Raw genomic sequence first — 57,671 nt, forward strand, 5'->3', positions numbered from 1 at the left:
GTGGAAAGTGATTTGTTTTTTGTATATTCCTCATTAAAATGTTGAAGGAAATGGCCTATTAATAAGGGAATATCATCTTTTCTCTCCCTCAATGGCGGGATATGAATCGGAATAACATTCAACCGATAATAAAGATCTTCACGAAACTCCCCTCGGACCACCATGGATTCTAAATCCCGATTAGTCGCCGTGACAATTCTTGCATCTACCTGTATCAGCTTTGTACCGCCTACCCGGGTAAACTGCTGGTCTTGAAGCACTCTTAATAGTTTTGCTTGAAGGTGAAGAGGGAGTTCACCGATTTCATCCAAAAATAGCGTTCCTTGATCTGCCAATTCAAATAAGCCAGGTTTTCCTTCTTTTTTCGCACCGGTAAAAGCACCAGTATCATAGCCGAAAAATTCGGATTCCAGAAGGTCCTTCGGGATCGCACCGCAGTTCACTTTAATAAAGGCGCCGGAATCTTTACGCCTGCTCGTTTCATGAATTTCTCTGGCAAGTACATCCTTTCCTACACCGGATTCACCGAGCAAAAGGACAATTGAGTCCGTTTGTCCGATATGATGAATCAGCTCAATAATTTCCTTCATTTTCCGATTTGCTGTGATAATGCCCCTCTTAGCATGATGCTGGCGGAGTGTGAGGAGTTCTGTGTAATATTTGGCTGAAAGCTTTTCAATCTCTTCTACTTTCTTTTTCATCGTAATCAATTCAGATATATCGTGTGTGATAGACAGCATCCGTACTAATTGTTTATTTTCATCAAACATCGGGATGGCTGTAACGAGAACATCCACACCGTTTTCGTACTGTTGAAAATCAGTGATGGTCCGCTTTTCCTTTAATGCTTTTAACGTAACCGAGGGTTTTTGGAATAGTCCTCTTCCAACGATATCCTGCATTGTTTTCCCAGCATAAGCCCCTATAGGCAGGCTGCTTAATTTAACCATAGCCTGATTGGCCAATATAATGCGGCCATTATTATCTATTACTAAAATTCCGTCTTGAAAATTTTCTACAATCATTCGGTATAACTCTAAGTCAGGGATCATTATGCTCCTCCTGTAATGAATAGTCTGAAGATCATTGAAAAATTTTCAGGAGACTAGATACATATGCCGATTCTAACGTATTGCTTTGAGGGTAACACCGTACTTTTTCATTTTTTGAAAAACGGTCGTATGAGGAACACCTATGGCTGTTCCTGCTTTTCGAACCGATCCGTACTTTTTCAGCGTTCGAATCAGCGCTTCCTTTTCAAGATAGTCAAACAGGTTGTCTCCTTGCCTGAACGTGTTCCAGTGCAGGGCGAGCGTATCCATTGATTTATTCTCCTGATCTGGCGGTCCGCTTTCCGTTTTTAAACAAGTAAGTACCTGTTTGGGCAGTTGGCAGGATTCGATTACATCGCTTCGTGAGGTCAGTACAAGCCTCTCTACGATGTTTGATAATTCCCGAACATTTCCTGGGAAAGGATATGACATCAGTTGTTGAACCGCTTGTTTTGAGAACCGCTTTGTACTGTTATACTTCGCGTTGAACTCCATTAAAAAGTAGTTCAGCAGCGGAAGAATATCGTCCTTTCTTTCTCTTAATAAAGGAATCTTAATAGGCACTATATTTAAGCGATAATAAAGGTCTGTCCGGAATGTTCCTTCTTCAATCATTCTCTCTAAATTCCGGTTGGTGGCAGCGATAATACGTACGTTGACATTAATAATTTGCAGCCCGCCTACACGCATGATTTCCTGTTCTTGCAGGACACGCAGCAATTTTACCTGCATATCTAAAGGCAAGTCCCCAATTTCATCCAAGAACAGGGTGCCGCCGCTGGCCATTTCAAATATTCCCAGTTTGCCGCCTCTTTTCGCACCTGTAAATGCGCCCTGTTCATATCCGAATAATTCAGATTCCAAAAGGTGAGGGGGAATTGCTCCACAATTGACTTTCATGAACAATTCTTTTTTTCGGCAGCTGTTTTCGTGAAGCATTTTGGCAATGACTTCTTTTCCAACACCGGATGCCCCTAATAAAAGCACAGTTGAGTCTGACGGTGCCACATAGCGGACAATGTCAAATATTTCTTTCATTTTCTGGCTGTGACCAATGACTTTGCTGCTTCTTTTTGTGTTGTTCGTTTTTGGGGGGGCAGTCAATCCGTCTCGGGAGGAACCGCCGGAAAGTATCATCTGGCTTAACTCGTTATAAAAAAGCCTGTGGAGTGTATTCCGACTGATACAGCCGTGATAAATTCCGTTATTTATAACGGGAAGCAGCTGATGATTGTAGAATGGCAAAAAGTAAAGTTCTTCTGGGCCATTGATCGTACAGCAATCTTTGTCGATGTACTCTTTAATGATATTATTCGAATCGCTATTCAGTAAATCCTTTGCGTGAAGAATGCCTGAAAATGTCTGTCCAGACAAAACAGGGAGTTCATTCAAACTTGCTGCCTTCATACAGTTAATGGCTTTCCATACAGGCTCGGTTATCTGAATAACGGGCACTGTTTTTTCTACATGATCGAGCCATTTCATAAACGCGTCACCTTCTTTATCAATTTTCATGTCCAAATCAGTGAAATAAATAAAAACAAAGCGACATAAAAGTAAGCGTTATCATTAATGAAATATACCATACGAAGCAAAAGTATATATTTAAAATATTACTTATCCAATAAAATTTTATAGGTTTTCTAATATATATAGAAGCTGATCTATTTGTTTTTAAAAATTTTTTTGGAACTGCGTACGTTCCATCTGTAACGCCAGTCGTTCCATTTTAATACATGATATACCGGAAATGATTGAATTTAAAAGAAATTTTTAATTGGCATGAATTTTGCAATAACTAATGCGAGGACAGCCATTCAGGTTTGCGGGCATGAGAGGAGGAGTAAAAACAGCCAAAGTTCAGCTGTTCTAAGCGTAGAGGAAGAAGGCTGCTTCTTTAAAATTTTGCAAAACTACTTACAGTTGATAACGCTTTCAATAGGAGGGCAGAAATGAAAAAAATTGTGGTCGGTATATCAGGTGCCAGTGGAGCGATTTATGGAATCCGTTGTCTTGAAACGTTAAATAAGCTGGGAATTGAGAGTCACGTAGCTATCAGTACTGCGGCGGAAAAAACGATCGAATATGAAACAGATTACACTATGGAACAAGTTAAATCTTTATGTACGTACCTATATGACTTGAAAGACATCGGGGCAAGCATTGCAAGTGGGTCCTTCCGAGTAGACGGAATGATCGTAGCCCCTTGTTCGATCAAAACACTGTCGTCCATTGCCAATAGCTTTAATGATAATTTAATCAGCAGAGCGGCTGATGTCACGTTAAAGGAAAGAAGGAAGTTGGTATTAATGGTTCGTGAAACCCCTTTTCATTTGGGGCATTTACGGCTTATGCAGTCTGCCGCTGAAATGGGCGCTGTGATCCTGCCGCCGGTGCCCAGCTTTTATCATAAACCAGCTTCTATCGATGATATTGTCAATCAAAGTGTTGGAAAGGCGCTTGATCAATTTGGAATTGATGCGCAGCTCTTTGACCGCTGGGAAGGGCTTCCTGCAAATGAAGGGGTAAAGCATTCATAAAATGATTCAGTAAGTATGTTTCTAGTAATTATTTTTTGTTTTATACCATTAGAAGCAGATCACTACAAAAAATAAATAATAGGGGGAAATCAAATGTCAAATGATGCGATAACTCATGTAGAGCCTGTTGAACAAGGAACTATGGGAGTAACAAAAAAGCAGTTTCGATCTGCAATGCTTGCGTCGTTATTAGGGTGGTCGTTTGATCTTTATGATCTTTTCCTTCTTCTTTTTGTGGCGCCAACCATTAGCTTGCTGTTTTTTCCAACAAGCAGTCCGACGCTTTCTCTCGCTGCGGTATATGCGTCGTTTGCCGTGACACTTCTGATGAGGCCGCTCGGATCTGCCATATTTGGCTCTTATGCAGATAAAAACGGAAGAAAGAGAGCGATGATTGTTTCTGTCGTAGGGGTTGGGGTGAGTACAGCGGCTTTTGGTCTGTTGCCGACGGTGCCGCAAATCGGGTTTATGGCCGCAGTCATTTTCCTTATTTTGCGACTTGTTCAGGGTGTTTTTGTCGGCGGCGTTGTGGCATCTACACACACAATCGGAACTGAATCAGCCCCGCCTAAATATCGTGGTTTAATGTCCGGCCTTATTGGCGGTGGAGGAGCTGGCTTAGGCGCTTTGTTTGCTTCGATTACTTTTGCAGTTGTTTCAGCCTTGTTTCCCGGCGAGTCCTTTAACGAGTGGGGCTGGCGTGTCATGTTTTTTACAGGGATTTTGGGCGCTGTAGCAGGGCTTTTTGTCTTTCGATCTCTTAGCGAGTCCCCGCTATGGACACAATTGCGTGAAGAAAAGAAAGAATCGGACCAAGAGACTGTCGTCGTGCAGAAGTCGCCTGTCAAGACGCTCTTCACCAGTTATCCGCGTGTATTGCTGATAAATGTCATGATCATTGCAGGAGGCGGTTCAGCTTATTACCTGACATCTGGTTTTATCCCTACGTTCCTAAAAGTAGTAAATGAAGCTGCTCCGGAAGTTGTGTCGGGTGTATTGATTGCATCAAGTATTGTGACAATCATTTCAGCTTTATTGTTTGGCCATCTTAGTGAAGTAATCGGGAGAAAGAAAACGTTTATTCTCGTTGGAGTATTAAACATTATTGGACTTCCGTACTTTTATCTGGCTTTGGGAGATTCAGCTACTACCCTTTCTATCTATTTGAACACGATGGGCCTTGTCTTTCTTGGCAATGCCGCATATGCACCTGCTCTTATTTTTCTTAATGAGCGTTTCCCAACATCCATCCGTTCTACAGGTACCGGACTGTCGTGGAATATAGGATTTGCCATTGGCGGCATGATGCCAACGTTCGTCACATTGTCGAGTGGCACAATTGAAAACATACCTCACACGCTTATGTATTTTTCAATTGTCATTTTCGCAGTTTATCTTATTGGTGCACTCATCGTCCCTGAGACAAAAGGAAATCTGAAATAAACAGGAGGATAAATAATGGTGACAAAAATGAATCTTACAGGAAACTATATTAATGGTGAATGGCAAGAAGCGAAAACGGGGGATACGATGGAATCCGTCAATCCTGCTACTTCTGAAACAATAGGGGAATCGCAAAAATCAGGTGTGGAAGATATTAAACTGGCTATTGAAAATGCTAAAACAGCCTTTGAAAAATCCGACTGGCGTTCCAATTCAACGCGGCGTTCCGATGCTTTAATGCAATGGGCCTATAAGCTGGAAGAAAACAAAGAAGACATCGCCAAAATTCTTACGCTCGAAAATGGAAAGCCGCTGAAAGAATCACGAATCGAATTGAATGCTTGTATAGATACCCTTAAATACTTCGGCGGAATGGCACGCAGTGTATTTGGGAGATCGATAAACTTATCGGCCACTTCATACGGAATTATTGATAAAGAGCCAATCGGCGTTGTAGGGATTATTTCGCCATGGAACTGGCCGGCGATGCTGATGATTCGGGAAGCTGCCCCTGCACTCGCTGCTGGAAATGCAGTCGTGCTAAAACCGGCAAGCCGTACACCGATCGTAAGCACCGCTATTGTGAAGCTGATAGAAGATAACGAGTATTTTCCGCCTGGAATTGTCAATATTGTAACAGGTCCCGGCAGATTGATCGGGGATGAAATGACCACAAACCCGGATGTTCATGCAATCAGTTTTACTGGGGATACAAGTACTGGGAAAAATTTAATGAAAAAAGCGGCAGAAAAGGTGAAGAAGCTGGCATTGGAACTCGGTGGGAAATCTCCAAACATTTTATTTCCTGACGCGAATTTAGAGAAAGCGATTCCAGCAGTAGCAAAGTCAGCCTTTATTACGTCCGGGCAAATGTGTTTTGCGGGTTCTAGAGTACTTATTCATGAATCCATACACGAACAGGTGGTAGAAGAGCTGCGGAAAGAAGCTGAAAAATTGAAAGTAGGCAATGGAATGGATGAATCGACCGATATGGGGCCGGTCATTTCAGAAGACCAGCTTAATAATATTTTAGAATATTGTGAAATCGGCCGGCAGGATGCGAAGCTGGTAACCGGGGGAAATAGGCTGACCGGTGAAATGTATGATAATGGCTTTTTTATTGAGCCGACGATTTTTGACCAGGTTCCCATCGAATCAAAAATTGCACAGGAAGAAATTTTTGGACCTGTCCTCGTTGTTCAAGTTTTTAAAGATGAAGAAGAGGCAGTCGAACTTGCTAATGGGACAATTTTTGGATTAGCGGCCGGAGTCTGGACAAAAGATGTGAACAGAGCGATGCGTGTAGCGAAAAGAGTGCAAGCTGGAACGGTTTGGATCAACACGTATAACAAAAATTACCCGCAAACTGAATTTGGAGGCTATAAAGAGAGCGGGATTGGGCGCACAAGAGGCATCGAAGGATTACTGGAATATACCGAGACAAAACATATCAACATCGAGATTGAGGAGTAAAGGAGAGGAGGACGGTTATTATGTATTCTTCATTTGAATTTCATCTTCCGACAAAAATACATTTTGGCTTAAACAAAATTGAGCAGCTTGACCAGCAGCTTTCAAACGTTAATCGTGCCTTCATTGTAACCGATAAAGGAGTGTTGAATTCCGGTCTGGTTGAACAAGTGACAAAGATATTGGAAAAGAATGCGACAGCCTATGTTATTTATGATGAAGTGGAACCAGACCCGAGTGTTGAAACGGTTGACAAAGTGGCCGAGGTGTTTCAGCAGGAGGAAGGAGACGCTTTAATTGCGATTGGCGGCGGGAGTCCGATCGATACGGCAAAAGGTGTTCGTGTTATCGCCAGCAATGGAGGGAGTATACGAGATTATGCAGGGGTGAATCTCGTCAAACAATCATCCAGCATCCCGCTTATTGCAATACCTACCACGTCGGGTACCGGAAGTGAAGTAACCATTTTTGCCGTTTTTTCAGATTGGGAAGAAAATCGAAAGGTGACGGTAACAAGCCCGGCTCTTGCGCCGGATATAAGTATCGTTGACCCGAAAATGACAATGACTGCACCTCCGAGAATTACGGCTGCATCCGGCTTTGATGCTTACGCACATGCTGCTGAGACATTTGTTTCACGTGCATCTCAGCCTGCCAGTGATGCTCTTGCCCTTTCAGCTATGCGTACGGTGCATAAATACCTTCGTCGTGCCGTTTACAATGGGGGGGATGTAGAGGCGCGGGTTAAAATGGCGGAAGCCAGCTTACTGGCGGGGATGGCATTTAATCAGTCTTATCTTGGCTTAACGCATGCGATTGGGAGTGCGTTAAGTGGGCATGCCCATGTTAGTCACGGTGTCGCAATTGGTCTTCTGCTGCCGGCGGTGATGCGTTACAATTCGATCTCACAGCTGGATAAGCATGTGGAAATGGCCCGGGTTTTTCGTGAGGTTGACCTGTCAATGCCAGAATGGAAAAGCATAGACCAATTAATCGAAGATGTAACCCGACTGCGTAACGATGTGGGTCTGCCGCAAAGATTGCAGCAAGTAGGAGTGGAAGAAGATCAGCTTAAGGCGATTGCAGCTGATTCTATTAAAAGCGGAATGTGGAAATTTAATCCGAGGCAGGCATCAGAAGAGGAGATTTTAAATATGCTCCAGGACCTTTTTTAATAAGATTAAAAGTCGTGTGACGATTATACACATTTAACCATTAGGAGGGAATCGTGATGACGGAAAATAATACAAGCAAGAATGAAGAATTAATGCCGAGTGTAGATAAGACGACTGACGAAGTAGCTTGGGATTTATATCGTAAAGCAATTCGCTTTGGAACATGGGATCCTGCTGCGATCGATCTTAGTCAAGATAAAAAAGATTTTGAAGCGCTTGATGAGGACCTAAAAGGATACCTGATTCATTTTTGTACGGGATTTCTCGACGCTGAAGAAAATGTCGCATTAAAGTTTTGTCCATGGATTATGTTGGGCTCTTCTACAGAGCAGCAAGCATTTCTTAGTACGCAGCTGCTCGAAGAATTTAAACATACAGAATTTTTTATGCGCTATTTCAAAGAAGTCATTGGACGAGAGCGAATTCCTTCGGTAAAAAATATGGTGCAGCAAAAACTCGATGATCGTGTGAAAACAATGCTGGCGGCTCTTGAACAATCGGAGGAGGAACGTGAAGCGGCACTTGTGGAAGGGCTTACTCATTACCAGGGAATTATTGAAGGCGTTCAGGCGATGACTGGATATGATGTGTTTGAAGCGGTATACGGAAGTAAAGGGCTGTTTCCGGGATTAGGCGAAGGTTATGCCCGCATTAAAGAAGACGAAGGACGCCATGTCGGGTTTGGACTTCGAATGCTTAAGCTTTATGCGCGTAATCCTGAACACGCGAAAAGAATTCGCGCGCTATACGAAGAGTATCTTCCTCTCATTTTAGTTCGTTACGATCAGCCGGTTATTGTAGATGGCAGGGAATATCCAACGCCGCCTGAAGTACGGGGACGTGAGCGGGTAACGAAAATGTTTGAGCGCAGACTAAAAGATATATTAGGTGCAACAGCCGCTGTTTAAGGGGGAGGATTTTTGTGATGAAGGCAAAGACGTTTCGCACGTGGCTTGAGCATCTTCAGAAGACAGATCGCCTCGCAGTCATTGACCGGAAAGTTAGTTTGCAATATGAAGTCGCTATGGTGGCAAAAAAATTAGATGGAAAAAAAGCATCCTATTTTACAAATGTAGAAGAATACGATGTGCCGGTTGTTTCCGGGATTTGCTCGACGCGTGAAGATTTTGCAGAAGCATTGGGCACGGATCAGTATGGGGTTATTTCGAAGTTTTCCGAAGCTGTGGCTGCACCGGCTCCTTGCCGGCTGATAACGAAACAGGAAGCACCGGTTAAGGAAAATATTATTTTAGAGGATATTGATTTGATGAAGATGTTTCCCATTCCAGTCCATCATGACAAAGACTCGGGCAATTACATTACCGCTGGATTATTTATTGTTCGTGATCCAGTCACCCGTAAGCAGAACGTTTCGATTCATCGACTTCAAATTTCTGGAAAAAACAAGATCGGGGTTTTACTGTTGCCGCGTCATACGTTTCATTTATACAAACAGGCTGAAGAAGCAGGCAGGCCGCTTGAATGTGCCATTGCAATTGGCGTTGATCCAGTGACACTTCTTGCTTCGCAAGCAAGCACACCGTTTGGGGTGGATGAATTTGAAATCGCCAGTGCGCTTCGCGATGAACCGCTGGAATTGGTTCGATGTGAAACCGTTGATATTGATGTGCCAGCATGTGCAGAAATTGTGTTGGAAGGAAAGATCCTTCCGCATATCCGTGAACCAGAAGGACCGTTCGGCGAGTTTCCGAAGTACTATGGACCGCGTACTGACAAAGAGGTCATTGAGATTACAGCGGTCAATCACCGGAACAACCCCATTTTTTATACGATTGTCGCAGCAGGATATGAGCACCTTTTACTGGGGGGCATTCCCCGTGAAGCAAGTCTGTTTCAAAGCATTCTGCAGACGGTCCCATCCGTTAAAGCGGTGCATATGAGTCCCGGAGGCACTTGCCGCTACCATGCCATTGTTTCAATAAAAAAGCGAAATGATGGTGAAGCAAAAAATGTGATTTTAGCCGCTCTTGCCAACAGCTTCGATATTAAACATGTTGTTGTGACAGACGAAGATGTGGACATTTTCAATATGGAGGAGGTTGAATGGGCGATCGCTACCCGCTATCAGGCGGATAAAGATTTGGTTGTCATTCATGAAGCCCAGGGTTCAAAGCTGGATCCGTCCACTCGTGATGGAGTTGGATCTAAAATGGGGTTTGACTGTACGGTTCCTTTAAATAGTGAACCAATGCAATACTTGCGAATTCGAATTCCCGGGTATGATGAGTGCAGCCTGGATGAATATATAAATCCCGATAAGTCCATTCAATCTCTTCATCTGGAAAAATTTTAAATGCATGCGCATTACCTAAGTCCGTAAAACAAACAGTTAGGATGGTGGAAAATGTCAAAGTACACGATAGTCGACAAAGAAACCTGTATAGCCTGCGGTGCATGTGGTTCTGCTGCTCCAGAAATATTTGATTATGACGATGAAGGAATTTCATATGTAATATCTTACAATAATCAAGGTACTGCTCAAATCCCGGAAGAACTTCACGATGACTTGGCGGATGCATGTGACGGCTGTCCCACAGATTCGATTAAAATAGGGGATACCCCTTTTCATGTATTGAATTAGGATGTGAATAAATAAGGGTTGTAGACTGCCTGTTCCTAAGGAATAAAAGGAACAGGCAGTGTTATTGTTTTTACTGGCACTTTTTTGTCGCTCAGTCTACAATTTGTCTTTTTATACGGATGTTGGTGCATTGTTTTGTATAATAGGAGGGGGATGAACGTTTTTAGAATGATGGTATAAGGGGATAAATACATAATGAATAAAATTGTTTTCAGTCTGCTTGTTGTGCTGACGACGGGGTTAATGGGATCGGCATTTGCTATTGGGAAAATAGGACTGGCTTATTTTTCCCCGCTGCTGCTTGTTGCTCTTCGCTTCACAATCGCAGGTGTAGTTATGGCGGTTATCGTGAAAGCCTTGAAACGCCCGCACCCGCAAAAAGTAAAACAGTGGCTCCAGATGGCGGCCGTCGGCTTTTTTCAAACTGCGGCTGTGATGGGCTGCATCTTTTTAAGCTTGCGGACCATTACATCGGGTGAGTCTGCGATTTTAACCTTTACGAATCCGCTTCTTGTCGTTGTGTTCGGCACGATCTTTTTGCGGGTTCGATACCGGATTGTTCAATGGGCAGGTGTGCTGCTTGGAATGGCCGGCGTGTTTATTACGATGGGCGGCCAGCTCAATATCGAAACCGGTACGTTTTTAGGATTTATGTCAGCGGTCTCGTGGGCGATTGCCACACTGTTGATCAAATCCTGGGGGCACCGGCTTGATACATGGGTTTTGACCGCGTACCAAATGCTGTTTGGCGGCTTGTTTTTATTTGCGGCGAGCTTTTTATTTGAAGACCCGTTTATTGAAGTAAATACAGTTTCGATGGGGATATTAGTCTGGCTCGCCTTTATGGCTTCGATCGTTCAGTTTGCCGGCTGGTTTTATTTGCTCCAAACTGGCGATCCAGGGAAGACAAGTGCTTTTTTATTTTTAGCACCTTTTTTTGGCGTTTTAAGCGGCTGGATTTTGTTGGAGGAGCAGCTTCACCTTTACGTTTTAACAGGGGGGGCACTTATTTTTATCGGTATTTTCCTTGTAAATTGGCGAAGTGGTTCTTCCATAAAAAAGAAATGAAAACATTTTCTTTTTTTGAATCCCTTGCTTATTTTTAATAAAGCTGTTATGATAATAAAGAATTATTTTTGTTCGAAAAGTACAAGTGCTGTAAAGCTTATTGTCTTGATATTGCTTTGAGCAGGAATAGTATTATATTGTGCAACTGCACAACGGGAGGCAACATACATGGAACAAGGTAAAGTAAAATGGTTTAACGCAGAAAAAGGTTTTGGTTTTATCGAGCGCGAAGCTGGAGACGACGTATTCGTTCATTTCTCAGCAATTCAAGGCGAAGGCTACAAATCTCTTGACGAAGGTCAAGAAGTAACATTCGAAGTTGAACAAGGCCAACGTGGTCCACAAGCAACTAACGTACAAAAAGCATAATCCTATATAACACCGTAAAAAGGCAGTCTCGCTGAGACTGCCTTTTTGGTATGTCATTATTGGTGATAAACCAAGGTATCCTGTTCATGAGCAACGTCTTCGTATCGTGACCAGCCATCTGGTTTCGCGTCCAATCGGCCATTTTCGTGCCAACTGTCTTGTTTCATGACCAGTCACCGAATGACCAACGCCTGCCGCACTTCGTTGGCGGTCAGGCTTAATTATCAAAAAAGTTCTCTGTGAAATATGGCTGGTCTTCGTCATTCAATGCAACACCCACACCTAAATAGGCAAAATCATCGTTGACAATGTTTTTTCGGTGGCCGGCTGAGTTCATAAGACCTTCATGAGCAAAGATGCTGCTAAATTGGCCATAAGCAAGGTTTTCGCCAGCAGCCATAAAATGGGTGCCGTCTTCTTCCATTCGATCAAACGGCGATTGGCCTTCCAAGTTTGTATGATCAAAATAGGAATTTGTCGCCATGTCTATACTATGACTGCGTGCCGTTTCGCTTACGCGGTCATCCCATGTCAATACTGGCAGTCCATGGGTGACGCGTGTGGCATTGGTTACGTCAAATAGCTGATATTCAAATCCTTCCCGGAGTGCCGCGCTGTTTTCCGCATACATGCCTTTTTTCTCCGCTTCGAGATCTTCATTCAAAATTTGAATGGCTGTCACTGTGTTTTGCTCGTGCACATCATAAAAAACCGTGACAAAGCTGTTATCCATTTGGTAATAATCGTGTTCATTCGTTTCGTTTAAAATATAATAGGTCAAGCCTTTGCGCATTCTATCCATCGGATCACCAAGCTGAGCGCGTACCGTTTCTTTCGGTGTGTTCAGCGCGATGCCGACGTTTGATGAGATTAAGTCATGACTCGTATATAGGCCATTCACACGATTTTCTTCATCATAAGACACCATTAAAAAGTTTTGGTAATTTTCATGGTACGCATACCAATCAGTTCCATATTCGTTTTGAGACTGGCGTTTCGGTGCGCCGACTTCCTTTTCTACATCTGCACGCCCATCACCAATTTGTATGTTATAAACGGAAAACGTCTGGGCCTCCGGTGCGGCGAGCGCTGGTTTTTCCGCCTGCTCAACAGGATCCGGTGTAAGACCGACCAGACTTTTCACTTCACTGGTTACTTTATCAACCGAATTGATTACAATAGGGCTTTCACGGACTTCTTCCATTTGTTCATTGATAATATCCATAAACGCCAAATTCACATATGGTTCGGCATATTCTTCCCAGAGCGGCCGTGTATTAAAGGCTACAACAAGCAGCAAAACAAAATAGACTATTTTTTTCAATCATTCACACTCCGTTCTATCTTTTATTTTACCGGAAATGCACTGATTTTTCACGTAAGGGCTGTTTTGAACAAAAAATGCACCAATTCACATAGTTTTTTAAGTTTTTTAAATTTTTTATTCGGAAAATATGATTGAAAGCGCTATGATAGAGAGAGAGACTTTTAATGGAGGTACATATGTAATGGCATATAATAAATTAATTCGAACGTTAATGATTGAAATCCCATCCGTCCCGGGCAGCCTGGGCAAAGCAGCAACAGCGATTGGGCTAAGCGGCGGTGACATTGGGGAAGTAGAAACGATTAAAGTAGGTCCTGCTTATACGCAGCGGAATATTACCGTTCAAATTGAAAATGAAGAACAACTCGTTAATATTATCGGGAGCATTAATAAACTTGAAGGCTTCCGTGTACAGACGGTGTCAGATGAAGTGCTTCGCGCGCATGAAGGCGGCAAGGTGCAGATGAAAAGCAAGATGCCGATTCAATCACTCGCTGACTTAAGCCGCGTGTATACGCCGGGTGTGGCGGATGTGTGTAAAGTGATTGAAGCGGAACCGGAAAAAGCGAAAATTTACACCAATATCGGTAATAGTGTCGCAATCGTTACCGATGGAACAGCTATTTTAGGACTGGGTGATATTGGGCCGGTAGCAGGAATGCCGGTAATGGAAGGGAAATCGGCACTCTTTGACCAGTTAGTTGGCATCAACGGCATTCCAATTTTGCTTGATACGAAAAATCCAGATGAAATTGTGGCAACGGTCAAGCATATCGCGCCAGGATTCAGTGGTATTTTGCTTGAAGACATCGGCTCTCCTCATTGCTTTGAAGTAGAAGAGCGGCTGAAGGCAGAACTCGATATTCCGGTTATGCATGATGATCAGCACGGAACAGCGGTTGTGACGCTGGCAGCAGTTATTTCTGCTTGTAAAAGTGCTGGCGTAGATTTGAAGGAAGCCACGGTCGGACAAATTGGTCTCGGCGCGGCAGGTCTTGCGATTTGCCGTATGCTTATGGCTTACGGGGCAAAATCGGTTCTTGGTGCGGACCGGTCATCGGAAGCGAAAGAACGGTTGGAAAATTACGGCGGCACACCGATTGATGAACTTGAAGAATTGATGGGCCAGTGCGATATCGTCATTGCGACAACAGGCGTTCAAGGTTTGATCAAAAAAGAATGGGTGCGCAAAGGACAAATTATTTTGGCGCTTTCGAATCCGAGGCCGGAAATCGAGTCAGCGGACGCGCTTGCAGCCGGTGCAGCATATGCGGCAGATGGCCGCTCTGTCAACAATGTTCTCGGCTTCCCAGGTATTTTCAGAGGCGTGTTAAATGCACAGGCCGATAAAGTGACGCATCCGATGCTTGTTGCGGCAGCTGAAGCGATAGCGTCTTGTACAAAAGCAGGCGATCTTGTACCGCAGCCGCTCGATCGGACGGTTCATGAACGGGTAGCGGAAGCAGTCGAAAAAGCAGCAAGTGCGGCTAAATAAAAAACGAATTGACAAATTTAAAGAAAATCAAGTATAGTGAAAGTACAAATTAAACGTACACTCCTAAAGGGGAGTAGCTTTAACGGATTAGTCGTCATTTCAGAGTCTCAACTCTCGGCTTTTCTGGTTTATTTGTCCATACTAATCACAAACAAAAGGGTGGAGGAACATGATCATGATGTTACGAAAATATATGTCACTGTTAGGGATTGGTTCAGCTAAAATTGATTTAATTTTGCCGAAAGAAACGTACAGGCCGGGGGAACAAATTCAGGCGTGCTTTTTAATTCAAGGTGGTACAGTGGATCAGCAGATTATTCGGATTGAATGTGATCTTGTACTTGAAAATCATGCGGAAGAAACGAGCAAAATCATTGAAACACGCACGATTTTATCGACACGCACCATTGCGGCGGAAGAATTAAACAAAGTACCATTTACATTCCGTCTGCCGGAAGTTGTGCCAGTGCTGGAACGAGATGAGTCGTACCGCTTTAAAACGAAGCTGACCTTTGACCAGGGAACAGAAAGCGTCGATCAGGACTGGATTAAAATTGTTGTGTAAAGCAGCGCGTCTCTTCAGGCGCGCTGTTTTTAATACTTGATTCGGAATGACGTGTATTGTTCCATTGCTGCGGGTTCCTCTTTAATATGGTGCACCTTGGCGAAATGATTGCCTTTTTTCAGCACTGAAATAAAGGAATTGAGTTGTTCTGCTGTTCCTTCCGCTTGAATCGCGACTGATCCGTTTTCAAGGTTTTTTGTCCAGCCGGTTATTTGATGATCAGTGGCGGTCATTTGTGCAAAATAGCGAAAACCAACGCCTTGTACTTTTCCGGAAACGGTTAAATGCCGGGCTTGTTTCACACTTTTTCACTTCCTTCTTCATAGATTCGTTTGTCACTGCTCAACTAAGGGAATAAGTATCAAAGTTTGTTTGAGTGGTGCAGATGCACGAAGAAGTGTTTACAAGCGGTAAAGCAACAAAGCTGAACACGGAATTTTTTACGTTCCTGCTTTATTATAAAAAGATACAAAGAAAAAATCTATTTCAAAATAGGGGGATATAGTATGAAAAAACTTGACCCGGCGGCGTTGAGTGAACGGGAAAATTACAAGTTTTTAACCGGGAGCATTATTCCACGCCCTGTCGCGTTTGTAACCACGCTGTCTGAAAAAGGGATTTTGAATGCGGCGCCATTCAGCTATTTTAATATTGTTTCATCCAATCCGCCGATGATTTCTGTCTCCATTCAGCGTCAACACGGCAATATGAAAGATACTGCACGAAACGCGGAGGCGCAATCGTCATTTGTTGTGCATATTTCAGATGAATCGTATGTGAAGGAACTGAATGCGACAGCCAAACCGCTTCCGCCGGAGGAAAGTGAAATCAGCTTAACGAATTTAACGCCGGTAAATAGTGAGAAAATAAACGTACCGGGCATAAAAGAAGCGAAAATTCGGATGGAATGTGTACTTGAACGAAAAGTGACACTCGGCGAAACAGAGGAAGGACCGTCCTGTGACTTGCTGATCGGGCGTGTCGTTCAGTATCACATTCGGGAGGACTTGTATGAAGATGGCCGTATCGATGCAAAAGGACTTGCCCCGGTCAGCCGGCTGGCGGGGAATTTTTACGCAAAGCTGGGTGACGTATTTGAACTGAAAAGACCGACATAACCGTTTTTTTATAAGGGACGCAGCTCAAACCGTTTTCTTTCGATTATTGGGAGGAAAACCATTATACTAGTACTATCGTAAATAGAAAAAGGGGTTTTATAATGAACGGACAAAATAGAAGTGATATTAAACCAGGCATTGAAGTAAATGTAATTTTGAAAAAAGATCAGCGTACCGGAGTGAAAACTCGCGGCACCGTAAAAGATATTTTAACGAATTCCAGCTTTCACCCGCACGGGATAAAAGTACGGCTTGAAGACGGTCAAGTCGGCCGTGTGTGTGATATTTTATGAAGCTTGTTTTCCTGGGCAAAGGAACGTTTGAACCACAGGTTGTTAAAAGAGAGAATGTGAGCATCTGTGAGGCTGCTCGTAAATTGTCAGTGTAACGCCGGAGCATGGACGTTTTAAAAGAAAGACGATCAGTGTGGTCGTGTCATGTACAAAAGCTCAATTCAATATAAAAAAGCGAAAGCCTCCATTTATTTTGAGGCTTTCGCTTTTTTTGGGGGTCCAGTTCTAGGCGTCATCGAGGCCCACACGATGTGGGTCACAAAAGCGTTGCAGCAGGAAGCTGCGTTCTTAGCTTTTGTTCCATAAGCCCTTCTGGAGGCAAAAGGCGCCTCCGGCAGTGCTCGTCTTATGCTTGTCCCCGATAAACGGGCGCCTTGCGCTTTTCTGGTTTATTTCCAAAAAGGCTCTTGGACTTTTTTTATCGTATTGACACTGTGGTCAAACAATTCTTTTTCACGATCACTGAGTGGGATTTCTACTACGTCCCGAACGCCCTGGCGGTTAACAACGGCTGGTACACCAATATATACATCGTTATGGCCAAATTCGCCTTCAAGGAGGGCGGAGACGGTTAAAACGACATCCTGATTTTGCAAAATTGCCCGGGAAATGCGAGTAAGGCCCATAGCAATTCCATAGTACGTAGAGCCTTTTGCTTCTATAATTTCATATGCGGCATCCCGAACCTGCGCCGCAATTTCTTTCATTTTTTCTTCCGGATCCTCATTTTCATCTTTAGCCAGGTAATCTTTCAGCGGAATCCCGGCAACGTTGGCGCTGCTCCAGACCGCTACTTCCGTATCACCGTGTTCACCAATAATACATGCGTGGACGCTATGCGGTGCAACACCGAAGTTTTCACCGAGCAAATAACGGAAGCGGGCTGTATCCAAAATGGTGCCGGAACCGATGACACGCTCTTTCGGCAGGCCGGAAAACTTCCATGTTGCATACGTTAAAATATCAACCGGATTTGTCGCGATCAGGAAAATACCGTCAAAGCCGGAATCCATCACTTGACCGACAATATTTTTAAAGATTGCCATGTTTTTCTCAACAAGCTCAAGGCGCGTTTCCCCCGGCTTTTGGTTCGCTCCCGCACAAATGACGACAAGGGCTGCATCTGCACAGTCTTTATATTTACCAAAGCTTACTTTTGTAGAAGTAGGAGCGTATAAGACGCCGTGGTTCAAGTCCATCACATCGCCCATTGATTTTTGTTCGTTTAAATCAATTAATACAAGCTCATCGCACACGCCCTGGTTTAACATGGAAAATGCGTAGCTTGATCCAACTGCACCTGTACCGATAAGAACGACTTTGCTGCCTCTAATTTCGATCATCCTGAACACTCCTCTATTTAGTAAGTAAGATTGTTAAAATGTTAATGTGAAATACTTCACAAACTTATTATAGAGTGTAGATAAGCAGTTTGCAACCGTATTTGAACGAAATAAAAAGAGAATCCGCTTGCAATATGTCTATTTTATTAACGCTGTTTAAACGATGTTAATCGGAGCACCGAGCCGTAATAAAAACCTAGACCGGAAAAATTTTTCCGGTCTAGATTAAAAAGAATCGAGTCTGTTTTTTCATTATCCGGCCAGAGACATTAATCCCCATCTCCGCCGATAAAGTCAAACATACCGGCCAAGCCGCCTTCGCCTTTTGATCCGCCATTTTGTGGCATCGCCGCAAAAACACGGCTCGCCAAACGGCTGAATGGAAGCGACTGCACCCAAACCGTTCCTGGTCCGCGAAGCGTTGCAAGGAACAATCCTTCGCCGCCAAATAATGCTGTTTTAACACCGCCGACCGCTTCAATGCTGTATTCGACATCACCTGTCATCGCGACAAGACAGCCTGTATCCAAACGGATCAGTTCACCTGGTGCGAGTTTTTTTTCAAAAATTGTACCGCCGGCGTGAACGAATGCCAGACCGTCGCCTTCAAGCTTTTGCATGATAAAACCTTCACCGCCGAAAAAGCCGGTGCCGAGCTTACGCTGCAATTCAATTCCAATCGATACACCTTTAGCAGCAGCAAGAAATGCGTCTTTTTGACAGATGATTTTGCCTTGATGCTCACTCAAATCCATCGGAACAATTTTGCCTGGGTAAGGCGATGCAAATGAAACATGTTTTTTGCCGCTGCCTTCATTTGTGAAGGTCGTCATAAACAAGCTTTCACCTGTTAAAACACGCTTTCCGGCACCAAACAGCTTGCCCATTAGACCACCGCCGCGGTTTGACGATCCATCTCCAAAGACTGTTTCCATCTTAATGCCGTCATCCATCATCATTAAGCTGCCGGCTTCTGCAATGACCGTTTCTTGTGGATCAAGCTCTACTTGCACAAACTGCATATCATCACCAAATAATTTGTAATCAATTTCATGGTTGTTCATTCATTTATCCTCCTTTATTTTCAATTAGAAGTACGATTTACACATAAAAAAGTTTCGAAATAATGAAAAAAATAAAGCTTTAACGTTTTAGCTGTCCGGCAGCAGGATTTGTGCATAATCGCCGCTCGTTCCGCTGATCACGATGTCTGCGGAACGAGCGGGGTTTTGTGCTTGAATATAAGCTTGCTCCCCAAGCATCCACACGTCTTCCCACATAGAACGCATTTCTTCACCGTCCCGCTCAATTCCGCGCTGAAGCCTCACATCTCTCGGGCTGTCCACCCAAATTTTAAAATGATAATAAGGAAGAAGCTGCTCCATCATCGTATAACAGCCCTCCACAATGACAAAGCCGCCTGCCGGAATGTTATGTGTTTCGGCGAGCTGATCGGTTTCCCAATCATACCGCTCATACTGGGTCGGCTGATTTTGGCTGAGCGGCTTCAATAACTGCTCTTCAAGCCGGTTTAAATCCCAGTTGCCGCCGATGTCATTGCTGCGTTTAGCGGAAAGCTGATAAAAGTCGTCGGCGTGAACGACGGTTGTTGTACTGCCGAGCACTTTTTGCATTGCGCGAGCCAGTGTACTTTTTCCGGCACCACCGCAGCCATCAATAGCGATTAAAAAAGTGTAATCGTTTCGCTTTGAAAACGTTGCGATGAGTTGTTGTATATTCATGGAAAATCCCTCCCAAACAAATTATACCTTATTTATTGACGGTTAATCGTTTACCCCCTAAACTAAAAGAATAAGGTTTAGGGGGTAAACGATTATGGAAAAGCAGCTGCAGGAAGCAGTTGAATTGTTTGAAGAAGTAATGGTATATGGAACCGAACGCGTACTAAAATCGATTGACGATCCGATCATACATGACTATTCGCCCGAGCAGATTCAAATGATGAAAATTATCGGCAAGCATGGGCCGATCACGGCGGGCAGTCTTGCGGTAATGCAGGGTGTTCATAAAAGTGCCATTTCCAACCGGTTGAAAAAGCTCGAGGAAAAAGGCCTTGTCCAAATAGTAAAATCGGACAGTGATCAGCGGTCAAAATGGGTGGAGTTGACAGATGACGGAACGGATTTTGTTGAAAAAGCAAAAGCCATTTTGTCCAGCTTTATTTCCTCGCTTTTGTCTGACCATATTGATGAAAAAGAAGTCGAGCAGTTTGTGAAGACGTTTCGCAAGTTAAAAGAAATTATGAAGTTAGGTGAAGAAGAACGATGAGAAAAATCATTCAATGGCGCTGGCCCATTTTGATCGGCATGATTGTGCTGACAGCGGCTTTATTTATGCTGGCGCCTAATTTGACGGAGCAGGCTGAGGAAGCAGGATCGTTCCAGCTTCCAGCAGATGCAGACTCGCAGCGGGCAGCGGATATTTTAGCCCAAGTGGGAGCAGGAGAAGAAACCATTTCACTTGTTTATACATTAGATAAAACACTTAATGACAGCGCACGTCAATCGATTGCCGACAGTGTGACGTCTCTTCAGAAAATCGGTGAACCGATAACAGGTGTGCTGAATCCGTTTGAAAGTGAAGAGATGGAAAGCCAGCTCGTTTCTGAGGACGAAAAAACAGTGCTTGTGCCGGTTACAGTAGAGGGAACGCAGGAAGAAATTAACATGATCGCGGATGATATTCGTGCAAATGTGCTTCCAGATAATCTGACTGCTTATGTAACAGGTGAAGCGATCATCAATAACGATGTGAATACAAGCTCGCAGGAAGGGCTGAAACGGACGGAGCTGATTACTGTCGGCCTCATTTTTGTCCTGCTTCTGACCGTTTTCCGTTCTATTGTTACACCGCTTATCCCGCTGGCGGCCGTTGGGTTTACGTATTTACTCAGCCAGTCGCTCGTTGCATTTTTTATTGATTGGTTCGGTTTCCCGGTGTCCAACTATACGCAAATTTTCTTGGTGGCAGTGCTGTTCGGAATCGGAACGGATTATTGCATTCTGCTGCTCAGCCGATATAAAGAAGAATTGCAGGCAGGGCACTCAGTAGAAGATTCGATTGTGAATACATACAAAACGGCGGGGCGTACATTATTAATTAGCGGTATTGCTGTTTTTATCGGCTTTTCGGCGATCGGTTTTGCTGATTTTCCAATTTTCAAATCAGCTGTCGGCGTCGCAGTAGGCATTGCGATTTTGTTGATTGTGTTGTTTACGATCGTGCCGTTTTTTATGGTGACACTGAAAGAAAAGCTTTTTTGGCCGTCCAAAAAATCGGCTTCTCATAATGACAGCAAGCTGTGGGCATGGTTCAGTAAATTATCGGTGAACCGTCCGCTCCTCTCCATGCTTGTAGTTGCGCTGATCACAGTACCACTCCTGTTTACATACGATGGTGAATTATCGTTTAACACAGTAGACGAAATCGGTAACGAGTACGAATCGGTAAAAGGGCTTGATGCAATTTCAGAAGGGTTTGGAAAAGGTGATTCACTGCCGGTTACTGTCATTATGAGTGGAGAAAAGGATCTTGTAACAGAAGAAACCGTTCCGTATGTGGAAGCCATCAGCCAAGAAATTTTAAAAGTAGACGGAGTGGAAGCAGTCCGCACGATCACGCGGCCGACAGGAGAAGCAATTGATGAGTTGTACGTCGATACGCAGCTCGGGCTGTTAACGGACGGTCTCGTTGAAGCACGTAATGGACTGCTGGATGTACAGGATGGATTGGCAGAGATTCAAAATGGACTGTCGCAGGTGGAAGGGCAGCTTCCAGCAGGCAGTGAAGCGTCATCCGGTGCGGAAGGGCTGCAGCAGGCAGCTGACGGGATCAGTCAAATTAATGAGCAGCTCGGCCTTATCTCAGGCGGTATGCAGCAATCTGGCAGCACCGCACAAGCGGCCGCTCAGATTGGTGCTGTTCAGCAGCAGCTCACTCAGGCTGGGCAGGGAATCAATACCGCTGCCGGAGAGCTTGAAGGCACGACCGGTCAAATTAGTGAGCTTGGCGGCGGATTAGCACAGCTTGCATCCGGTGTCGGAGAAGCGAATAACGGTTTAGGTGAAATTGCAGGCGGCTTGACAAGTGCTGCACAAACGACCCGGGTGATGAGCCAGTCGGCAAGTGTACGTGATACAGGGATGTATATCCCAGATGGCACGCTTGAAAATGAAGAGTTTGCGGACGTGCTGGACCGTTATACAATCAATGATCAAAAAGGGATTAAACTGGAAGTGTTCCTTACAGAGGATCCGTATTCTACGGAAGCCATTGATATTGTCGAACAAGTAAAAAACACGGTCCAAACAGCGGTGATTGATACGCCGTTTGAACAATCAGAATTTGCTTATAGCGGCATTTCGAGTGTAAACAGCGACTTGAAAACGATCTCGTCTAATGACTTTAGCCGGACGGTGATCATTATGCTTGTCAGCTTGCTCGTGGCGCTGACACTGCTGTTTCGTTCAGTTATGATGCCGCTTTACATGATCGGCTCCTTGCTGCTGACCTATTACACATCGGTCGCTGTAGCTGAATTAATTTTCGTGAACGGACTTGGTTATGATGGCGTGAGCTGGGCTGTACCGTTTTTCGGTTTTGTGATGCTCGTTGCACTCGGCATTGATTATTCGATTTTCCTGCTTGATCGTTTCAGGGAAGAAGCGGTTGATGGAGTCAGTATTCAGCGGGCGATGACGGTATCGATGGCGAAAATGGGTACGGTTATCATTACCGCAGCGATTATTTTAGCCGGCACATTTGGCGCGATGATGCCGTCCGGTGTCCTCAGTCTTGTGCAAATTTCCACAATTGTCCTTACCGGTCTTTTGTTATATGGCTTAATTGTGCTGCCTTTGCTTATTCCAGCAGTTACAGTGTCGTTTAATCAAGGCGTATGGTGGCCGTTTAAAAGAAAATAAACGAAGCTGCTCCGCGTGAGGCGGGGCAGCTTTTGTCTTAATCAATAATAACATGCTGAAGATCCATCATTTTCTTGTCTTTTCTGAAGCTGTCAGCGGACATGCCAATCATCTTTTTAAACACTTTGCTGAAGTAATTTGAATTGTCATATCCTGTTTCCATTGCAATTTCATGGAGTGTTTTATTGGTCGTGGTCAGCAGTTCCATCGCTTTTTGCATGCGCATTTTCGTTAAAAATTGAATCGGTGTTGTCTTCATATGTTTTTGGAACTTATTCGTAAAATAGTATTTGGACAGCCTGGCATGATCTGCAATCTCATCCAGTGAAAGCGGCTCATGATAATGCGCCGTCATAAATTGGATTGCTGTGCGGATGTCTTCAGGGATCTCGGTTTTCACGTGATCAAGTCCTTTTGCGAAACGATAAAGCCCCATTATAAACTCATACGCATAAGCAGAAGAAGTGAAAAAATCCTTAATCCCTTCTTTAACAGCAAATTGATAAATTTTTTTCAGTAAAAAAATTAAGGGCGCTGTATTTTCCACTGTCATTCGCAAACCAAATTGGCCAGTTAAATAATCCCAGCATTCCTCTGCTTTTGTTCCTTCTAATGTAATAAAAAGAAATTCCCATTCCGGACTCTCCGCCGGCAGGTAGTAGCAATGATCACTCGGCACTTTCACAATAAATGCTTCGCCAGGACGAATGCTTAAAGTTTGTTCACCTGCTTGGACTTCACCATATCCATTCAATGTATATTGAAAGATGTATGTATTGTGGTCGTTTTTTCGCATACGGCCATCCCAGTAATAATCGGTCGATGTCCATTTCTCAAAGCCGATCGAAACAACCCGGGCAGCTTCGGTTAATGGTTCTTTTGCGTGATGATAAACAAAACTGTGGTGTGAATCATCTAGTAAAGAAAACAATATATTACCTCTTTTCCGTTTTTATTTACCATTGGCTAAAAATTGAAAGCGCTGTATTATTGATTATAAGAAATACATTAATTAAAGTTTACTAAAATTTCAATACTAACTTTTATGGAGGTTGGAAAATGAAAAAAATTACGTTCATCGGTGCAGGAAGTACGGTTTTTACAAAAAATGTGTTAGGTGACTGCATGTTGTCTCCTGCTCTTCAAGACTTTGAGTTTGCTCTTTTTGATATTGATGCCGACCGTTTGTCAGAATCGGAAATACTGTTGAATGCCTTGAAAAATACATTGAATACCGGTGTCACAATTAAAACCTATACAGACCGCCGAGAAGCGTTGAACGATGCAAAATACGTAATTAATGCCATTCAAGTAGGCGGCTACAAACCAAGCACCGTCATTGATTTTGAAATTCCGAAAAAGTACGGTCTTCGTCAGACGATTGCAGATACGATTGGCATCGGCGGTTTGTTCCGGGCATTGCGTACGATTCCTGTCATGCTCGACATTGCAAAAGATATGGAAGATGTCTGCCCGGATGCATTGCTTTTAAATTATACAAATCCAATGGCAACGCTAACTGGTGCGGTCTCCCGTTATACAAACGTGAAAATGGTCGGCTTGTGTCACAGCGTGCAGGCTTGCACAAGTCATTTGCTGAAAGACCTCGACATTCCGCATGAAAACATTGAAGAGCGGATTGCCGGGATCAACCATATGGCCTGGCTGCTTGAGATCAAATCCAATGGCAAAGACTTGTACCCGGAAATTAAAAAGCGGGCGAAAGAAAAGCAGCAGTCAAAACATCACGATATGGTCCGCTATGAGCTAATGGATAAGTTCGGTTTTTATGTGACGGAATCCTCTGAGCATAATGCAGAATACCATCCGTTCTTTATTAAAGAAAAGTATCCGGATTTGATTGAGCGCTTTAACATTCCACTTGATGAATATCCGCGCCGCTGCGAAGAACAAATCAGTAACTGGCTGAAAACGAAAGAAGAGCTTCTGAACGACCAAAATTTAACGCATGAACGCTCACACGAATACGGGTCACGCATCATTGAAGCAATGGAAACAAACGAACCGTTTGTTTTTGGCGGAAATGTGTTAAACACAGGCGGCCTTATTTCTAACCTGCCGGAAAAAGCAGTCGTTGAAGTACCGTGTATCGCGAATCGAAACGGCATTACACCGGCTTACATGGGTGAACTTCCAGAACAGCTTGCAGCGTTGAACCGCTCGAACATTAATACACAGCTATTAACAATTGAAGCAGCAATGACACGGTCCAAACAAAAAGTTTACCAAGCGGCCATGCTCGATCCGCATACAGCATCTGAATTGTCGATGGACGACATTATCAGCATGTGCGATGACTTAATTGAAGCACATGGCGATATGCTGCCAGAATTTAAAGATGAAACAGAAGAGGTATTAATGAAAAGCTAAAGGTAATTACATTTCATAATAGCTTTTTAAAAGAACCTGCAGCCGGAATAGAGGTTCAAGCTTTAACATTTTATTTCACTCATCCATTTCTTCTTGCTGATGCTTTCTGGTCTTGGAATAGTGAATAAGCTTAATGGGTCTTCCTTAAATCTTGAGAGTTAGTGTGGCAGCTTGCTCTTTTCGTTATTAAGGAAGTACCTTTTTTATTTTGCAAAACCAGAGCCTGAATTTACAATGTTGTTCGAATATTAAAAAATAATATTGAAAGCGATTTCTTAAAGTGATAAAATAACATTAATAGTAAATTTTACTAAACGGCAAGCGAGGAAAAATTATGACAACAATGAGGGATATTGCAAAAAGAGTGAAAGTATCCGCTTCTACTGTGTCACGCGTGTTGAATCATGATGAAACGCTATCTGTTTCCCCAGAAACAAAACAAAAAATTTTTGAAATGGCCGAGCAGTTAAACTATCGGACTTTAAAGAGCCGACGCCTGCAAAGCGGTATTTTAAAAGAAGAAGTTTTTTCAACCGACCAAATGAGTCTGGGAATGATTGTACTCCAGTCAATCAAAGAAGAAGTGAATGATCCTTATTGGCTGTCTATTCGGCAGGGAGTTGAAAAAGAATGCTCCAAGCTGGGAATTGCCTCATTAAAACTGATGAGGCTTCAAAACACAAGCCGGATACAGGAGGAATTGAGAAACTTAAACGGTGTAATTATCATTGGCAGAATCGACCACCACGTATTGCAAACAATACGTAGTTATAATCCCAATATCGTTTTGATTAATCAGGATTCACATGAAGATCAATATGACTCTATTATTTTTGACTATGATAAAGCGGCCTGTCTGGCAATGGATCATTTGTTGGAAAATGGTTATAAGAGAGTTGGCTATATTGGTGGAACGGAGCTGATTTCAATTGAAGAAGCAGACGGACTAAAAAGAATTTATGTACCCGATATGCGTAAAATTGTGTATGAACGAAAAATGGCAGAACAAAACACTTATGATCCAAACTTGGTATTTATCAAAGAATATTCAATTCAATCGGGTTATGAGTTAATGAAAAAAGCCATTGAAAAAGGCAGCATTCCTGAGGCATTTTTCATAGCCAGCGATTCAATGGCAATTGGAGCCTTAAGAGCGCTTCAGGAAGCAGATATAGCTGTTCCGGATGACGTAGTCATTGTCAGTTTCAATGATATTGAAATGGCTAAATTCACATCACCTCCACTGACAACCGTTAAAATTCCAACCGAAGAAATGGGGCGTCTTGGTGTAAGAGTTATAGTTGATCGCTTAAAAGGCCGTGATATGCCAATTAAAATGATTGTGCCCGTGACGCTTGTTGTCCGGGAAAGCAGCGTTATAAACGATAAAACGCTGTCTGATAAAAGGTAGTCGGTTTAATCGTCTTACTAAAAAATTGTCTATAATATTACGAATATTCTTTAATTTTTCATTTGAGTTCATATTTTATTGAAGGAGCTGTTTTTATTGGGAAATATACTGGTATGGAACGAATTTCGTCACGAAAAGAAAGATCCGTCGGTTGCCGATCTTTATCCAAATGGTATGCATCAGGTCATTGCAGGCTTTCTGAAAGAAAAGGGATGGGATGTAGAGACTGCGACATTGGATGAACCGGAACATGGCTTAACAGATGATGTCTTGGACAATACAGATGTGCTTCTTTGGTGGGGTCATGTCGCACATGATGAGGTGAGTGATGAAGCTGTAAAAAAAGTGCAACAGCGTGTGCTGGACGGTATGGGGCTGATTGTTCTTCATTCCGGCCACTTTTCGAAAATCTTTAAAGTATTAATGGGGACCTCATGTGATTTGAAATGGCGTGAAGCCGGTGATAAAGAGCGACTTTGGGTCGTGGATCCGTCTCACCCAATTGTAGAAGGCATTGGTGAGTACTTTGAACTTGAGCAGGAAGAAATGTACGGCGAGCATTTTGATATTCCGGCACCGGATGAAGTCGTCCTGGTCAGCTGGTTTACCGGTGGAGAAGTATTTAGAAGCGGCGTCACATATAAACGAGGCAATGGAAAAATCTTTTATTTCCGTCCAGGACATGAAACACATCCTACGTATCACGATGAGAGCGTCCAAAAAGTAATTCAAAACGCCGTTAATTGGGCAGCGCCGGTGAAACGAGATCGTCCGGTGTACGGTAATGCACAGCCTCTTGAGCAGGTATTAGAAGGAAAATAGAATAAAAAAAATATCATTTCACAGTTAAATAGTCTATGTTGCCATTAAATTACTTATGGTTATTTTTTAATATCCACTATATAATGTAAGCGTATTCATTTTAAAAGTATTTATAAATAAGGATAATTAATGAAAAGTAAAAACAAAGTCACCGTCATCTGATGGGGAAGTATGGCGAAACACTTTTATATTCCAGAATATGAAACGAACAAACAAGTGGAGCTCGCTGTATTTTAGGATTTCATCGAATAATGCGCGCAAACGTTTGTGCGAAAATATCGTACTAAAGTGTATGAGGATTATCACGAACTGTTTGAAAAAGTGGATGTCGATGCCGTAAGCACATCAGTCAATTGACTGTTTTGAATAAGTAGTCAACATTTTAGGAGGTGGGGGCCCTTCAATTCAAATATTCAGATTTGGTGATTTAATATGGGGTAGTTTACTGACACAATCATTACTAAGGAGGATTTACTATGAAAAGAAAAACCAAAAGATTCTTCGGTTTCATTGCATTTCTTATGATTTCTTCACTAATTATTGCCGGGTGCAGCAACGGAGATACTTCTACAGGATCTGATTCAAGTAAGGGTAATGGTGGTTCAGGTGAAAAAGTGAACATCACGATGTCTGCCTGGGGTAATCCGGCTGAGTTAAAAGTTTATCAACGCGCTTTGGATTCTTATATGAAAAAAAACCCAAATGTGAGTATTAAACTAGTTCCGATTCCAAGTGATGCGTACGAGCAAAAATTAATGACGCAGCTTCAAGGCGGAAGTGGTCCGGATGTTTTCTACGTTGGTGATGCTACAATGGCCAAATTGGCAACCAACGGCTCTGTTGCAGAACTCAGCGAATTTATGAATACTGAAGAAAGCTTTGCAAAACCGGATGAGTACGCAGAAGGCTTGTGGGGGGCTGCAAAACAAGGGGACAAGATTTATGGTGTCACTGTAGACAGTAATCCTCTTGTTATGTATTACAATAAAACTGTGTTAGAAGAAGCGGGTGTAAAATCCCCTCAAGAATATTATGATGAAAACAAATGGAACTGGGAAGCTTTCGATGAAGTGACAAAGCAGCTGAAAGATGCCGGAAAAGAAGGATTTATCGCTGAGCGCTGGCTTATGGATACATGGATATGGTCAAACGGCGGTCTTGCTTACGATGATGAAGGAAACTATGTTTTGGATAAAAATGCAAAAGCAAAAGAAGCGCTTCAGTACTTAGATGAATTAAAGAATAAAGACCAAATTTTGTATGCTGGTTCTCTTCCGAAAGGGCAAGGATTGGACGCAATGTTTATGTCAAATAAAGTTGGTTTTGTAGCGGCAGGCAACTGGCTTGTACCAATGTTCAGCCAAAACCCAAGTTTAAAATTTGATTTTGTTCCATTTCCAACAAATACAGGGAATAAAAGAGAACCGGTTCAAGTTCCAACAGCATACATGTCAGTTAGCGCGAAGTCCGATGTAGCAGAAGAAGCAATGAAATTTGCCACATACTATGTATCAAAAGAAGGACAAGAAGTTCGCTTAAAAGGCAGTGGTAATGCGGTTCCTTCTATTAAGGGTATTGACGATGTTGTAGTGGAAGGATCGCCTGTTGAGCACATTCAGTATTTGATAGATGGACGTGATACAGGATTCGCAAACGGTTCCCCAAGAATGTTCAAAGGCCAAATCCCAGGCCTCAATATAGAGTGGGAAGAGCAATTTGATTTAATGTTCCTTGGAAAACAAGACGTAGATAAAACCATTCAAAAAATTACAGAAATCACAAAACAAAAAACAGAAGAATACAAAGCAAATCAGTAAAACAGTAATTTTATGGAGAGAGGGATGAATTTTTTTCATCCCTTTCTTTAAAACTAATAAAAGAAGGTGAATTTACATGCATGACCGTAAAAGAATGATGGCAGGGTACTTATTCATTGCACCACAGTTTATAGGTCTGCTTGCTTTTTCATTAATTCCCGTAATTTATGCGCTTGTCCTGAGCTTTATGAAATGGGATGGGTTTGGAGCCAAAACTTTTGTTGGATTGGATAACTTTATGCAACAGTTCCAGAATCCTGATTTTTGGACCGCTATGAAAAATACCGTTTATTATATGGTCCTCGTAATTCCTCCTCAAATTGCACTGGCTTTATTGATTGCTGTAGCGCTTAATAAGGTAAAAGGGAAAGAGTTTTATCGGGTACTCTTTTTTATGCCTGTTGTGACGAGTTCAGTTTCGATCGGGGTAATCTGGATGTGGATTTTAAATGGTGACTTCGGAATATTAAATCAACTTCTCGGTAATGTGGGTATTGAAGGTCCACAATGGCTGTCAGACACAAAATGGGTCATTCCATCCATTGCAATATTAAGTATATGGTGGGGATTAGGAACGAATATGGTTATTTTTCTTGCGGGTTTGCAGGGAATTCCAAGAAGTTATTATGAAGCAGCTCAGATGGACGGCGCTACTAAATGGCATCAATTTTGGCATATTACCATTCCTCTATTATCGCCAACGACATTCTTTATCGCAATTATGGCTGTTATCGGTTCATTTCAGGTATTTGATCAGGCCTTTGTCATGACAAATGGAGGTCCGGCAAAAGCAAGCTACACATTGGTATTCCATATCTATAAGCAGGGCTTTATTGATTTCAAAATGGGAGAAAGTGCAGCTGCGGCCATGATCTTGTTTGTCATTATTCTTATCTTTACACTTATTCAGTTCAAAATGTCAAAAAGGTGGGTTCATTATGGAGAATAAATTCACAGTTGATACTGACACTAAAAACAGCACGGTGCTGTTGTCTAAGTCAAAAGCGAAAAGTAAATTCAGTCCTTCTCAACTTTTTCTCCATATCATATTGATTTTAGGATCCGTTATCATGGTTTTTCCCTTTTTCTGGACGGTAAGCAGTTCATTAAAAGATATGTCTCAAATATTTGCAATACCGCCTACATGGCTTCCAAACCCGATTATGTGGTCCAATTACATGAATTCCTTGACAGCAATGCCTTTCGCCCAAGCTTACTGGAATAGCTTTTATATCACAGCTATTACAGTTATCGTAACATTGCTGACGGCGTCTATGGCGGCATTTGCTTTTGCTCGGATTGACTTCCCAGGTGCGAATGTACTCTTCATTCTATTCTTGGCTACGATGATGATTCCAAAACAAGTTACAATGATTCCCTTGTATCTCGTTATGGGAAGTGTTGGGTGGATTGACTCCCACCTTGCTTTAATTGTACCGGGTTCTTTGTTTAATGCATTTGCCGTTTTCTTGCTAAGACAGTTTATTATGGGAATTCCAAAGGAGCTGGAAGAAGCAGCAATTATTGATGGAGCGAGCACATTCAGAATTTATTGGAGCATCATTCTACCGTTAATCCGTCCATCTTTGGCCGCGGTTGGTATTTTCGTTTTCCTTGGTTCATGGAACAATTTCCTGGATCCGTTAATCTTCTTAAATACGCCAGAAAACTTTACAGTTCCGTTGTTGTTAAATACATTTAAAGGCCTTTACGTAGCTGACTGGGCATTGATGATGGCTGGAACAACCATTTCTATCATTCCGGTACTGATTATTTACATCATTGCACAAAAACAGATTATTGAAGGTGTTACAATCACAGGTATTAAATAAGCCAGAAAGCGCTAACGGAACTGTATCCATAATAATGGAAACTTGAAAAAGTCCCTATTTGATATTATCTCCTTTAAGTAGACAGTGTAAAAAGCCCGCACTAACATGTGAGTATAATACTTCTGCTTAGAGGGGATTTTTCATGGTTAAATGAGGACAAACCTTACACGTCTAAGAGATACAATAAACAAACGAATCAAAGAATACGGCATGAAAGGCAGCCACTCTTGGGAAGGGATCTACTGGATAAATTTTCCTGTGGAATTGTTCTTCAATCATTTTAAAGGAGAAGTCAATTATAATTCAAGAAGACATCAGTGGGATTTAAATAAGATGCCCCCGGCACAATACCGAGGTCATCTTTATTAGCCTCATAGGCAGCGGCTTTTTTTAAACGGTCCATTTTAGAGGGCGTACTTCAAACATTAATTTGCTTGCTTTTTAATTTGTTCAAAGGTTTTATGGCACATCCGATACATGAGATAAGCAGCAGTACTGATAATAAAAAAGGAAGTAATCGGAGCAGTTACGATAATTCCAATTGCTGTGGCAGTTAAAATAACCATAAAAAAGGTGATCGGCAGCTTTCCGACAGTGAAAAGGAATGTGTTTTTTAAAGTTATTTTTATCGGTCCATCGAAATTCGCCATCACAGGGAATAAAAACAAAGTAAACCCTAAGCCTAATAAGGTAAATCCAGTCAAAACGGAGAAAAACAGTGGCTTAGCAAATTGGAAGTGAAGAACAGCTAGGTAATCCAAATATATAAAAGTGGCTACAGCCAGCCAAATTAAACCGATGATAAAGCTTTTTTTAAAATTGTCTTTAAAAAATAAAATGAAAGATCGGTAGACACTGATATCTTCATAAAGAATCCAATGCCTTACAACACAATACATCGCTGCAGTAGCAGGGAAAATGGTGACAACGGGAAGAGAAAAAATCATCCAAAGTATACTTAATTGGAACAAATTAGTAATAATATCGATAAAATTGTATAATTTGCTGTTACTAGTCCACATATATTTCCTTTCTTCAGAAAATTTATTTTATTGCTTTATTTTAACATATTTTAAAAGAGTAAATGAAAATAATAGCGCATTTAAATTAAAAGGAGTGGAAATGAATTGAAATATCGCACACTTGGAAAAACGGGACTAAACGTATCTGTTATCGGAATTGGAACATGGCAATACGGTGGCGAATGGGGAAAAGAGTTTGGACAAAAAGAAGTAGCTTCTATTTTAGAAAAAGCAAAAGAAGTGGGGATTAATTTAATTGATACAGCTGAATGCTATGGAGACCATTTGTCGGAATCACTTATCGGACATGCTATAAAAAAAGAGCGTGAACAATGGATTGTGGCTACAAAGTTTGGCCACCATTTCCATCGAAATTTTGAACGGACAAATCACTGGTCTTCAGAAGAAGTGGTGAAACAGCTGGACGATTCCTTAAAAGCACTTCAAACTGAATACGTAGATTTATATCAATTTCACTCCGGCAGCGACGACGCATTCGATAATGACGATCTTTGGACGGAGCTGGACAAACAAGTGAAAGCAGGGAAAGTCCGCCATCTAGGTATTTCAATTGGCAGCAACGCAAACATTCATCAAACGAGCAAAGCCAGCGACGTGAACGCGGAAGTCATTCAAGTCGTGTATAACCGCCTTGACAGGGTACCGGAAAAAGAGGTATTTCCTTCGTGCGAAGAGCAAAATCTTGGCGTGCTGGCCCGTGTGCCGCTTGCGAGCGGTTTTTTAAGCGGCAAATACAAGCCTGGCTCTGTATTCGGTGAAAACGACGTCCGTCATAACAGGGATAAACAAGAGCAGGAAAACATGCTGAGGCTGGTTGAACAAATTCAAAAAGAAGAAGTACCTTCAGGCGTCAACATGGCTGAGTGGGCGCTGGCGTGGTGCTTGAAGCATCCTGCTGTTACAAGCGTCATTCCCGGCTGCAAAAATGTAGAGCAGGTGGAGTCCAATGCGCGGGCAGCTGAATTAGTGAGTGATGGTCATCCGCAGGCCGCAAAATAAAGAGAAAAAAGGCTGTCTGAAACATAGACAGCCTTTTTTTTATGGGAAAAACAAATTACATACATCTTATTTGTGAATATGATAATATATGCGTATAAGTTGAATTTGAATCGGGGTGATCGATTGGAAACGAAACACAGCATGGTTAAACAGGCGATCCAATCACGTATATTAGACGGCACGTTTTTACCGCATCAAAAAATAAGCTCAGAGAGTGAATTGATGAAAGAGTTTAGTGTGAGCCGCCACACTGTGCGCCTCGCACTCGGCGACCTCGTCAGCAAAGGATGGCTTTACCGTGAACAGGGCGCCGGCACGTTTTGCGCCGACCGTCAGGCGAATGGTTCAGCGTCCGATACACGTACACAAAAAAACATCGCGCTTATTACAACGTATATTTCAGACTATATTTTCCCTTCTATTATTCGAGGTGCAGAGTCCGTATTAAGTGAACAAGGATACCATGTGACCCTTTTCAGCACGAATAATAATCACGAAACAGAACGGGAAATTCTTGAGAAGATATTATCAAGTTCATTCGATGGAGTCATTGTAGAGCCGACAAAAAGCGCCATCAGCAATCCAAACCTTAATTATTATTTAAATTTAGAGCGACAAAACGTCCCATATGTCATGATCAATGCGTATTATGATGAGCTCGAGCCACTTTATGTGGCCATGGACGATGAAAAAGGCGGTTTCTTGCAAACGGAATTTTTAATTAAGCAAGGGTACCGAAAAATTGCCGGCTTTTTCAAAACCGATGACCTGCAAGGTGTGAAACGAATGAAGGGATTTTTAAAAGCACATCGGAAATACGGCATTCCGATTGAACCCCGAAATATTGTTACGTACTACACGGAAGAAAAAGCGGATAAACCGGCTCTTGAATTAAAAGAATTGCTGGCGCTGCCGGAAAAAGACGTACCGGATTCACTCGTTTGTTACAATGACCAGATGGCGCTTAGCCTGCTGAACATTTTACGCAGCGAAAACATTCGTGTGCCGGATGATATCGCAATGGTTGGATATGATGATTCGTTTTTAGCGGACGTATCAGAAGTAAAGCTGACCACTGTCGAGCATCCGAAAAGTGGTCTAGGAGAAACGGCGGCTCGCCTTATTATGGAGCTCGTTAAAGAAAAGAAAGGCTCGGCGGCCAAAAAAGAAACAAAGCAGGAATCGATCTTGTTCGAACCGAATATTCGAATTCGGTCTTCGGTAAAAATGATGGCGGAAGCTCATAAACAATAACTTGTTTATGAGCTTTTTTATCTCTGAAAAAGTTATTTTTAATTTTGTGATGATAATGATTGATTATACGTACATATTATACTATTATTTATTTTAAGAATTAAATATACGTACGAGTTGAAGCGAGGAGGATTTTTTATGCTGGAGCAATTAAAGCAAGACGTTTTAGAGGCGAATCTTGCCCTCCCAGAACACGGACTCGTGACTTTTACATGGGGGAATGTAAGCGGTTTCTGTGAAAAAGAACAGCTGGTGGTTATTAAACCGAGCGGTGTGGCGTACGACAAGCTGACTGCAGACGATATGGTCGTTGTGGATCTGGAGGGGAATGTGATAGAAGGTCATTTAAACCCGTCTTCTGACACAGCCACTCACTTAATTTTATATAAGCATTTTTCCGGCATTGGCGGCGTTGTCCATACGCATTCTCCGTGGGCAACGAGCTGGGCACAGGCGGGACGTGCCATTCCGGCTCTCGGCACAACGCATGCTGACTATTATTATGGTGAAGTACCATGTACCCGTCCGCTTACGAAAGAGGAAATTGAGCGGGCTTATGAAGTGGAAACAGGGAATGTCATCGTTGAAACGTTTATGAATCTTGATCCACGGGCATTGCCAGGTGTTCTCGTGTACGGACATGCGCCGTTTAACTGGGGAAAAACCCCGAAAGAAGCCGTTCATAATGCGGTTGTGCTTGAAGAAGTCGCCAAAATGGGCCTGAACACTTTTCAATTAAATGCACAGATTGAGCCGATTGATCAGTTTTTGCTTGATAAGCATTATTTACGAAAACATGGAGCAAACGCCTATTACGGGCAAAAGGGATAAACCATCATGACAGAAAAATATACAGTCGATGTTGATTGCGGAATCTAGTCAGGGAGCGCCGTGATTGTGTCATTAAAAGATGAGCGATTCAGTATCCAGCAGATTATCATGAAAAATCATAAATTATCGATTAAAAGGAAGTGGTTGAATGACTAATAGGTTGAATCTAATAAAAGCTGATATCACTAACAGTCGAACAGCTTTAGGTATTGAGTTTGGTTCTACTCGTATCAAGGCAGTGTTGATTGATTCAAATCATTCGCCAATAGCTTCTGGAAGCTATGAATGGGAGAATCGCCTGGAAGAAGGGATATGGACATATTCTCTTGATGATATTTGGCAAGGTCTTCAAATAAGCTATCAAGAGATGGCAGCTGAAGTGAAAGAAAAGTATGAAGTAACTCTTCAAAGGGTTGGCGCAATTGGCTTTAGTGCGATGATGCACGGTTATATGGCGTTTAACAAAGATGGAGAGTTGTTGGTTCCATTTCGGACCTGGAGGAATTCGATCACTGAACAAGCAGAAAAAGAATTAACAGAGCTCTTCCATTATAATATCCCGCAAAGATGGAGTATTGCTCATTTGTATCAAGCCATTATAAATGAAGAAGAACATGTGGAAAATATTGATTTCTTCACAACACTAGCTGGCTATATCCACTGGAAGTTGACGGGCAAAAAGGTTTTAGGCGTTGGAGATGCTTCCGGTATGTTTCCAATTAATGTGGAAACAAAGAATTATGATTCAAGGATGATTCAAGTATTTGATGATTTGATCAGCGAAAAGAATTATCCATGGAAATTAGAAGAGATTTTACCACAGGCTATGCCAGCTGGCGGTGAAGCTGGGCAATTATCAGAAGAAGGAGCAAAGCTATTAGATGTGAGTGGAAACCTTCAAGCGGGCATTCCACTTTGTCCTCCAGAAGGTGACGCAGGAACGGGTATGGTCGCAACGAACAGTGTTGCCCAGCGTACAGGAAATGTTTCGGCAGGAACTTCCGTGTTTGCGATGATTGTACTGGAAAAAGAATTGAAAAAGGTTTATCCGGAAATCGACCTCGTTACTACGCCTTCTGGAAGTTTAGTTGGTATGGTTCATGCGAATAACTGTTCTTCTGATATCAATGCTTGGGTGAAGCTTTTCCGTGAGTTTTCAGAAGTTCTGGGTTGTGAAGTAAATACAGACAAACTATTTGAAGTCTTATTCAATAAGGCCCTTGAAGGAGATAAGGATTGCGGAGGACTATTGTCTTACGGCTATTATTCTGGCGAGAATATCACAGGAATGAGAGAAGGCCGGCCCTTATTCGTACGTTCACCAGAAAGCAATTTCAATCTTGCAAACTTTATGCGCGTGCATTTATTCTCAGCACTTGGGGCTTTGAAAATCGGGATGGATATTCTGTTAAATGAAGAAAAGATTCAGATCGACAAAATATTGGGACATGGAGGCCTGTTTAAAACTAAAGGTGTTGGACAGAAGATCATGGCCGCAGCTATGAATGCACCTGTATCCGTTATGGAAACGGCTGGTGAAGGCGGTGCGTGGGGGATTGCTCTGCTTGCATCCTTTATAACCAACAAAAAAGAAAATGAATCATTAGAAGAGTATCTTGATCAGAAGGTGTTTGTTGACAATTCCGGTGTGAAAGTAGATGCAGACGAAAAAGATGTTGAAAGCTTTGAAGCCTTTATCAATCGTTATAAACAAGGACTTACAATCGAGCAAGCAGCTATTGATAATTTAATAATTTAGAAAGAGGCAGACCAGCTTTGTTAGAACGCCTTAAAGAGGAAGTTTTTCAAGCCGATCTTGAATTAATCAAATACAGTGAAGATGCCTTTTTTGGGGAAAAACAAATCAAGGGAGCGATAAGCATGTTAACAGCAGATAAGAAAGAATTTTGGTTTGTTACAGGAAGTCAGCACTTGTATGGGGAAGAAACGCTCAAGGAAGTACAGGGAAATTCAGAAGAAGTCGTAAATGGCTTGAATGAAGAGGAAACCTTATCTTATCCAGTTGTATTTAAAGAAGTGTTAACCACTTCGGGTGATATTCATCAGCTTATGCAAAAAGCAAACGTCGATGAAAATTGCGCCGGCGTGATTACGTGGATGCATACATTTTCACCGGCGAAAATGTGGATCGCTGGCTTAAAAGCGCTTCAAAAACCGCTTTTGCATCTGCATACACAATTTAATCGTGATATTCCGTGGAGCAGCATTGACATGGACTTCATGAACTTAAATCAGGCGGCGCACGGTGACCGGGAATACGGGTTTATTGGCACCCGCATGCAAATTGGGCGCAAAGTGATCGTCGGCCACTGGCAAAATGAATCCGTAAAGAAAGACATTAGCGACTGGATGAAGATTGCGGCTGCGGTGACAGAAGGACCGAATATCCGGGTCGCCCGCTTCGGCGACAACATGCGGAATGTTGCGGTAACGGATGGCGATAAAGTAGAAGCGCAAATTAAATTCGGCTGGGTCGTCGACTATTACGGCATTGGGGATCTTGTTGAGGAAATGAACGCGATCACAGATGACCAGGTTGAGTCTGTCTATGCAGAATACAAACAACAATATGATTTTGAAGAAAGTGATGAAATCAGTGCGGCCATTAAAGAGCAGGCGCGCATTGAAATCGGTTTGCGTTCTTTCTTGGAAAAAGGGGACTACAACGCCTTTACAACAAATTTTGAAGATCTGCACGGCATGAAGCAGCTGCCGGGTCTTGCGGCGCAGCGCCTAATGGCAGATGGCTACGGGTTTGCGGGTGAAGGTGACTGGCGGACAGCGGCGCTTCTTCGCATGATGAAAATTGCGGCAGGCAATAAACAAACGTCATTCATGGAAGACTACACATACCATTTAGAAGAAGGCAACGAAATGATTCTCGGCTCGCATATGCTTGAAGTGTGTCCGACTGTTGCTGCTTCTAAGCCGCGTATCATCGTTAATCCACTGTCAATCGGTGGCAAAGCAGATCCGGCACGCCTTGTGTTTGACGGCCTGAGCGGACAAGCTGTTAATGCGTCACTTGTAGAAATGGGAGGGCGCTACCGATTAATCGTGAATGTAGTCGACGCGGTTGAGTCACCGAAAGAAACACCAAATCTTCCGGTCGCGAAAGTGCTCTGGAAACCACAGCCGTCTTTAAAAACGGCAACAGAGTCATGGATTTACGCAGGCGGTGCTCATCATACGGTTCTGTCATTCGCCGTCAGCGCGGAACAGCTGTATGACTTTGCCGAAATGGTGGGTATTGAGTGCGTTATCATTGACAATGACACGAAAACGTCTCAGCTGCGCAACGAGCTAAAGTGGGGAGAAGCAATCTGGAAATAATTAATGGAAAAGGCTGTCTCATTCATGAGCCGGCCTTTTCTTCTACTAAAAGGGGCGGAGAATATGACCGGAAATATAAATGGAACAAACATTAAAGAATTCACGTTAAGAAACAAAAACGGCATGGAGGTGTCGTTTATTGATTACGGCTGCACTATTACAAAAATAATCGTGCCGGATCGTGAAGGGAATCGTGAAAATGTCGTGCTTGGTTATGAGAAAATCGATCAATATGCAGACAATCCGTGGTACTTGGGTGCCATTATCGGCCGCTTTGCCGGACGGATTGGCGGTGGTTCATTTGAACTGGACGGAAAAACGTACACGCTTGAAAAGAACGACGGAAACAATCATCTGCATGGCGGCGAGTCAGGTTTTGACAAAGTCATTTGGCAATCCCAATGTATCGCAGGCGGTGTCCAGTTTACCCATGAAAGTCCGGACGGAGACGGTGGATATCCAGGAAATTTGAAAATAACTGTCACGTATACGTTAAACGATGAAAATGAGTTTGCTATTCAATACGAAGCCCTCTCGGATGAACGGACTCTTTTGAATATGACGAATCATACGTATTTTAATTTAAGCGGCGGCTTAAAACGGGATATTACCGACCATGTCCTTCAAATCGACAGCGACCAGTATGCAGAACTGAATGACCAGCTTCTGCCGACCGGCACGATTCAGTCTGTTGCAGGCACGGCATTTGATTTCCGGCGCGGCCAACGGATTCAAGCAGGTGTAGAATCTGCTGACCCGCAAAACAAACTAGCAGGTGAGGGGTATGACCATCCATTTGTGCTGAGCGGCGACAGGGGTATCACATTGTCAGATAAACAAAGCGGTCGTGTGTTAAACATTAAGACTGACCAGGCGTGTGTCGTGTTGTACTCTGGAACACAAATTAAAGAGGGTGTAAAGCTTGATGGGGGAACGTCACAAAAATATGCCGGACTTTGCCTTGAAACACAAGGGCTGCCGGATTCCATTCATCATCCTCATTTTCCGCAAAGCACTCTCCGAAAAGACGAACGATACGTATCAAGGACTGTATACCGATTTTCAACCAGGAAAGGTGAATGAGAAATAGCGCATTCTGCTATTGAAAAGATCATTGTTGAATGGGATGCTTTTAAGCAATGCGTGAACTATATGAACAAGGAATTTAAAGAAAACATGGGTGCGTTTCGCATCCATGTTTTCTTTTATAAACTCAACAGATACAATTTGACCGTTCAAGTGAAGTGTAATACAGTATTATCAATCTTTATTGCATTTGGAGTAAGGGATCAGCTGAAGGAGGCATAAAAAATGCGCGTTACGATTAAAGATATTGCAGCCATTTGCGGCGTTTCTGCCGGTACTGTAGATAGAGCACTTAACAATCGCACAGGAATTAGTGAAAAAACAAGAAACAAAGTAATGAAAATAGCGGAAGAAATGAATTATCAGCCAGACTTTACCGCGAGAAGCCTTGTCATGGGAAAAACAATGACACTTGGTGTTGTGTTATTTGATTTGTACAATCGCTCATTCGCCCAGTTGATGAATGCTATTGAACAGAAAGCGAGAGAGCTTGGTTATTTTGTTTATATTACGCTAACGGATAAAGACCCTGAAAATGAGCGGGCGTGTATTGAGTATTTAATCAATCGCAAAGTCGACGGAATCATTTTATTCACAGTGAATCAAGGGGAAGAATTTGACGCTTATTTAAGCAGGTTTCATACACCGATTGTGACTATTTTCAATTACGTATCAAGCAATTGGGAATATGTCGGAATTCGTGATCGCCAAGCGATGAAAGAAGCGGTCGATTACATTGCATCAAAAGAGTATAAACGCTTTATTTATGTAAGCCCCCCTCTTGTATACGCGGGAAAATCAAATATTTACACACAAGAAGAGCGTTTTATTGGATTTATGGAAGGGATCGAATTAAACAACGCCCCTGAACCCCTCGTATTAAAAGACTCAAACTATTTAGAAAAACTGCAAGATTATTCATTTAATTCAGCTGAAAAAACAGCCATAGTATGTTCTACGGATTTATATGCGCTGGAAGTAATGAATCTTTTGAAAGAAAAAAATATTCCAATTCCGGAACAAGCAGGGGTTATGGGATTTGATGATATTGATATGTTAAAGTACATTTCACCGCGCCTAACGACGATGAAATACCCGATTGTGCAAATTGGAGAAAAAGCGGTTGAAAGTATCGTGAATAAAATTGAGAGAGGTGCCTATATATCCGTGCCGCTTTTAGGTCACGAGATTATTAGAGGAGAATCTATATGATTTGACCGAATATTCTAAAAAAGGGGTTGACCGTACAAGTTGAGGGTGATAAAATTCAATTTATCAACAATGTTGCTAAACAATATGTAAGCGTTATCTTAAGGGCTTTTCTTACGTGGAATCGCGCACGTACACGAATAGAAAGGTCATTTTATTTACTCTTTACGTGTACGTACACGTAACGGGTTTAACTGCAGTGTTGATGAATGTTCTGCTTTCAATTTAATTAAGCAAAGGGGAGAGAGGAAATGAAAAAAAGAAGCTTATACGTCATGCTTTTTAGTATGCTGTTTGTCCTGCTGGCAGCATGCGGAGGCGGAAGCGGAGGCGGAGGCGGTTCAGAGGATGCTGAAGGCGCGGAAGCTGTAGAGGTAATCGGAAGCGAATCTAAAGATGCTACAGAATTGAAATTTTGGACATTTAATGCACTCCACATTGATATTTACAAAGATGCAGTTAGTCGCTGGAACGAAGAGTTTCCTGATCGCCCAATTAAATTGAAAGCAGAAGCATATCCTTACGATAATATGCACAATAATTTGCTGTTAGCGCTGCAATCCGGCACCGGAGCGCCTGATATTGTTGATATTGAGCTGGGACGTTTTCCAAACTATTTGCAGGGAGAGCCACAGCTTCTTCCGATGAATGAATATGTGGAGCCTGTTAAGGATCAATTTATTGAATCGCGTTTTGATATTTATTCGAAAGATGGACAATATTACGGTCTTCCGACTCACGTTGGGGCAACCGTTGCTTATTACAACAAAGAAATCATGGATGCAGCAGGCGTAGACATCGATTCTATTCAAACATGGGATGACTATGTAGCAGCTGGCAAAAAAGTAGTGGAAAACACTGATGCGACTATGACGACATTGGAAACGAATGATTATTGGTCTTATTGGCCATTGATTAAGCAGCAAGGTTCTGATTTTTTTGATGAAAATGGTGAGGTTACCATTTCAAATAAGACAAACGTTGAAACACTTGAATTTATGCGCAGCTTAATTTATGACGAAAAAATTGCTGAGATTACACCAGGCGGCGGACATCACGAAGAAGAATACTACGGATTTATGAATGACGGCGGCGCTGCATCCGTTATAATGCCAATGTGGTACATGGGGCGTTTCACAGACTACATGCCAGATTTAAAAGGGAAAATGGTGATCCGTCCAATGCCGAAATGGACAGAAGATGGAAATCGTTCAGCAGGAGCGGGAGGTACAGGTACAGCCGTAACCAATCAAACCGAGCATCCTGAATTAGCAAAAGAGTTTCTTGCCTACGCAAAATTATCTGAAGAAGGAAACATAGCCTTGTGGAAAGTGATGGGATTTGATCCTCCGATGTGGACAGTTTGGGAAAAACCTGAAATTCGAGAAGACAATAAATATTATCAATATTTCGGAACGGACATTTTTGATACGCTCCTTAGTATAAGAGATGAAATTGATTCAATTAATATTACGGAGAAAAATCCGCTTGTGCAGGAACAGCTGTCAACAAATGTATTTAATAATGTCTTGCGATCTCAATCCCAGTCGGCAGAAGAAGCGTTGAAAGAAGCGGAAGCTGCTATCAAAAACAATTAATCGTAATAGAAAGGCAGGATGAGAAATTCCTGCCTTCTATACAAATAAGTGAAAAGAAAGGGGATTGTTATGAGTGAACGCGCTGTATCAACAACCGATAGCAGTCGGTCGAAACGGTCCATAAAAGACTTCTTTCTGTCGAGAAAAGTGGTTCCCTACGTTTTTGTATCGCCTTTCGTTATTTCTTTCCTGCTTTTGTTTTTGTATCCGCTCATCAGCGGCTTTATCATGAGCTTTCAAACCATATTGCCCGGCCAGACAACGTTTGTTGGGGCAAGCAATTACGAACGCATTTTGAATCCAACTTTTTTTAAAGCGTTGTCTAATACAACGGTTTATGTTGTTTTGACGACTGTCATTTTAACGATACTGCCCATGATCTTGGCAACGATGCTCAATTCTAAGTTTGTCCGTTTCTCCAATGTGTTTCGTGCTTCCTTATTTATTCCAGCATTGACATCCACTATTGTAGCGGGTGTTGTGTTCAGGCTCATGTTTGGAGAATCTGAGGCTTCTCTTGCAAATACCGTTGTCGGGTTTTTCGGTATTGAACCGCTGGAATGGAAGTTTGGGGCAGCAACAGGGATGTTTTTAATGGTGCTTCTTTGTACATGGAAATGGCTTGGTGTGAACATTCTTTACTTTATGGCTGGTCTTGCAAACGTTCCCAGAGAGTTGTATGAAGCAGCAGAAATGGATGGAGCAGGTATCATCAACAAGTTCCGCCACATTACACTTCCAATGCTAAAGCCGATTACAGTGTATGTTGTAACGATTACGATTATTGCCGGCTTCCGGATGTATGAAGAGTCATACGTGTTTTGGCCTGAAGGTTCACCGGGTAATATCGGTTTAACAATTGTCGGCTACATCTACCAGCAAGGTTTCCGTATGAATGATCTTGGTTTTGGTGCAGCTATCGGTGTTGTGTTAATGCTGATTATCTTCATTATTAGTATTCTTCAGCTTGCACTGTCTGGCACGTTAAAGAAAGGAGAGTAAAACATGTTAGCACGAGACAGGTTTTTCACAATTATTATCACGATCGTTATCGCACTTATTGCGATTTTGGCTCTCTTCCCGCTGTTTTCTCTCATGATCTCTTCTTTACGGCCGTCTTCAGAGTTAATGAGAAACGGGATTACGCTTTCTATACCGTTTGAACAATTGAATTTCAGCAACTATACGTATATTTTTACGGAAGCCGGAAATTATTGGGGCTGGTATATAAACAGTATTTTGATTTCCGCAGCGAGTATTATCCTTTGCCTGTTTTTCTCTTCGATGGTCGGATATGCTCTGGCTGTTTACGAGTTTAAAGGGAACCGTTTTATCTTTATCCTTGTTTTACTGATCCTCATGGTTCCATTTGAAATATTGATGCTTCCGCTGTACCAGCTGATGGTTGGGCTGCAAATGATTGATACGTATTTAGCGGTCATTTTACCGATGATGGTGGCGCCGATTGCCGTTTTTTTCTTTCGCCAGTATGCATCAGGCCTGCCGAAAGATCTTATGGAATCAGCCAGAATGGATGGATGTACAGAATATGGGATTTTCTTTCGCATTATGGCACCGCTTATGCTGCCATCATTTGCGGCAATGGCGATTTTGCAAGGGCTTTCGAGCTGGAATAATTTCTTATGGCCGCTCGTTGTGCTTCGTTCTAATACGATGTTTACCCTCCCGGTCGGCTTAGCAACTCTTTTAACGCCATATGGTAATAACTACGATATTTTAATTGCGGGATCTGTTATGACGATTCTTCCTGTTGTCATCCTGTTCTTGTTCTTCCAGCGTTACTTTATCGAAGGATTGACAGTAGGTGGCGTAAAAGGATAAGGAAAATTTATTGATAAAGGAATGATAAAGTGAAGCATACAGCTGTATTAAATACTGATATTGAGCAAGGAAAAATTAACAAGAACATTTACGGTCACTTCGCCGAGCATTTAGGCCGCTGTATTTACGAAGGCATTTGGGTAGGGGAAGATTCACCGATCCCGAATGAAAAAGGCATTCGGACAGATGTGCTTGAAGCGCTGAAAAACGTTCAAGTGCCGGTTCTCCGCTGGCCGGGCGGCTGTTTTGCCGATGAATATCATTGGAAAGACGGCATTGGGCCGCGTGAAAACCGCAAGCATATGGTGAATACCCATTGGGGCGGAGTTGTGGAAAACAATCACTTTGGCACGCATGAATTTATGATGCTTTGTGAAATGCTGGAGTGCGAGCCTTATATATGCGGCAACGTTGGCAGTGGAACGGTTCAAGAAATGTCTGAATGGGTTGAATACATGACGTTTAAAGGTGAATCTCCGATGGCAGACTGGCGCCGGGAAAATGGAAGGGACGAGCCGTGGGAACTAAAATACTTTGGTGTCGGAAATGAAAACTGGGGCTGCGGCGGTAATATGCGTCCCGAATATTATTCTGATTTATACCGTCGCTATCAGACATATGTGCGTAACTATGATGGCAACCAAATTTACAAAATTGCCGGCGGCGCAAATATAGATGATTACAATTGGACAGAAGTGCTGATGAGAGAATCAGCCCGCTTTATGGATGGATTAAGCTTACATTATTACACGATTCCAGGTGAATTTTGGACGGGCAAAGGAGCTGCAACTGGTTTTCCGGAAGATGAGTGGGCCATCACAATGCAAAAAGCGTATCGTATGAACGAATTGCTGACAAAGCACAGCACCATAATGGATAAATATGATCCGGAGAAAAAAGTGGCGATTATTGTGGATGAATGGGGTACGTGGTTTGATGTAGAGCCGGGAACCAATCCAGGGTTTCTATACCAGCAAAACACGATTCGCGATGCGCTTGTCGCAGCGATCCATTTTCACATTTTTCAGGATCACCACGAGCGGGTACAGATGGCGAACATCGCCCAGACAGTTAACGTGCTTCAGGCAATGATTTTAACAGAAGGAAGTGACATGATTTTAACGCCTACGTACCACGTGTTTGATTTGTTTAAAGTGCATCACGATGCTGTGAAATTGTCACTTGAAGCCAATGTGGGAGACTATGAGTCAATGCCGCAGGTCAGCCTGTCTGCTTCAAAAAATACAGAAGGAGCGATTCACATCAGCTTGTGTAACATTGACTATGGAAACGAAGCGGAGGTCGCTGTTGATTTACGTGGAATGGCTGTTGAATCTCTTCACGTGACAGGAACCATTTTGACAGGAGAACAAATGGATGCCCATAACACATTTGATCAGCCGGATCATGTAAAACCGGCATCGTTTCAAGACTTCTCTCTCTTAGGCACGTCATTAACTGTGAAAATGCCGCCAATGTCCGTTGTTGTTCTTGAACTGAAAGAAAATGAGTAAGATTTCTTCTTGTAAAGGATGTACGGGAAGTGTATCAGTAGAAAAGCAGCCGCACGTTTTCTTTACAGATGATTCCTTGTTAGAAAAAGAAGAATTATTGAGACGAAAAAGGCGCCTTGAATTTTGCACGAAATGTGAGTTTTTGCAATATGGAACAACATGTGGCCAATCAGGCATGCTTGTTTCATATCGTGCAGGCTTAATAGAAGCAAAATGTCCGCACCCGGCAGAAACAAAATGGTGAAACACAGGAGGAATCAACATGAAACCCAGTTTATTTATGGAAAAGCTGACAAACGTTTTTTCCTGGACGGCCAAATTAGCTTATGTCCACTTTCTTTGGATGCTTTTTAGCACGGCAGGTCTTGTTGTTTTTGGTATTTTTCCGGCAACAGCTGCTTTAATGACGGTCTGCAGAAAGTGGCTTGATGGAGAAGAAAGCGTGCCAGTATTCCGTTTATTTTGGGCTTCCTATCGTTCATCATTTTTATCTTCCAATCAAATAGGTCTTGCCTATATGGTGGCGGCACTCGTTTTATATTTAAACTTTCTAGTGATTCAGGAAAACGGAGCCGGGCTTGCTATGATTGCGGCATTTTATCTGGCTGTGTTCTTTCTGGCTATAACAGGCACACATCTATTGCCATTGTATGTAGTGAGAAAAGAGTCATTTCTTCATACATGGAAAACAGCTTTTATTATGAGTATCGTGAATCTGCCTATTTCGATTGCTGTTCTCGTTAGTCAATCTGCTATTTATTATTTGCTTTTTTCATATCCTTCAGCGGCGCTTTTTTTTCTTAGCAGCATACTGGTGATGATTCAGCTTTGGCTTGTGCAGCATTCATTTAACCGAGTAGAAAGAAAAGCTGAAGCATTGAGAGCGAAAAAAGCCGCACCGCCTGTCCATAAAACATATACTGCGTGAATCCGGAAGTTACGGATTCCCTTATAAAAAAACGTGTACGTACACGATAAAGGAGAAAATAATTATGACACAAAAAGCGAAAATGACAATTGATAAAGAATTTGTAATCGGCCAAATCGATGAGCGTATTTATGGATCATTTATTGAACATTTAGGGCGTGCTGTCTATGAAGGAATTTACGAGCCGGATCACCCGTCTGCTGATGAACAAGGATTCCGGACAGATGTTATTGAACTCGTAAAAGAGTTGAAAGTGCCGCTTGTCCGCTATCCAGGAGGCAATTTTGTCTCAGGATATAATTGGGAAGACGGGGTAGGGCCTGTTGCAGAACGACCGCGTCGGCTTGACCTTGCCTGGCGGACGACGGAAACGAATGAAATCGGCACAAATGAATTTATGGACTGGGCGAAAAAAATTAACGCTGAAGTAAACATGGCGGTTAATTTAGGTACACGTGGTATTGATGCAGCACGCAATCTGGTAGAGTACTGCAACCATACATCAGGTTCTTACTGGAGTGACTTGCGTATTTCCCACGGGTACAAAGAGCCGCATAAAATTAAGACGTGGTGCTTAGGAAATGAAATGGACGGTCCGTGGCAAATTGGCCATAAGACAGCTCATGAATATGGACGTCTTGCTGCTGAAACAGCAAAATCAATGAAATGGGTAGATTCTTCTATTGAACTAGTTGCCTGCGGAAGTTCAAACCGCCATATGCCTACATTTGCTGAATGGGAAGCAACTGTTTTAGACCATACGTATGAGCATGTCGATTACATCTCTCTCCATACTTATTATGGAAATCGTGATGGTGATTTAGCGAATTATCTAGCGCAATCAATGGATATGGATCAATTTATTTATTCCGTTATTTCCATTGCCGATTATATTAAAGCGAAAAAGCGCAGCAAGAAAACAATCAATCTGTCATTTGATGAATGGAACGTCTGGTTTCACTCTAATGAAGCGGATAAGCAGATTGAACCATGGTCGATTGCGCCGCCACAGCTTGAAGATATTTATACATTTGAAGATGCCTTGCTGGTTGGAAGCATGCTAATCTCTATGCTGCGCCGTGCAGACCGTGTAAAAATTGCCTGCCTTGCTCAGCTTGTTAATGTCATTGCACCGATCATGACAGAAAAAGGCGGGGAAGCTTGGAAGCAGCCGATTTTTTATCCATATATGCATGCATCTGTTTTTGGAAGAGGAACAGCATTGCATGCGAATGTATCTTCTCCGAAGTATGACTGTAAGGATTTTACCGACGTCCCTTATTTAGATACAGTTTCTGTGTACAACGAAGAAGAAGAAACGGTTACCATTTTTGCAGTAAATCGTCATCAAGAAGAAGCGCTAAGTCTTGATGCCGACGTAAGGAGTTTTGAAGGTTACACAGTAAAAGAGCATATCGTTCTTGAAAACGATAATGTAAAAGCGACAAATCAACATAATCGTTCAAATGTTGTTCCTCATAATAACGGAGATGCAAAAGTGGACAATGGACAATTATCTGCTCAATTGTCGAAATTATCCTGGAACGTGATCCGTCTCGCAAAAGCGTAAAAATAAAAAAGGAAGGATGCGCATACGGCACCTTACCATAACCCGTTGCTTTTAAAGCAAGCAGATCCATTTATTTATAAGCATACAGACGGCTTTTATTACTTTAACGCCTCCGCCCCAGAGTTTGACCGGATTGACCTGCGCCGTGCAAAAACCATTGATGGCCTCCGGGAAGCGCAAGCTATAACGTCTGGGCCAAGTCCAAATAAGGTCCGTTAAGCAGCCTTATTTGGGCGCCGGAGCTGCACTATATAGAAGAAAAGTGGTACATCTATTTTGCCACAGCGCCGAGTGAAGCGGGGCACCCAGAACATAAAACGTTCCAGCATCGCATGTATGCGATCGAAAACGACAACGAAAATCCGCTTGAAGGTGAGTGGATAGAAAAAAGGGCAGGTAAAAGCGAACTGGTAATCTTTTTGTCTGGACGCAACTGTATTTGAGCATAAAGGAGTTTTCTATTATGTATGGGCGCAGAAAGATCCGGACATTTTAGGGAATTCAAACTTATACATCGCTGAAATGGAAAGTCCGTGGACACTAAAAGCTAAACAGGTGATGCTGACAAAGCCGGATCTTGAATGGGAAATGAGAAAAATTCCTGTGAATGAGGGCCCGGCGGTATTAGGTTGTGTCTGAAAACTAAAAAACATGAAATAAGCATTGCCCCATCTCGACGTTTCACCTACAATTTTTTGTAAAAAGAATAATAAATTGGACTAATGTGTGTGCGTACAAAAACAAAGTAAAGGAGTGTCAGATGGTGTCTAAATTAAAGATTAATTCAAGGAGAGAACTTAGCAAAAGAGACAAGAAAATTTTCGGTCAATTTCTGGAGCATTTTCATCGTCAAATCTATGGAGGAATTTATGATCCGACATCTGCTTTTTCCGAAAACAATGGATTTCGTCAGGATGTTTTGGAAGCGCTTAAACGAATTCAGGTTCCAATTATACGCTGGCCAGGAGGATGCTTTGTTTCTGCCTACCACTGGAAAGATGCAATAGGAAAACAACGGACTCCTTACTTTGATAAAGCATGGCGGGTAGAGGAGTCGAATGAATTCGGAACAGACGAATTTATAGAGTATTGCCTATTGCTTGGTGCCGAGCCTTATATTTGTACCAATGCCGGGACCGGTTCTGCTGAAGAAATGAGTGATTGGGTTGAATACTGTAACCTCCCTTCCGAAGGAAAATGGGCGAAACTACGTATTGAAAATGGCCATCCTGCCCCCTATAAAGTGAAATATTGGAGCATCGGTAATGAAAATTATGGCCATTGGGAAATGGGGGCCAAAGATGTTAAGGAATGGGGAAGGTTCGTAAGAGAATCGGCCAAGATGATGAAGCGTGTTGATCCTACCATCGAGCTGATGGCAGCGAGCATTTCGGATTTGGATTGGAATCTGGATTTGCTGCGGGAAGCAGGACAATATCTCGATTGGATTTCTATTCATGACTATTGGGATAAAGTGCAAGAGAACAACGATTTATCAGATTACGAGACTTGTATGGCGTATACCATGGACATTGAACAGCCTATTTTAAAAACGAAGTATATTCTCGGCTCACTTGGTTATTTAGGTAAAATTCGTATCGCATATGACGAATGGAATCTTCGAGGCTGGCATCATCCGCATGTTAATTCCGGAACGGAGGATTATTTAACCCCGAGGGATAAAAATGATATCAATTCCAGCTACACAATGGCGGATGCTGTGTTTACAGCTTGTTTCTTAAATCAGTGTCTCAAACATAGTGATGTGGTCGGAATGGCGAATTTCTCTCCTATCGTGAATACAAGAGGAGCCATCTTTACCCATCAAGAAGGGATTGTCTTGAGACCAACTTACTTTGTGTTTGAGCTCTATACTCGTTACCTTGGGGATATCATCGTAGATTCCTGGTTATCAGAGAGTTCAATTTTTCATGTTGATACGGCCAATATGACAAAGAGCATCCCGAATGTAGATGCAATCGCTACCAAAAGGTCGGGAAGTGAAGGTTTAAGGGTTGCGCTGATAAATCGCCATCCGGATCAGGCAGAATCTGTTACAGTTCAGCTTGACAGTTCAATCCAGTATTCGAATGCTGTACTTTATAGTGTGGTCGGAGATTCGAAAGACGCTTATAACGATATCGGTAAAGAGCATGTTCGTATCATAGAACAGCATTTAAATTGGAAAATACCATCTGATCTTACTGTCGAAATTCAGCCTCATTCAGTGAACGTTTTGGTAATAAAGTAGGGAGATCTTCGTCGAACTTCTGTGGCCACTTTCGAATCGTGAACGCTGCCGGCAGAGAGCTGAAAGTAAAGGGGATTTCCTAATCCATCTACAATCGTATGGATTTTTGTGGTGTGCCCGCCGCGGCTTACGCCGCTATGCTGGTTCGATTCGGCATTTACAGCCCCTTTTTAGCCCCTGCGCTATGCTGGTGGGCTTTGACAGAGGTAGAATCAATCATGAGATTTTCATCATCCATCTGGACATTTAGCGCCCAGTTCAAAACAAGGCACCGGCATCCGCTTTATAAAATCAGGAAAGAATGTGTGTTTCTTATGCACATTCTTTTTTTTGTGTTTAACCAATTGTTGTAGAAATTAGGTAAAAATGCTATCTTGAAAATATGTTATACGTACAAGTTAATCATCCTTTTTGAAAGGGGATTCATTTTGAAAAAGCTTTTCATTATCTATATGTTATTGATTGGGGTATTTGGCCTTTATTTTTATTACTATCAAATGAGTGAAAAAGAATGGGAGCAAAGTGAAACGGCTTCTTTATCGAAATCACTGGATGAAAAGTATGTGATGGTTACGTTTCAAGCAGGGATTGACTATTGGAAACCGGCCATCAAGGGGTTCGAAGATGCGGCTGAAGAGCTTGGCGTCTCGGTAGAATACCGGGGAGCGCCACAAGTGGACGTGTATGAACAAATAACCGTGCTTGAGCAGGTGATTGCGAGGCAGCCGGCGGGGATTGCCATCTCCGCTGTTGATGCAGCGAGGTTGAATGCAACGATTAAACAAGCATTGGAAGCAGATATCCCTATTGTTCTATTTGATGCAGATGCACCGGATAGCGGTGCGGCGTCTTTTTTAGGCACAAACAATAAAGAAGCGGGAGCGGCGGCGGCTCACAAGCTGGCGGCCATTATGAACAGAAAAGGGAAAACAGCTGTTATTACAGCACCAGGCCAATTAAATTTGCAAGAGCGGAAGGATGGATTTGTTCAAGCGATTGAAAGCTATCCTGAAATGGAAGTAGTGGCGGTAGAAGATGGACGGCGTGATGAAATGACCGCAAAACAGGCAGTGGTTGATTTACTAAAAGAGCACCCGGATATTGAAGGCTTTTTTTCAACGGAAGCAAACGCGGGAGCTGGCATTGCACAAGCGGCCAGAGTGTTGCAAAAGGACCTTCATATTATCGGGTTTGATACGTATAAACGAACGCTGGATTTAATTAAAGAAGGAGAAATGGATGCGGCCATTGCGCAAGGAACATGGGAAATGGGCTATCAATCTCTTCACTTTTTAGTCCAGCTTTATCAAAATCCAGATCGAGAAATCCCTAAACGCGTGAATACGGGTGTAACTGTTGTAACAAAAGAAAACGTAGAGGCGTATTACGCATGGTAAGCTGACAGGAAATGAGAGATGCAGATGAAAACAGGCAAATGGAAATTAAACGATATTCCGATTAAGCATAAACTTGTTGTCCTTCTTCTTATAATCACCATTATTCCGGCGATTGTTCTTAGTGTATTGGTTGCAGTGACAGTGGAAAAAGTGATTGAAAAACAAGTAACGGATAATACCCTTCAGCTCATCGGGCAAGTGAATAAATCATTGGAATATTACGCGGGAAATATGCAGAATGTAAGCTATTTACTGTCATTTGATCCAGAATTTGAAATGTTTTTGGATGGGCAGGGAACGGAGCAAGGAAATTATGCTATCCGTCAATTTATGCAAAGGCTTACAACTCTTTATCCGGAAGTAGCTGGTATTCTAGCTGTAAACAACAAGGGAGAATCCGTCAGCAATGAGTTATATGCACCGCCTGACCAAGACTTAACCGAAGAAAATTGGTACAAGCAAGCAGTGGAAGGTGCCGGTATTTTTAAAATGATCGGCCATCCAAAGAACAGGTCGATTACGAGTCACGTTCATTATGGAGAAGATGAGGTGGTCTCCGTTGTTCGTGCCATTGTGGACCCCGATACCAAACAGGTAAAAGGGGTCATTTTAATCGATTTAAAACTTCGTGTTATTGCGGAGGCAGCCCGGAATATTAACACAGGGAAAGCCGGTTATTTAATAGTGCTTGATGAAAACGGGGAGGCAGTTTATACACCAGAACCTTCATTGCTGAATGGCATTCCGGCCAGCCGGTTTAAAGAAAAAGCAGCCGGTTCATTTTCAACCTTTTTCGAAGGAGAAGAGCGCCAGCTTATTTTTCAAAATCAGCCGTTTACAAACTGGACGACAGTAGGTGTATTTTCAACGAAAGAATCGGTTGTAGAAGTGCGCAAAATCAACTTTTTTGTCGTCTGTTTTATTTTTCTGATTTTTTTCGTGGCGATCACAGCAGCGTACGTATTATCCAATTCCATGTCGCGGCCGATTATGCGTGTGATTTCCTTTATTCAAAAAGTGGAAACCGGTGATTTAGCCGCCCGTTATAAGGACGACCGAAAAGACGAAATCGGCATGCTGGGGCGCAGCTTAAACCGGATGCTCATGCAGATTCATAAATTAATGATGATAAATAAAGTGCAGGAGCAGAAAAAGCGGGAAGCAGAGCTGCGCAGTCTGCAGGCCCATATTAAACCACACTTTTTATACAACACATTAGATACGATCAATTGGATGGCGCGCAAACAGGGTGCAGAAGATGTAGCAGAAGTAGTCGATTCACTGTCTACGTTGTTTCGGATCGGATTAAGCAAAGGGCATGATATTATTTCCATTCGCGATGAAATGACACATATTAAAAGCTATTTAAGCATTCAAAAAGCCCGTTATAAAGACAAGCTGAATTATGATATTCAGATGGCTCCGGAAGTAGAAAAAGCAGCTGTGTTAAAGCTGGTCCTGCAGCCGGTTGTGGAAAATGCGATTTACCATGGAATCAAGGAACGGCGCGGCCCGGGGCATTTGAAGATTTCCGCTTTTAAACGAAACAGCCATCTGCTTCTAACAGTTGAAGATGATGGGGCAGGTATGACAGAAGAGCGGCTGGAGCAAATTCGGGCTAAATTAGCATCCGTACAGCCAACCGAAACAATGCAGAAAACAGATTTTGGCTATGGAATGATGAATGTCCAGGCAAGAATTCAGCTTGTATTTGGCCCGGAGTACGGTATTCATCTTGAAAGTAAACCCAAAGCCGGTACAAAAGTGGCGATTACACTGCCCTTGACCCGGCATTTATTATCGGAATAAGGGGAGAAAACAAATGGAAGCTTGGAAAGTATTAATCGCCGATGACGAACCAATGATTCGGGAAGGGCTGAGAGATTCGATCGACTGGCCGCAGCTTGGCATGGAAGTAGCTGCTGAAGCGGAAGATGGGGAGGAAGCGCTCGAACTCGCCATCGAACATGATATTCATGTGCTGCTCGCTGATTTAAATATGCCGATTATGAATGGAATTGATATGATTCGTGCGTTAAAAGAACAAAAGCCAGATTGCCAGGTTATTATTATTACCGGGCATGACGAATTTACATATGCGCAGGAAGCACTCCGCATGAATGTGACGGACTATATTTTAAAGCCGGTTAAGCCGGAGCAGCTTCGAGAAGTTGTCACAAGAGTGCGTGACAAGCTTGAAGAAACTCGAAAAGAAGCCGCTCGCATTCAGCGGATGAACACGCAAATTATAAAAAACGAACTCGCGTTAAAAGAAACATTCGGAAGAGACTGGATTGCAGGTATCATGGAAAAAGAAGAGATAATTGCCCAGCTTGATTTCTTTCGGCTGTCATCGGGCACCCCAGCAGAGATCGGCATTATTCGAAGTCAGGCATACCGTTCCGGAAAGCCGCTTTTAACTGAAAACGACCGCCGAATGATGCTGTTTGCGGTAAAAAATATTGCGGAAGACTGGCTGAAGGAAACAGAGCACCTGTTGTTTTCAAATGAAGAGCATGTTGTTTTAATCACGTGGGTACCATTATCAGACAAGCTGATTCGGGCGATCGAAGAAACACTGAAGCAATATATGAACATACATAGCCAGTTTTACCGGGAAAATGTAATAGAACATGTCGCCTGCTCATATAAAAAATGCCGGGAGCGGGCAGAGCAGGATGCTGCGGCTTCACCCATTGTCCGCCGGGCAAAAGAATACATTAATCAGCATTTTGAAAATCCCGGTCTTTCCCTTGAATCAACAGCAGAAGCACTGCAGGTTTCCCCCGTTTATTTAAGCCGGATCATTAAGCAGGAATTAGGGATTTCATTTGTCCAGCTTGTAACCGGGAAACGAATGAATAAAGCGGTTCACCTGCTTGAAACAACAGATTTGACTATCCTGAACATTGCAGAAGCTGTCGGATTTGAATCGCAGCATTACTTCAGCACTGCCTTTAAAAAAGCGGTAGGAGTTTCTCCGAATCAATACAGGAAAAAGAGTTTTTCTTAACGAAAATAAATAGGGAATAGGGGGAGATGGCGCGATTATGTTTTAATCGCGCCATCTTCTTTTTCTTATTCAAGCAGCATGGAGCTTTTTGATTCTTTTTATGAAAGCGTTTTAACAAAAGTTAAATTTTTATAAAAAGCGATAAATTATTGAAAAGACGCTTTTTGAGCGCGGTGCTATAGTCAAGATAAGACAGAAAGGAACAAAAAAGGGGGAGCATTGAATGAAAAAGTGGCTTTCAGTTCCAATCCTTCTGCTGCTGGCATTCGTTTTATCCGCGTGCGGCGCGGTCGACACGAGCGGAAGTGAGAAAGGATACATCGGAATTTCCATGCCGACGAAATCATCTGAGCGCTGGGTGAATGACGGTGAGAATATGAAAAAACAGTTTGAGCAGCTTGGTTATAAAACGGACCTTCAATATGCAGAAGATGTCGTCGAAAATCAAACTGCTCAAATTGAAAATATGATTACAAAAGGTGTCGACGTTCTCGTAGTAGCACCAATTGATGGCCAGGCGGCGCTGACCACAGTACTGGAGCGGGCCCATAAAGAAGGTATTAAAATTATTTCGTATGACCGATTGATTCAATACAGCGACTACATTGATTACTATGCGACATTCGATAACTTCCAGGTTGGTGTGCTGCAGGGCCAGTACATTGAAGAAAAACTCGGGCTTAAAAATGGAAAAGGACCTTTTAATATTGAACTTTTTGCCGGGTCTCCGGATGACAATAACGCTTATTTCTTTTTTGACGGAGCGATGTCGATTATTCAGCCGTATCTCGATAGCGGACAGCTCGTTGTGAAAAGCGGTCAGACGAAATTTAACCAAGGAGCGACACTCCGTTGGGACGGGGCATTGGCGCAGGCACGAATGGATAATTTGTTAAGCGCTTACTACACAAGCGATCAGCTGGATGCTGTATTATCTCCATATGATGGAATCAGCATTGGTGCCATTTCTTCTTTAAAAGGAATCGGTTATGGGTCCGCGGAAAAACCAATGCCGGTTATTACAGGACAGGATGCGGAGCTTGCCTCTATTAAATCGATTATCAGCGGCCAGCAAACGCAGACGATTTTCAAGGATACACGCGAACTGGCGCAAAAAGCAGTGGATATGGCCGTTGCCGTATTAAACGGTGAACAAGCTGAAGTAAATGATACGGAAACATATGATAACGGCGCAAAAGTCGTGCCAGCTTATCTTTTAAATCCGGTATCAGTAGATAAAGAAAATTACGAATCTGTTTTAGTAGAAAGCGGCTATTATACGGCTGAGCAGCTCGGCCAAAAAGAAGAGGTGGTACAATGACAGACATTATTTTAGAAATGCGCAGCATTACAAAAGAATTTCCCGGTGTCAAAGCGCTCTCGAATGTGAATCTTCAAGTAAAAAGAGGCGAAATTCATGCGCTTTGCGGTGAGAACGGCGCGGGGAAATCAACATTGATGAAAGTACTGAGCGGCGTGTATCCGCACGGTTCATATACTGGCGATATTTTATTCGACGGCGACGTATGCGAATTTAAAAACATTCGCCAAAGCGAAGAGCGCGGCATTGTCATTATTCACCAGGAACTCGCGTTGGTCCCATATCTCTCGATTGCTGAAAATATTTTTCTCGGCAACGAAATTAGTAAGAATGGAGTCATTGACTGGAACGAAACAATGATGCGCACGAAAGAACTTTTGCAAAAAGTCGGTTTGAAAGAATCGCCGCAGACGAAAGTGGAAGACATCGGTGTTGGGAAGCAACAATTGGTCGAAATAGCGAAAGCGTTATCAAAAGATGTGAAGCTGCTTATTTTAGACGAACCGACTGCTTCATTGAACGAAAACGACAGTGAAAATCTGCTTAACTTATTGCTGGAGTTTAAAGGCTACGGCATGTCGGCCATCATGATTTCTCATAAGCTGAATGAAATTGAGCGTGTGGCGGACTCGATGACCATTATTCGGGACGGACAGTCGATTGAAACACTCGACATGAAAAAAGACAATGTGAATCAGGATCGAATTATTAAAGGAATGGTTGGGCGTGATTTAACAAATCGCTACCCGGAACGTACACCGAAAATCGGTGAGACAATTTTTGAAGTGAATAACTGGACGGTGTATCATCCGACTCACGCTGAGCGGAAAATGATTGACGATGTCAGCCTAAGCATCCGGCGAGGTGAAATTGTCGGGGTGGCCGGCTTGATGGGTGCCGGACGCACGGAACTTGCGATGAGCATTTTCGGCAAATCGTACGGAAAGAAAATTAGCGGCCGTGTTGTAAAAAACGGAAAAGAAGTTCAGTTCCCGAATGTGGCAAGCGCGATTAAGCAGGGCATGGCATACGTATCGGAAGACCGTAAAGGGAACGGCCTCATTTTAATGGATGACATTAAGCAAAACATTACACTGGCGAGCCTTGATAAGATTTCAAAGAGAGCCGTCATTGATGAAAACAAGGAAATGATCGAAGCGGAAAGCTACCGGAAAAAGCTGCGGATCAAAACGCCATCTGTCCTGCAAAAAGCCGGCAATTTAAGCGGTGGAAATCAGCAGAAAATTGTTCTGAGCAAATGGATTTTCTCAGAACCGGATATTTTGATTTTAGACGAACCGACACGAGGCATTGACGTCGGCGCCAAGTATGAAATTTACTCCATCATTAATGGGCTTGCCGCCGAAGGAAAAGGAATCTTGCTT

Annotated in this window: 53 protein-coding genes and 1 pseudogene (2 of these 54 cut by a window edge); 44 read left to right on the top strand and 10 right to left on the bottom strand. The window is 42.7% G+C overall.

The features are described 5' to 3' along the window. Both NLX67_RS13710 and NLX67_RS13715 read right to left on the bottom strand, forming a co-directional pair. Positions 1-1,052: the 5' portion of a sigma-54 interaction domain-containing protein gene (locus NLX67_RS13710; RefSeq protein ID WP_254312117.1), read on the bottom strand. It extends 346 nt beyond the left edge of the window; 1,052 of the gene's 1,398 nt are visible here — the first part of the coding sequence; its start codon is at positions 1,050-1,052; its stop codon lies off the left edge, out of view. Between the two features lie 72 nt (positions 1,053-1,124). Then, a complete protein-coding gene (locus NLX67_RS13715) occupies positions 1,125-2,537 on the bottom strand; it encodes a sigma 54-interacting transcriptional regulator (protein ID WP_254312118.1) in 1,413 nt (470 codons plus the stop codon). A gap of 467 nt (positions 2,538-3,004) precedes the next feature. On the opposite strand from NLX67_RS13715, the gene NLX67_RS13720 reads away from it, so the two are divergent. The 9 genes from NLX67_RS13720 to NLX67_RS13760 all read left to right on the top strand — a co-directional run bounded on the left by NLX67_RS13720 (position 3,005) and on the right by NLX67_RS13760 (position 11,719). Beyond that, on the top strand, positions 3,005-3,592 hold the full coding sequence (locus tag NLX67_RS13720; RefSeq protein WP_046179496.1) for a UbiX family flavin prenyltransferase: 588 nt from the start codon (positions 3,005-3,007) through the stop codon (positions 3,590-3,592). Between the two features lie 93 nt (positions 3,593-3,685). Beyond that, complete coding sequence (locus NLX67_RS13725; RefSeq protein WP_254312119.1) at positions 3,686-5,035, top strand: MFS transporter; 1,350 nt, start codon at positions 3,686-3,688, stop codon at positions 5,033-5,035. A gap of 15 nt (positions 5,036-5,050) precedes the next feature. Next, positions 5,051-6,508 carry an aldehyde dehydrogenase family protein gene (locus tag NLX67_RS13730; protein ID WP_254312120.1) on the top strand — a complete coding sequence of 486 codons (1,458 nt, stop codon included), beginning with the start codon at positions 5,051-5,053 and terminating at the stop codon, positions 6,506-6,508. 20 nt (positions 6,509-6,528) lie between these two features. Further along, positions 6,529-7,680 carry an iron-containing alcohol dehydrogenase gene (locus tag NLX67_RS13735; RefSeq protein WP_046179495.1) on the top strand — a complete coding sequence of 384 codons (1,152 nt, stop codon included), beginning with the start codon at positions 6,529-6,531 and terminating at the stop codon, positions 7,678-7,680. Between the two features lie 56 nt (positions 7,681-7,736). Continuing rightward, positions 7,737-8,588 carry a R2-like ligand-binding oxidase gene (locus tag NLX67_RS13740; RefSeq protein WP_254312121.1) on the top strand — a complete coding sequence of 284 codons (852 nt, stop codon included), beginning with the start codon at positions 7,737-7,739 and terminating at the stop codon, positions 8,586-8,588. A gap of 17 nt (positions 8,589-8,605) precedes the next feature. Continuing rightward, positions 8,606-9,994 (top strand): UbiD family decarboxylase, encoded by a 1,389-nt coding sequence (locus NLX67_RS13745; protein WP_254312163.1) that lies wholly within the window; start codon positions 8,606-8,608, stop codon positions 9,992-9,994. Positions 9,995-10,045: 51 nt separating this feature from the next. Continuing rightward, entirely contained in the window at positions 10,046-10,282 is a 237-nt protein-coding gene (locus tag NLX67_RS13750) for a ferredoxin (protein WP_254312122.1), read from the top strand. A 195-nt stretch (positions 10,283-10,477) separates the two neighbouring features. Further along, the gene (locus tag NLX67_RS13755) at positions 10,478-11,350 is read left to right on the top strand and encodes a DMT family transporter (protein WP_254312123.1); all 873 of its coding nucleotides are present in this window, start codon (positions 10,478-10,480) and stop codon (positions 11,348-11,350) included. Positions 11,351-11,518: 168 nt separating this feature from the next. Continuing rightward, positions 11,519-11,719 carry a cold-shock protein gene (locus NLX67_RS13760; RefSeq protein WP_018395257.1) on the top strand — a complete coding sequence of 67 codons (201 nt, stop codon included), beginning with the start codon at positions 11,519-11,521 and terminating at the stop codon, positions 11,717-11,719. A 217-nt stretch (positions 11,720-11,936) separates the two neighbouring features. Here NLX67_RS13760 and NLX67_RS13765 read toward each other — a convergent pair whose 3' ends face one another. Beyond that, positions 11,937-13,043, bottom strand: a complete 1,107-nt coding sequence (locus tag NLX67_RS13765) for a CAP domain-containing protein (RefSeq protein WP_254312124.1) — start codon at positions 13,041-13,043, stop codon at positions 11,937-11,939. 184 nt (positions 13,044-13,227) lie between these two features. Between NLX67_RS13765 and NLX67_RS13770 the strand changes: the two genes are divergently transcribed. Both NLX67_RS13770 and NLX67_RS13775 read left to right on the top strand, forming a co-directional pair. Continuing rightward, positions 13,228-14,541, top strand: coding sequence for an NAD-dependent malic enzyme (locus NLX67_RS13770; RefSeq protein WP_046179489.1), 1,314 nt, complete (start codon positions 13,228-13,230; stop codon positions 14,539-14,541). A 175-nt stretch (positions 14,542-14,716) separates the two neighbouring features. Further along, positions 14,717-15,106 carry a sporulation protein gene (locus NLX67_RS13775; RefSeq protein WP_254312125.1) on the top strand — a complete coding sequence of 130 codons (390 nt, stop codon included), beginning with the start codon at positions 14,717-14,719 and terminating at the stop codon, positions 15,104-15,106. A gap of 29 nt (positions 15,107-15,135) precedes the next feature. On the opposite strand, the gene NLX67_RS13780 is transcribed toward NLX67_RS13775, so the two are convergent. Next, on the bottom strand, positions 15,136-15,408 hold the full coding sequence (locus tag NLX67_RS13780; protein WP_046179487.1) for an acylphosphatase: 273 nt from the start codon (positions 15,406-15,408) through the stop codon (positions 15,136-15,138). Between the two features lie 204 nt (positions 15,409-15,612). Between NLX67_RS13780 and NLX67_RS13785 the strand changes: the two genes are divergently transcribed. The 3 genes from NLX67_RS13785 to NLX67_RS13795 all read left to right on the top strand — a co-directional run bounded on the left by NLX67_RS13785 (position 15,613) and on the right by NLX67_RS13795 (position 16,823). Next, a complete protein-coding gene (locus NLX67_RS13785) occupies positions 15,613-16,224 on the top strand; it encodes a flavin reductase family protein (RefSeq protein WP_046179486.1) in 612 nt (203 codons plus the stop codon). Between the two features lie 101 nt (positions 16,225-16,325). After that, complete coding sequence (locus tag NLX67_RS13790; RefSeq protein ID WP_046179485.1) at positions 16,326-16,517, top strand: YwbE family protein; 192 nt, start codon at positions 16,326-16,328, stop codon at positions 16,515-16,517. Between the two features lie 144 nt (positions 16,518-16,661). Beyond that, a complete protein-coding gene (locus NLX67_RS13795; protein WP_254312126.1) occupies positions 16,662-16,823 on the top strand; it encodes a hypothetical protein in 162 nt (53 codons plus the stop codon). An 83-nt stretch (positions 16,824-16,906) separates the two neighbouring features. Here NLX67_RS13795 and NLX67_RS13800 read toward each other — a convergent pair whose 3' ends face one another. The 3 genes from NLX67_RS13800 to NLX67_RS13810 form a co-directional block, all read right to left on the bottom strand. Then, positions 16,907-17,860, bottom strand: a complete 954-nt coding sequence (locus NLX67_RS13800) for an L-lactate dehydrogenase (protein WP_046179484.1) — start codon at positions 17,858-17,860, stop codon at positions 16,907-16,909. Positions 17,861-18,129: 269 nt separating this feature from the next. Beyond that, positions 18,130-18,924 carry a TIGR00266 family protein gene (locus NLX67_RS13805; protein ID WP_046179483.1) on the bottom strand — a complete coding sequence of 265 codons (795 nt, stop codon included), beginning with the start codon at positions 18,922-18,924 and terminating at the stop codon, positions 18,130-18,132. Between the two features lie 87 nt (positions 18,925-19,011). Next, a complete protein-coding gene (locus NLX67_RS13810) occupies positions 19,012-19,602 on the bottom strand; it encodes a uridine kinase family protein (RefSeq protein ID WP_254312127.1) in 591 nt (196 codons plus the stop codon). 94 nt (positions 19,603-19,696) lie between these two features. Between NLX67_RS13810 and NLX67_RS13815 the strand changes: the two genes are divergently transcribed. Beyond that, entirely contained in the window at positions 19,697-20,149 is a 453-nt protein-coding gene (locus NLX67_RS13815; protein ID WP_254312128.1) for a MarR family winged helix-turn-helix transcriptional regulator, read from the top strand. Beyond that, positions 20,146-22,803, top strand: coding sequence for an MMPL family transporter (locus NLX67_RS13820; RefSeq protein ID WP_254312129.1), 2,658 nt, complete (start codon positions 20,146-20,148; stop codon positions 22,801-22,803). Before NLX67_RS13815 ends, NLX67_RS13820 begins: the two co-directional genes overlap by 4 nt. Before the next feature lie 37 nt (positions 22,804-22,840). Here the strand turns inward: NLX67_RS13820 and NLX67_RS13825 are convergent, their stop codons facing one another. Continuing rightward, positions 22,841-23,734: an AraC family transcriptional regulator gene (locus tag NLX67_RS13825; RefSeq protein ID WP_254312130.1), complete on the bottom strand. Its 894-nt coding sequence runs from the start codon at positions 23,732-23,734 to the stop codon at positions 22,841-22,843. A 128-nt stretch (positions 23,735-23,862) separates the two neighbouring features. On the opposite strand from NLX67_RS13825, the gene melA reads away from it, so the two are divergent. From melA to NLX67_RS13855, 6 genes are all read left to right on the top strand, one after another. Further along, positions 23,863-25,194, top strand: a complete 1,332-nt coding sequence (gene melA, locus NLX67_RS13830; RefSeq protein ID WP_254312131.1) for an alpha-glucosidase/alpha-galactosidase — start codon at positions 23,863-23,865, stop codon at positions 25,192-25,194. 334 nt (positions 25,195-25,528) lie between these two features. Then, positions 25,529-26,605, top strand: a complete 1,077-nt coding sequence (locus tag NLX67_RS13835) for a LacI family DNA-binding transcriptional regulator (RefSeq protein WP_254312132.1) — start codon at positions 25,529-25,531, stop codon at positions 26,603-26,605. A gap of 96 nt (positions 26,606-26,701) precedes the next feature. Then, positions 26,702-27,427, top strand: coding sequence for a ThuA domain-containing protein (locus tag NLX67_RS13840; protein ID WP_254312133.1), 726 nt, complete (start codon positions 26,702-26,704; stop codon positions 27,425-27,427). Between the two features lie 476 nt (positions 27,428-27,903). Next, positions 27,904-29,244: an ABC transporter substrate-binding protein gene (locus NLX67_RS13845; RefSeq protein WP_254312134.1), complete on the top strand. Its 1,341-nt coding sequence runs from the start codon at positions 27,904-27,906 to the stop codon at positions 29,242-29,244. Between the two features lie 76 nt (positions 29,245-29,320). After that, positions 29,321-30,193 carry a carbohydrate ABC transporter permease gene (locus tag NLX67_RS13850; protein WP_254312135.1) on the top strand — a complete coding sequence of 291 codons (873 nt, stop codon included), beginning with the start codon at positions 29,321-29,323 and terminating at the stop codon, positions 30,191-30,193. After that, positions 30,183-31,076 carry a carbohydrate ABC transporter permease gene (locus tag NLX67_RS13855; protein WP_254312136.1) on the top strand — a complete coding sequence of 298 codons (894 nt, stop codon included), beginning with the start codon at positions 30,183-30,185 and terminating at the stop codon, positions 31,074-31,076. The genes NLX67_RS13850 and NLX67_RS13855 overlap by 11 nt, the downstream gene beginning before the upstream one ends. A gap of 425 nt (positions 31,077-31,501) precedes the next feature. Here NLX67_RS13855 and NLX67_RS13860 read toward each other — a convergent pair whose 3' ends face one another. Beyond that, the gene (locus NLX67_RS13860; RefSeq protein ID WP_254312137.1) at positions 31,502-32,098 is read right to left on the bottom strand and encodes a YesL family protein; all 597 of its coding nucleotides are present in this window, start codon (positions 32,096-32,098) and stop codon (positions 31,502-31,504) included. Between the two features lie 105 nt (positions 32,099-32,203). Here NLX67_RS13860 and NLX67_RS13865 point away from each other — a divergent pair, with 105 nt between their 5' ends. The 17 genes from NLX67_RS13865 (at position 32,204) to NLX67_RS13940 (ending at position 50,555) form a co-directional block, all read left to right on the top strand. Then, a complete protein-coding gene (locus tag NLX67_RS13865; protein WP_254312138.1) occupies positions 32,204-33,118 on the top strand; it encodes an aldo/keto reductase in 915 nt (304 codons plus the stop codon). Positions 33,119-33,241: 123 nt separating this feature from the next. Next, the gene (locus NLX67_RS13870) at positions 33,242-34,372 is read left to right on the top strand and encodes a GntR family transcriptional regulator (protein WP_254312139.1); all 1,131 of its coding nucleotides are present in this window, start codon (positions 33,242-33,244) and stop codon (positions 34,370-34,372) included. Positions 34,373-34,510: 138 nt separating this feature from the next. After that, positions 34,511-35,203 (top strand): L-ribulose-5-phosphate 4-epimerase, encoded by a 693-nt coding sequence (araD, locus tag NLX67_RS13875; protein ID WP_254312140.1) that lies wholly within the window; start codon positions 34,511-34,513, stop codon positions 35,201-35,203. A 148-nt stretch (positions 35,204-35,351) separates the two neighbouring features. Continuing rightward, positions 35,352-36,962, top strand: coding sequence for a xylulokinase (locus NLX67_RS13880; protein ID WP_254312141.1), 1,611 nt, complete (start codon positions 35,352-35,354; stop codon positions 36,960-36,962). A gap of 122 nt (positions 36,963-37,084) precedes the next feature. Then, on the top strand, positions 37,085-38,557 hold the full coding sequence (gene araA / locus NLX67_RS13885) for an L-arabinose isomerase (RefSeq protein WP_254312164.1): 1,473 nt from the start codon (positions 37,085-37,087) through the stop codon (positions 38,555-38,557). Between the two features lie 63 nt (positions 38,558-38,620). Next, the gene (locus NLX67_RS13890; RefSeq protein WP_254312142.1) at positions 38,621-39,640 is read left to right on the top strand and encodes an aldose epimerase family protein; all 1,020 of its coding nucleotides are present in this window, start codon (positions 38,621-38,623) and stop codon (positions 39,638-39,640) included. 228 nt (positions 39,641-39,868) lie between these two features. Then, positions 39,869-40,855, top strand: coding sequence for a LacI family DNA-binding transcriptional regulator (locus tag NLX67_RS13895; protein WP_254312143.1), 987 nt, complete (start codon positions 39,869-39,871; stop codon positions 40,853-40,855). Positions 40,856-41,103: 248 nt separating this feature from the next. Then, positions 41,104-42,450 (top strand): ABC transporter substrate-binding protein, encoded by a 1,347-nt coding sequence (locus tag NLX67_RS13900; protein WP_254312144.1) that lies wholly within the window; start codon positions 41,104-41,106, stop codon positions 42,448-42,450. A gap of 69 nt (positions 42,451-42,519) precedes the next feature. Continuing rightward, the gene (locus NLX67_RS13905) at positions 42,520-43,452 is read left to right on the top strand and encodes a carbohydrate ABC transporter permease (protein WP_254312145.1); all 933 of its coding nucleotides are present in this window, start codon (positions 42,520-42,522) and stop codon (positions 43,450-43,452) included. Positions 43,453-43,455: 3 nt separating this feature from the next. Continuing rightward, on the top strand, positions 43,456-44,292 hold the full coding sequence (locus tag NLX67_RS13910; protein WP_254312146.1) for a carbohydrate ABC transporter permease: 837 nt from the start codon (positions 43,456-43,458) through the stop codon (positions 44,290-44,292). Between the two features lie 29 nt (positions 44,293-44,321). Continuing rightward, positions 44,322-45,806, top strand: coding sequence for an alpha-N-arabinofuranosidase (locus NLX67_RS13915; RefSeq protein ID WP_046179458.1), 1,485 nt, complete (start codon positions 44,322-44,324; stop codon positions 45,804-45,806). Further along, positions 45,799-46,050: a hypothetical protein gene (locus NLX67_RS13920; protein WP_046179457.1), complete on the top strand. Its 252-nt coding sequence runs from the start codon at positions 45,799-45,801 to the stop codon at positions 46,048-46,050. The genes NLX67_RS13915 and NLX67_RS13920 overlap by 8 nt, the downstream gene beginning before the upstream one ends. A gap of 18 nt (positions 46,051-46,068) precedes the next feature. Continuing rightward, complete coding sequence (locus NLX67_RS13925; RefSeq protein ID WP_254312147.1) at positions 46,069-46,734, top strand: YesL family protein; 666 nt, start codon at positions 46,069-46,071, stop codon at positions 46,732-46,734. 64 nt (positions 46,735-46,798) lie between these two features. Then, a complete protein-coding gene (gene arfA / locus NLX67_RS13930; RefSeq protein ID WP_254312148.1) occupies positions 46,799-48,304 on the top strand; it encodes an arabinosylfuranosidase ArfA in 1,506 nt (501 codons plus the stop codon). A gap of 269 nt (positions 48,305-48,573) precedes the next feature. Continuing rightward, entirely contained in the window at positions 48,574-48,747 is a 174-nt protein-coding gene (locus NLX67_RS23060; RefSeq protein ID WP_309143136.1) for a hypothetical protein, read from the top strand. Beyond that, on the top strand, positions 48,728-48,943 hold the full coding sequence (locus tag NLX67_RS23065; RefSeq protein WP_309143137.1) for a family 43 glycosylhydrolase: 216 nt from the start codon (positions 48,728-48,730) through the stop codon (positions 48,941-48,943). The genes NLX67_RS23060 and NLX67_RS23065 overlap by 20 nt, the downstream gene beginning before the upstream one ends. 121 nt (positions 48,944-49,064) lie before the next feature. Next, positions 49,065-50,555, top strand: coding sequence for an alpha-L-arabinofuranosidase C-terminal domain-containing protein (locus NLX67_RS13940; RefSeq protein ID WP_254312149.1), 1,491 nt, complete (start codon positions 49,065-49,067; stop codon positions 50,553-50,555). 14 nt (positions 50,556-50,569) lie between these two features. On the opposite strand, the pseudogene NLX67_RS13945 reads toward NLX67_RS13940, so the two are convergent. Then, positions 50,570-50,790 (bottom strand): annotated as a pseudogene (locus NLX67_RS13945) (transposase); the annotation flags it as partial. 193 nt (positions 50,791-50,983) lie between these two features. On the opposite strand from NLX67_RS13945, the gene NLX67_RS13950 reads away from it, so the two are divergent. The 5 genes from NLX67_RS13950 to mmsA form a co-directional block, all read left to right on the top strand. Continuing rightward, positions 50,984-51,952: a substrate-binding domain-containing protein gene (locus tag NLX67_RS13950; protein WP_254312150.1), complete on the top strand. Its 969-nt coding sequence runs from the start codon at positions 50,984-50,986 to the stop codon at positions 51,950-51,952. Between the two features lie 24 nt (positions 51,953-51,976). Further along, entirely contained in the window at positions 51,977-53,761 is a 1,785-nt protein-coding gene (locus NLX67_RS13955; protein WP_309143134.1) for a cache domain-containing sensor histidine kinase, read from the top strand. A gap of 13 nt (positions 53,762-53,774) precedes the next feature. Continuing rightward, positions 53,775-54,965 (top strand): response regulator, encoded by a 1,191-nt coding sequence (locus NLX67_RS13960; RefSeq protein WP_254312152.1) that lies wholly within the window; start codon positions 53,775-53,777, stop codon positions 54,963-54,965. A gap of 223 nt (positions 54,966-55,188) precedes the next feature. Further along, positions 55,189-56,286, top strand: coding sequence for a multiple monosaccharide ABC transporter substrate-binding protein (gene chvE / locus NLX67_RS13965; RefSeq protein ID WP_254312153.1), 1,098 nt, complete (start codon positions 55,189-55,191; stop codon positions 56,284-56,286). After that, positions 56,283-57,671, top strand: partial view of a multiple monosaccharide ABC transporter ATP-binding protein gene (gene mmsA / locus NLX67_RS13970; RefSeq protein ID WP_254312154.1) — the 5' portion only. It continues 147 nt past the right edge of the window; the window shows 1,389 of its 1,536 coding nt (coding positions 1-1,389); the start codon lies at positions 56,283-56,285; its stop codon lies beyond the right edge, outside the window. Before chvE ends, mmsA begins: the two co-directional genes overlap by 4 nt.

The organism is Domibacillus sp. A3M-37 (assembly GCF_024213455.1).
In the GTDB taxonomy this organism is placed as follows: domain Bacteria; phylum Bacillota; class Bacilli; order Bacillales; family Domibacillaceae; genus Domibacillus; species Domibacillus tundrae.

Coding starts and splice junctions, on each gene's coding strand:
- NLX67_RS13715 (WP_254312118.1), bottom strand. CDS start 2,537: ATGAAATGGCTCGATCATGTAGAAAAAACAGTGCCCGTTATTCAGATA.
- NLX67_RS13720 (WP_046179496.1), top strand. CDS start 3,005: ATGAAAAAAATTGTGGTCGGTATATCAGGTGCCAGTGGAGCGATTTAT.
- NLX67_RS13725 (WP_254312119.1), top strand. CDS start 3,686: ATGTCAAATGATGCGATAACTCATGTAGAGCCTGTTGAACAAGGAACT.
- NLX67_RS13730 (WP_254312120.1), top strand. CDS start 5,051: ATGGTGACAAAAATGAATCTTACAGGAAACTATATTAATGGTGAATGG.
- NLX67_RS13735 (WP_046179495.1), top strand. CDS start 6,529: ATGTATTCTTCATTTGAATTTCATCTTCCGACAAAAATACATTTTGGC.
- NLX67_RS13740 (WP_254312121.1), top strand. CDS start 7,737: ATGACGGAAAATAATACAAGCAAGAATGAAGAATTAATGCCGAGTGTA.
- NLX67_RS13745 (WP_254312163.1), top strand. CDS start 8,606: ATGAAGGCAAAGACGTTTCGCACGTGGCTTGAGCATCTTCAGAAGACA.
- NLX67_RS13750 (WP_254312122.1), top strand. CDS start 10,046: ATGTCAAAGTACACGATAGTCGACAAAGAAACCTGTATAGCCTGCGGT.
- NLX67_RS13755 (WP_254312123.1), top strand. CDS start 10,478: ATGAATAAAATTGTTTTCAGTCTGCTTGTTGTGCTGACGACGGGGTTA.
- NLX67_RS13760 (WP_018395257.1), top strand. CDS start 11,519: ATGGAACAAGGTAAAGTAAAATGGTTTAACGCAGAAAAAGGTTTTGGT.
- NLX67_RS13770 (WP_046179489.1), top strand. CDS start 13,228: ATGGCATATAATAAATTAATTCGAACGTTAATGATTGAAATCCCATCC.
- NLX67_RS13775 (WP_254312125.1), top strand. CDS start 14,717: ATGATGTTACGAAAATATATGTCACTGTTAGGGATTGGTTCAGCTAAA.
- NLX67_RS13785 (WP_046179486.1), top strand. CDS start 15,613: ATGAAAAAACTTGACCCGGCGGCGTTGAGTGAACGGGAAAATTACAAG.
- NLX67_RS13790 (WP_046179485.1), top strand. CDS start 16,326: ATGAACGGACAAAATAGAAGTGATATTAAACCAGGCATTGAAGTAAAT.
- NLX67_RS13795 (WP_254312126.1), top strand. CDS start 16,662: ATGTACAAAAGCTCAATTCAATATAAAAAAGCGAAAGCCTCCATTTAT.
- NLX67_RS13800 (WP_046179484.1), bottom strand. CDS start 17,860: ATGATCGAAATTAGAGGCAGCAAAGTCGTTCTTATCGGTACAGGTGCA.
- NLX67_RS13805 (WP_046179483.1), bottom strand. CDS start 18,924: ATGAACAACCATGAAATTGATTACAAATTATTTGGTGATGATATGCAG.
- NLX67_RS13810 (WP_254312127.1), bottom strand. CDS start 19,602: ATGAATATACAACAACTCATCGCAACGTTTTCAAAGCGAAACGATTAC.
- NLX67_RS13815 (WP_254312128.1), top strand. CDS start 19,697: ATGGAAAAGCAGCTGCAGGAAGCAGTTGAATTGTTTGAAGAAGTAATG.
- NLX67_RS13820 (WP_254312129.1), top strand. CDS start 20,146: ATGAGAAAAATCATTCAATGGCGCTGGCCCATTTTGATCGGCATGATT.
- melA (WP_254312131.1), top strand. CDS start 23,863: ATGAAAAAAATTACGTTCATCGGTGCAGGAAGTACGGTTTTTACAAAA.
- NLX67_RS13835 (WP_254312132.1), top strand. CDS start 25,529: ATGACAACAATGAGGGATATTGCAAAAAGAGTGAAAGTATCCGCTTCT.
- NLX67_RS13845 (WP_254312134.1), top strand. CDS start 27,904: ATGAAAAGAAAAACCAAAAGATTCTTCGGTTTCATTGCATTTCTTATG.
- NLX67_RS13850 (WP_254312135.1), top strand. CDS start 29,321: ATGCATGACCGTAAAAGAATGATGGCAGGGTACTTATTCATTGCACCA.
- NLX67_RS13855 (WP_254312136.1), top strand. CDS start 30,183: ATGGAGAATAAATTCACAGTTGATACTGACACTAAAAACAGCACGGTG.
- NLX67_RS13860 (WP_254312137.1), bottom strand. CDS start 32,098: ATGTGGACTAGTAACAGCAAATTATACAATTTTATCGATATTATTACT.
- araD (WP_254312140.1), top strand. CDS start 34,511: ATGCTGGAGCAATTAAAGCAAGACGTTTTAGAGGCGAATCTTGCCCTC.
- NLX67_RS13880 (WP_254312141.1), top strand. CDS start 35,352: ATGACTAATAGGTTGAATCTAATAAAAGCTGATATCACTAACAGTCGA.
- araA (WP_254312164.1), top strand. CDS start 37,085: ATGTTAACAGCAGATAAGAAAGAATTTTGGTTTGTTACAGGAAGTCAG.
- NLX67_RS13890 (WP_254312142.1), top strand. CDS start 38,621: ATGACCGGAAATATAAATGGAACAAACATTAAAGAATTCACGTTAAGA.
- NLX67_RS13895 (WP_254312143.1), top strand. CDS start 39,869: ATGCGCGTTACGATTAAAGATATTGCAGCCATTTGCGGCGTTTCTGCC.
- NLX67_RS13900 (WP_254312144.1), top strand. CDS start 41,104: ATGAAAAAAAGAAGCTTATACGTCATGCTTTTTAGTATGCTGTTTGTC.
- NLX67_RS13905 (WP_254312145.1), top strand. CDS start 42,520: ATGAGTGAACGCGCTGTATCAACAACCGATAGCAGTCGGTCGAAACGG.
- NLX67_RS13910 (WP_254312146.1), top strand. CDS start 43,456: ATGTTAGCACGAGACAGGTTTTTCACAATTATTATCACGATCGTTATC.
- NLX67_RS13920 (WP_046179457.1), top strand. CDS start 45,799: ATGAGTAAGATTTCTTCTTGTAAAGGATGTACGGGAAGTGTATCAGTA.
- NLX67_RS13925 (WP_254312147.1), top strand. CDS start 46,069: ATGAAACCCAGTTTATTTATGGAAAAGCTGACAAACGTTTTTTCCTGG.
- arfA (WP_254312148.1), top strand. CDS start 46,799: ATGACACAAAAAGCGAAAATGACAATTGATAAAGAATTTGTAATCGGC.
- NLX67_RS13940 (WP_254312149.1), top strand. CDS start 49,065: ATGGTGTCTAAATTAAAGATTAATTCAAGGAGAGAACTTAGCAAAAGA.
- NLX67_RS13955 (WP_309143134.1), top strand. CDS start 51,977: ATGAAAACAGGCAAATGGAAATTAAACGATATTCCGATTAAGCATAAA.
- NLX67_RS13960 (WP_254312152.1), top strand. CDS start 53,775: ATGGAAGCTTGGAAAGTATTAATCGCCGATGACGAACCAATGATTCGG.
- chvE (WP_254312153.1), top strand. CDS start 55,189: ATGAAAAAGTGGCTTTCAGTTCCAATCCTTCTGCTGCTGGCATTCGTT.